Raw genomic sequence first — 57,671 nt, 5'->3', positions numbered from 1 at the left:
CCGGCGTGATGTTCCCGGTCTGCATTATTCCGGACAGTGCAGATTGTTTTTAAAGCTGATTACTTTCCAGCCACTGTGCAACCTGCTGCTGCTCATTAACACTGAGCCACATTCCCAGCTTGGTTCTGCGCCACAGCGCATCTTCCGCACTGACTACCCACTCATTTTTCACCAGATAGCGCAACTCGGCTTCATACAGATTGTGACCAAATAGCTGCCCGAGATCATTCAGTGACTGTGCGCCATCCAGAATTTTTGCCGTCTGGCTGCCGTATGTGCGGGCAAAGCGCAGCGCCAGCCCGTTTGGTAACCAGGGATAGTGCTCACTCAGTACCCGTGCATATTCATCCCGTGAATGACCATTGAGTTCACCGCCGGTCAGAACTGCCTGCTTTGTCCATGCTTTTCCGGCCTGCGGATAATACGGCGCAAGTTTGTCCAGCGCATGCTCACCCAGTTTGCGGTAGGTGGTGAGTTTCCCGCCAAACACAGACAGCAGAGGTGCCTGCCCGTTTTCGTCATGCAGATCCAGGGTGTAATCCCGGGTAATCGCCTGTGGAGAATCGGATTCATCGTCACACAGCGGGCGCACACCGGAATAGCTCCAGCGGACGTCATCACGGCTCAGGGTCTTTTTAAAGTGGTCGTTATAAACATCCAGCAAATAATTAATTTCAGTATCATCAATTTTTACATCAGCAGGATCGCCATGGTATTCCACATCGGTCGTACCGATAATCGAAAACTCATCCATCCACGGGATAACAAACACGATACGGTGATCTTCATTTTGCAGAATATATGCCTGCGGCTCGTCATGAGCGCGCGGAACAACAATATGGCTGCCTTTGATGAGACGGATGCCATAAGGTGATTTCAGATGCAGCCCGTCATCAAAGAGCGCTTTCACCCACGGACCGGCTGCATTAACTAATCCTTTTGCCTGCCAGTGCAATTTTTCACCTGTCAGTGTATTTTCAGCTTCTACCTGCCAGAGTCCGTTTTCGCGCCATGCACGGATGACTTTTGTCCGGGTGCGGACTTCACCGCCCTTGCGCACAATTTCCTGTGCATTAAGCACCACCAGGCGTGCGTCATCAACCCAGCAATCTGAGTATTCAAAGCCTTTTTTGAATTCCGGTTTCAGCGGAGATGCACTGTTGAACGTTAGTCCGCGGCTGCCGGGCAGAGTTGTGCGTTTGCCCAGATGGTCGTAAAGAAATAATCCTGCGCGGATCATCCAGGCCGGGCGCAGATGCGGCTGATGCGGCAGGCGAAAGCGCATCGGGAATGCAATGTGCGGAGCCATTTTTAACAATATTTCGCGCTCAGCCAGTGCTTCGCTTACTAAACGAAATTCATAATGTTCGAGATAGCGCAGCCCGCCGTGGATCAGTTTTGAGCTGGCGGACGAGGTGGCACAGGCCAGATCCCCGGCTTCCAGCATCAGAACAGAAAGTCCGCGCCCTGCGGCATCAGCAGCAATACCTGCTCCGTTTATTCCGCCCCCGATGACGATTAAATCTTTGGTTTCCATCCTGACTCCCTTGATGCGCGCATTCATTCTTTTATGTTCGTTATCGCTCATAATAGTTCAATGCGATCGATAATCCAACATTTTGTACATAAAAAAACGTTTCCCGTGACAAGGATAACAACTCATTATCATATCCATACTAAAAGTAATGATATTAAGTGTTTGAGCGGTAAGGGAAACGGGGGAAATAGCTGACGATGGTAATGCACCGCGCCACGGGGATTGTGGCGCGGCAGAGAAAACGGTTTAGTCGCAGATATCGAGCTGGACGTTTTGCTCATCGAGTATTTTGATAATACTGTCCGGCGGGCGTTTATCCGTAAACAGACAATCAATAAGCCCCATATTGCCGAGGTTTACCATTGCGTTGCGACCAAATTTGGAGTGATCGGTGACAAGCATGACACAGCGGGAGTTTTCGATAATTGCGCGTTTGGTGCGCACTTCGTGATAATCAAACTCCAGCAGCGAGCCGTCAGTATCGATGCCGCTTATCCCGAGTATTCCGAAATCCAGGCGGAACTGAGAGATAAAATCGAGTGTGGCTTCGCCGACAATACCGCCGTCCCGTGAACGTACTTCGCCGCCGGCAAGGATCAGCCGGAAATCCTCTTTTGCCATCAGCAGTGTGGCGACATTCAGGTTATTGGTGACGATACGCAGGTTTTTATGGTTCAGTAATTCGTGAGCTACGGCTTCCGGAGTGGTGCCGATATCAATAAACAGTGTTGCACCGTCAGGGATCTGCGAGGCGACACGGCGGGCAATGCGGCGTTTTTCATCTGACCACATGCTTTTGCGCTCATGATACGCGGCATTGACTGAACTGGATGGCTGAGCGGCACCACCGTGGTGGCGGTGAATTTTATTCAGCTCTGCCAATTCATTGAGATCACGCCGGATAGTTTGCGGGCTGACATTAAAGAACTCTACCAGCTCTTCTGTGCTGACATAGCCCTGTTTATTGACTAATTCGACGATAGCATCATGGCGCTGTGTTTGTTTCACAAAATCCCCCGGTCAGGTCAATATCGCCGCACAGGTGCGGCGCGAATGGAGCAGCAGATCATTATTACATTATTATTCAGGCCGCCGGACGGCGGTTATCCCACACGGCCATAACCAGACCAATAGCCAGCCCGGCGGCGTGTGCCATATTGGCAATCGGCATTGTACCAAATAAATCAAAATAACCGATAACCAACCATAATACGGAGAAAGCCATCATAGCGCCGGGTAGGTAAATACCTGCGGACGGGTTGCGCATGCCTGTGTACCAGACATAGGCTATCAGCGCAAAAACTACGCCGGACAGCCCGCCGAATGAGGAGCCGCTGAACAGAGATTGCGCCCAACAGCTGAATAGTGCGGAAACAATTGTGATAACAAACAGCCGCCCGCTGCCCATCTGTTTTTCCACCTGACCCGCAAGATACCACCACAAGGCAAGGTTCATTAAAATATGTGTCAGGGAAAAATGCAGAAATACCGGGCTTACCCAACGCCAGAGTTCACCCTGCTGACCGGCATCCGGCCATGCCAGATAATCCATTACCGCGTCAGTACCACTTATCTGCATCCACAGATAAACAAGGGCACACAGCACGGTAATCGTGATAGTCAGCGGACCTGCGGGGGTTATCAGGTTTTTGGCGGAGTAAGACGGGGGATAGCGAAACGGGGAATCTGTTTCGCCGGACGCCCAACTGGCAGCGAGATAGCGTTTGTTCATCGGGTCACGCATGAAACTCTCTAATTCCGTCTGTGTTTCGGTCAGTTTGCTTTCGTCGTCCAGCCATAATTCGACACCACTCCCTTCACGGGTTGCACGCATGACGAGCTGAATATCACGGGATGCCATGTAATCAATAAATGACTGAGCTATCCGCGGGTTGGCAATGGTGATCAAATAAACCATATAACTGTCCGTTTAACTGTTCGTTTTTACGCGAAAGACCTGACTGTGTCCGGGTAGAGACGCGACCAGCTTTCAAAGCCGCCGTTGATGCTGTACACCGTTTCATAGCCGACATTAAGCAGATACTGAGCTGCACCCTGACTGCTGTGTCCATGGTAACACATCACCAGAATCGGCTGCTCAAAATCTGTCTGATCCATAAAGGTATTTACGGAGTCATTTGTCAGGTGAAAGGCACCGTCAGCGTGTCCGGCACGAAAGCTTTGCGGATCACGGATATCGACTAACATAATATGCTGCTGCCACAGCCCGTAGGCGGCATCAGGGGAAATTAACCGGATTTGTTCCATAATTATTTTTCGTATGCAGGTGAATATCAGTGGTGACAGAGCACCACCGGAATATTGCCCGGAAACAGACCGGGCAGGCTTTATACCCTTATTCATTCAAACCGCAGGTTCGTTGGCCACGCTCAGCCCACCGGGTCACATACTGATGTATGCTTCCCGCCGATCGGAGCTTGCCGCCTGCCTGCATCCTGAATGACGTCGGGTATATAACAGACCACGCGATAATGGCCGCTGAATACTCGTCATACTTCAGGATGTCTGGTCGTTAACTACGCTCAGCCGGCCGGCCGGGTCACATACTAATGTATGCTCCCCGGCAATCGGAGCTTGTCGCCTACAGGCATCCCGAATTATTTAGAGTATAAATACTGTAAATTTGATTGATCAGTAATAAGAATGTTCGCCGGGCTGATGTTCAGTCAGGTCTTTAACGCCTTTCAGCTCATCGGGGAACATATTTAATAACTCTTTTTCGATCCCTTCTTTCAGGGTTACATCGACCATTGAGCAGCCGTTACATCCGCCGCCGAACTGGAGGATAGCAAACCCGTCATCAGTGATTTCCATCAGGGAAACACGACCGCCGTGACCTGCCAGCTGCGGATTAATCTGAGATTGCAGGACATACTCGACGCGTTCGATCAGCGGAGCATCATCATCCACTTTGCGCATTTTTGCATTCGGCGCTTTCAGGGTGAGCTGAGAGCCAAGCTGGTCAGTGATGAAGTCAATAACGGCTTCTTCAAGGTACGGGGCGCTCAGTTCATCGACATAGGCGGTCAGTTGCTCAAACGGCAGCGCGGTATCCGTAGCTTCAACGGCATCCGGCGGACAATAAGAGACACCACATTCTGCATTTGGTGTACCGGGATTAATAACAAAAACACGGATTTGTGTACCGGGTTCCTGGTTGGCAAGCAGTTTGGAAAAATGTGCCTGCGCAGTGTCAGTAATAGTAATCATAACATTGCCCGAAAATAGTTGACTGTTCTGGTAGGTTATAATACGCCCATTCATGTGTTCACTACAAGGTGCGACAGAGACACCAGACCTGGACTGTCGCAGCACCCGCACGAATGAGCAATTCAGACAGCGCTGTCATGGTCGCTCCCGTGGTGATGACATCATCTGTTACAGCGATATGCAGCCCGCGTATTTCACGGGTTAAGGCAAATGCCGATTTCAGATTTGTCAGGCGATGAGCACGGGACAGCGTCCGCTGGCTCAGTGTAGCACGAGTCCGGATAACGCCGGAACTGTCATAAGGGCGGCGCAGCCATTTTGCCAGCGGACGGGTGATAAGGTCGCTCTGATTGAAGCCGCGCAGCCACTGTTTGTGCCGGTGCAGCGGAGAACTGAGCAGTAAATCCGGCTTCAGGTAATCTCCGTCACGGTAGCCCTGTAAAAACCGGCACAGCAGCAGACGAGCGAGCGCGCGGGCGACAAAAGGCTGTTTGCCGTATTTGAGCCGGTGAACCAGTGTGGTCAGCGGCGGCTGATACCCGGTCACCGCCAGCAGGCGCTGCCAGGGTGGCGGTGAATGCAGACAGCGTCCACACTCCGGCTCCGGTGTTATCAGCTGGCGTCCGCAGCGCAGACAGACGCGCGGTATCACCGGCAGCGCCCGTTCACAGAATCCGCAGATCCCGTGTGCGGCGATAGCAAGAGGCTGTTTGCATAGCAGGCAGTAATTCTCAATAATAACCATCCGTTTTCCCTCCGGATAAATAAGGACACAATAGCGATGGCGACTCTTTTTTGGCAGCAAAGCGGGCAGGGCAAACGCAATCTTGTGCTGCTGCACGGCTGGGGACTGAACGGCGAAGTATGGAACAGCATTGAAACGCGGCTCGCGCCGCATTTTTGTCTTCATAAGGTTGATTTGCCGGGCTACGGGCGCAGTCAGGAATTTGGTGAGATGTCATTGAGTGAGATGGCGGATGTTGTGCATGCACAGATGCCGGAGAATTCTGTGCTGGCAGGCTGGTCGCTGGGCGGACTGGTGGCAACACAGATTGCACTGACACACCCGCAGGCGGTGAGTCATCTGGTTACTATCTGTTCCTCACCTTGTTTCGCCGCACAGGAAGCAGAAGGCTGGCCCGGCATCAAACCCACGGTTTTAAGCGGGTTTCAGCATCAGCTCGCGACCGATTTTCAGCGCACAGTTGAGCGCTTTCTTGCGTTACAAACTCTGGGAACCGCCAGTGCCCGCCAGGATGCGCGGATGCTGAAATCCGTGGTACTGACACAGCCATTGCCGGATGTGGCGATACTGAATGCCGGTCTGGAGATTCTGCGGACCGCCGATCAGCGGGAGCAGCTTGCATCACTGACAATGCCGTTTCTGCGTATCTACGGGTATCTGGACGGATTGGTGCCGCGGAAAGTGGCACAACTGCTGGATGAACAACTGCCGTTATCGCCATCGGAAGTTATGCGTAACAGCGGGCATGCACCGTTTATTTCTCATCCGGATGAATTTTGTGATGTGTTGCTGGGGTTTACAGAAAAAAAAGCATAAAAAAAACACCGCCGGAAGGCGGTATTTTCAGATGAATGATTACTGTACTCAGGAATGAATCTGATACACCCGGGTATCGCAGCCCTGACTTTCAGGGCACTGCTTACAACTGCTGCTCAGGCAGTCACTGACATTCACGGCTTCAATTTTTCCCATTGCCGTCAGCTTTTCCATGATGGCTTTCACCAGGGCTTCCGGTGCATTCAGCTGGTGGCTGAGAAGCCGGGCGTCAGCCCGGCCATTGAGGGCGATAGCATCACGCACGGCGATCAGACTTATCATTTTCGCACTCTCTCAGTTAGTGACATTCACCACCGGAGCAGCCGCCACACTGGCCGTGCATGTTCCGGCGAAAGTTCAGATTCACGCGGCTGCGTGTCCGGCGCAGTACAGCAAACAGTATCAGGTTAAATATCAGCACAATACCGATAATCAGGGCGCTGCTGCCCGGATGTGCGCTGAAGGTTGCAGCCTGGTAGAACAGGGCGGCGAGAGAATAGGCCACATTCAGTCCCCACAGGATGGAGAAGGTCATCCAGCCGCGGCTGGTTTCGCGGGCAATCGCACCCATAACAGAGACACAAGGCACATACAGCAGAACAAAAATCAGATAGCTGTAAGCTGAGACACCGGAGCCGAATTTTGCTGCCATGGTTCCCATGGTGCCGCCATCCATTTCGCCGTCACCTTTACTGGCTTCAATCGGGTTGGATAATGCCGCTAACGTGAAGGTTTCTTTCAGGGAATCCACTGTCTCACCAACCGCATCACCCAGTTCACCCCACAGATCAAACTCATCGGCATTAAACGGCTCATTGGTGATGCTTTCAGCGGTATACAGTGTGTTCAGTGTCCCGACAACCACTTCTTTTGCCATCGCACCGGTGATAAGTCCGACAGTCGCCTGCCAGTTATCTTCATGGACACCGATAGGACTGAGCAGAGGAGTCAGCACTTTACTGACAGATGCCAGCGCGGAGTCATTGATACTGTCCGCCGGTTTACCGGAGAAACTGAAGCTGTTGAGTGCACCGATAAACATACTGGCGATAATAATCACTTTACCCGCGCGCACGACAAAGCCTTTCAGGCGCTGCCAGGTTTGCATAAACAGAGTTCTCATGTGCGGCACATGGTAGACCGGCAGCTCCATCACAAACGGAGACGCTTCCCCGCGCATGATCGTATGCTTGAGTAACAGCCCGGTAAGAATAGCAACCACAATTCCGAGGATATACAGAGAGAATACAATGCTTGCGCCGTTTTTGCCGAAGAAGGCAGCGGCAAAGACAGCAAAGATAGCCAGCCGCGCCCCGCAGGACATAAATGGTGCCATCAGAACCGTGATCAGGCGTTCACGCGGTGCATCCAGGGTTCTTGCACCCATAATGGACGGCACGTTACAGCCGAACCCGACAATCAGCGGCACAAAGGATTTGCCCGGTAAGCCGAGCGCCTGCATCAGTCTGTCCATCACAAAGGCCGCACGGGCCATATAGCCGGAGTCTTCCAGGAAGGAGAGGAACAGATACATCATCCCGATTTGCGGCACGAGTGGCAGAACCGTATTGATACCGCCGCCGACACCCTGGGCGAGGAAAATGGTCAGCCAGTCAGGGAAGCCGAGGGTGATGCCCAGCCATTGTGTTCCGTGGATAAATATCGCTTCGGAGCCGCCCTCAAACAGCGGCTGCAATGCCCCGCCGATATTGATGGCGAGTACAAACATCAGGTACATCACAAACAGGAAAACGGGCACACCCAGCCAGCGGTTGAGGACAATTTTATCCATCGAGGCGGTGAGTTGGTTTGGTTCAGAATTCGAGTTATCAATTGCCTGCCCGCAAATACCGGCAATGGTCTGATAACGGGCATCGGCGATCACCAGCTCAGGCTCTTCCTGTTGCTGTGCCTGCATGGCATCACGGACAGACTGAACATGCTCCGGGGTAAAACCGGCGCGTGCCTGGCTGTAGATATCCCCTTCGAGGCTCTGCAATGCGAGCCAGCGGCGCTGGGTTGCACTGAAATCATGGGTGGAGATAGATTCTGCCAGCGCTTTGACACTGTCCAGCAGTGCCGCCGGATAACTGACCAGCGCCACATGCGGCTTCATATTGTGTTTATCGATAGCGGCTTTCAGCTCGCTGATGCCGGTAGCACGGGTGGATATCAGCGGAATAACCGGGCAGCCGAGGCGCTCAGACAATGTATCGATATCAATTTTAATATTCGATTTTTCAGCAATATCCAGCATATTGAGCGCGACGATGCACGGCACGCCCAGCTCTAATAACTGAAGTGTAAGGTAAAGATTGCGCTCAAGATTTGAGGCATCGACGACATTAACCAGCATGTCTGCCTCACCACTGAGGATAAAGTGACAGGCAATCTGTTCATCCAGAGAGGTCTGTTCAGAAATAGTGGTCAGCGAGTAAGTTCCGGGTAAATCCACCAGCTCAATTTTATGTTCCGGTGTGGTGAAGTAACCAATTTTCCGTTCTACCGTCACGCCGGCCCAGTTGCCGACGCGCTGCTTTGAACCGGTCAGCTGATTAAACAGCGTGGTCTTCCCTGAATTGGGATTACCGATAAGTCCCAGGGTGAGTGCTTTCATAGTGTCGTATGCCAATCAATAAAAAACAGACCCTCCGGGGGCGGAGGGAAAAGACTGCGTCAGTGATAATGGTGGGGCGGATTATGCCGGTACATTATCAAGTGTGAGCAGCGCCAGATCTTTTTTCCTGAGCATCAGGTTGACGTGCCGGGTTTCGATTTGGATCGGATCACCCAGCGGAGCGCTGCGTATCACCCGGAAAACAGAACCGGGCAGCATGCCCAGTGACAATAATTTTTGACGGTAGGCCGGGCTGATTTGGTTGGAAAAGCCCAGGATTTTATAACTGTGTTGTGGCAAAAGTGTCATAAGGGCTCCCGTTAACCATACAAACTGAAATGATATTGAGAATAATTATCGCATGAACTATGAATCAGGAAAATATCCCTTACAAATTTAATTGATACTGCAAATGCGAATCATAACCAACAATATTTTGTCTATTTAGCCCGAAAAGTGACCAGTAAAGTTTGATGTACGTCAAAATTTTCAGCGTATGAAGGAATTGAGAGCAGATATTTTACGTATGGATTTACGTTAGTAACATTTTTTACGTCTGGTTAACGCAATTCATGACTAAAGCGGCACCGGCACGGGCAGCCTGAGCTGCCGCGTGCGGTTATTGCGGGTAATTACTTACGTTTGCCAAATGCAGCAGAGAGGGCATCGCCCATCATACTGTTACCGCCAGGTGTATCATTGCGGGCAGGACGGGACGTATTGCGTTTTTCATTACGCTTTTCTGTCTGCGGTTTATCACTTGCCGCACCCCTGCGGGTCATGGTTTCCGGCTCTTCATCCATGCGCATGGTCAGGGCAATGCGTTTGCGGGCGATATCCACATCCAGCACTTTAACACTGACGATATCCCCGGCTTTCACCACGGTATGCGGATCTTCCACAAAGCGGTTTGACAGTGACGAGATATGAACCAGACCATCCTGGTGTACGCCGATATCCACAAATGCTCCGAAATTAGTCACGTTGGTGACAGCACCTTCCAGAATCATACCCGGTGTCAGGTCATTCATGGTTTCAATGCCGTCGGCAAACGTCGCTGTTTTAAATTCAGGGCGCGGGTCGTGCCCGGGTTTTTGCAGCTCTTTCAGGATATCAGTGACAGTCGGCACACCAAACTGTTCTGTAACAAACTGTTGTGGCTTCAGGTCGCGCAGTGCATCATTGTTGCTCATCAGGTAACTGAGTGTTTTTTCTGTGGCAAGCAGGATTTTTTCCACCACCGGGTACGCTTCCGGGTGAACCGTGGAGGCATCCAGTGCATTTTTCCCGCCGACAATGCGCAGGAACCCGGCACATTGTTCAAAGGCTTTCGGTCCGAGACGCGCGACTTTCAGCAACTGTTTGCGATCAGCAAAGCGGCCGTTTTCATCGCGCCAGTCCACAATGTTCTGTGCTATTACTTTGCTCAGCCCGGCAACGCGGGTCAGCAGCGGAACAGAGGCGGTATTGAGATCCACACCCACGGCGTTTACGCAGTCTTCCACCACGGCATCGAGTTTGCGGGCAAGCTGCGTCTGACTGACATCATGCTGATACTGACCAACCCCGATAGATTTCGGGTCGATTTTCACCAGTTCTGCCAGCGGGTCCTGTAACCGGCGGGCGATAGAGACAGCGCCGCGCAGGGTGACATCCAGGCCGGGAAATTCCAGTGCCGCCAGCTCTGATGCGGAATACACAGAGGCACCGGCTTCGCTGACAATCACTTTTTGCCCTTTTACGCCCGGGAACTGCGTCTGCACATCAGCAAAGAAACGTTCTGTTTCACGGGACGCGGTTCCGTTACCGATTGCCACCAGCTCCACATTATATTTTATGCAAAGTGCCGCTGTTGCAGCAGCGGCTTTGGCAGCCTGACCGGTATGCGGATAAATAGTATCGGTTGCCAGCAATTTTCCTGTGGCATCCACCACCGCGACTTTGACGCCGGTACGCAGACCCGGGTCCAGCCCCATGGTGGCACGCATTCCGGCAGGGGCCGCCATCAGCAGGTCACTGAGATTCCGGGCGAACACATTGATGGCTTCATCTTCTGATTTCTCGCGCAGCGCAGACATCAGCTCCGTTTCCAGATGCAGCAGCACCTTCACACGCCATGTCCAGCTCACGACCGCTTTGCGCCAGCCGTCAGCCGGGGCACTGTTAAAGCGGATACCCAGGTGATCGCGGATAAGCTCTTCGCAGTAGCTCTCTTTCGGTGGCTCTTCACTTTGCGGGTCAGCATTCAGGGCAAGTTGTAAAATGCTCTCGTTGCGCCCACGGAACATCGCGAGTGCGCGGTGAGACGGAACTTTGGCAATAGCTTCGTGATGATCAAAATAGTCGCTGAATTTTGCGCCTTCTGCTTCTTTACCGCTGATAACCTTTGATACCAGATGCGCATTGCGCCACAGATAATCGCGGACTTTACTCAGCAGACCTGCGTCTTCGGCAAAACGTTCCATCAGAATATAACGGGCGCCATCCAGCGCGGCTTTGGTATCTGCCACGCCTTTTTCGCTGTCAGTAAAAGTAGCGGCAAGCGTTTCCGGGTCTTGTGACGGGTTCTGCCACAGGCTGTCTGCCAGTGGTTCCAGCCCGGCCTCAATGGCAATTTGCCCGCGCGTGCGGCGCTTGGGCTTATAGGGCAGATAGAGGTCTTCCAGTTCCGTTTTACTGAGTGTGCCGTTGATAGCACCTGCCAGTTCCGGTGTCAGTTTGTCCTGATCTTCAATTGATTTGAGGATAGTCTGACGGCGATCATTGAGCTCGCGCAGATAACTGAGGCGGGTTTCCAACTGGCGTAATTGCGTATCATCCAGACCACCGGTAACTTCTTTCCGGTAACGGGAAATAAAGGGAACCGTGTTCCCCTCATCCAGCAAGGTAATAGCGGCAGTGACTTGTTTTGTCTGCGCATTCAGCTCACCGGCAATAATCTGACTCAGAGTGTCATTCATCATGATATTCTTTCTGCCTGCGATAAAGTGGCTTAAATAAAGTGACTTAAAAAAGTCCGGGAAACAGTTATACGTGCTCAGAAAGGGAATTACCAGCCGCATAAAGGTAATATAAATGGATTACCTGTCATACTTCAGGGTGCCCGGATTTCCTTGTCGCCTGCATGCATCCCGAATTATTTAGAGTAATATGTGTGTCTGTTATCTTTCGTTAAAAGTATTTCGTATTACAATTATTTAAATAATTTACTATTTGTTTAGGTAATATATGGCAAAAAGTAACCTCATTACCCGTATGGGATGGGATACACTGGATAAAGAGCTTAAATATCTCTGGAAAACGGAGCGTCCGCAGGTCACTCAGGCTGTATCAGAAGCGGCTGCACAAGGGGATCGCTCTGAAAATGCCGAGTATATATACGGAAAAAAGCGTCTGCGTGAAATAGACGGGCGGATCCGTTTTCTTGCAAAACGTCTGGATAGTTTAAAGATAGTTGATCCTGATCCCCGCCAGGAAGGAAAGGTATTCTTCGGGGCGTGGGTCACGCTTGAAAATGATGATGAAGAAATTAAGACTTTTCGCATCGTAGGACCTGATGAGTTTTCACCGGCAAAGAAATGGATTTCTGTGGACTCCCCTGTGGCCCGGGCATTAATCGGCAAGCAGACGGATGATGAAATAACAGTAATAACACCTGACGGCGAAGTAAATTACGTCGTTTTATCTATTCGGTATCAGCCCGTCACTGAATAAACGAAATAACCTGAGTATTTGTATGCAAAAACGAATCTGGAGAGTCAAACATGCAAGAAAGTTATAAGATCCTTGTCGTTGATGATGACATGCGCCTGCGTGCTCTGCTTGAGCGTTATCTGAGTGAGCAGGGCTTCCAGGTACGTACTGCGGCTAACGCGGAACAGATGGATCGCCTGCTGACGCGTGAATCTATTCATCTTATTGTCCTTGATCTGATGTTACCGGGTGAAGATGGTTTATCCATTTGCCGCCGTCTGAGAAGTCAGAATAATCCGATCCCGATCATCATGGTGACGGCGAAAGGGGAAGAAGTTGACCGTATCGTCGGTCTGGAAATCGGTGCGGATGATTACATTCCCAAGCCGTTTAACCCGCGTGAATTGTTAGCCCGTATCCGTGCGGTGCTGCGTCGTCAGGCAAATGAACTGCCGGGTGCACCGTCACAGGATGACGCGGTTATTCAGTTTGGTAAGTTTAAACTGAACCTCGGTACGCGTGAAATGTTCCACGATGACGAGAATATGCCTCTGACCAGCGGGGAATTTGCGGTTCTGAAAGTGCTGGTTTCACATCCGCGCGAGCCACTGTCCCGTGACAAACTGATGAGTCTGGCGCGTGGTCGTGAGTATAGTGCGATGGAGCGTTCAATCGATGTGCAGATTTCCCGTCTGCGCCGCATGATTGAAGAAGATCCGACTCATCCGCGTTATATCCAGACGGTGTGGGGTTTGGGTTACGTCTTTGTGCCGGACGGCAATAAGTCATGAAGCGGCTCCGGTTCTCCCCCAGGAGCACCTTTTCGCGCTCATTGTTTTTAGTCATTTTTCTGTTGTTTGCGACATTGACAACAAGTTATCTGGCGGTTGTGAACTTCATTGTTATGCCGAGCCTGCAACAGTTTAACCGGGTTCTGGCGTATGAAGTCCGCACATTGATGAGCGAAAAAATGGTGCTGAAGGACGGAACCGTTGTCCGTGTTTCCCCGGCATTGCGTAAGAAAATTTATGAAGAGTTGGGGATCACCTTTTTTACTGAAAAAGAAGCCGATGATGCCGGGTTGCGCTGGGCGCGTCATTTTGAGTCGCTCAGCGGGCAGATGAGCCATTATCTGGAAGGGTATGCGGATGTCAGGCTGGAAATTAACCGGGATTACCCGGTTCTGTGGCTGAATTCGTATATTTCACCGGATGTGTGGGTGCGGGTTCCGCTGACTGAAATTGGTCAGGATCAGTTCTCGCCGGTTTTTCGTTATATTTTTGCTTTTCTGCTGTTTGTGTTCGCCGGCGTCTGGGTATTTATCCGTTATCAGAACCGCCCGCTGACGGAGCTGGAATCTGCCGCCCGGCAAATGGGTACCGGCGGACCACAGACGACGGTACGCGAAGCAGGTGCTGCAGAAGTGCGCTCAGTGATCCGCTCGTTTAATCAGATGTCGCGGGACATTAAAATGCTGGATCAGGATCGCACGGTTCTGATGGCCGGTGTGAGTCATGATTTGCGTACTCCGCTGACACGTATCCGTCTGGCAACAGAAATGATGGGTCCGGCAGATGAGTATCTGGCGGAGTCCATTAATCATGACATTGAAGAGTGTGATGCTATCATCGAACAGTTTATGGCCTATCTGCGGACCGGTCAGGAAATGGAGATGGCACAGCTTGAGCTGACCGGTATTCTCAATGAAGTGATCGGCGCGCAAAGCAGTGCTGAGTATGAAATTCACAATGATGTCACGCAAAAGCCGGTGTATGTCACCGGAAATGCAATCGCAGTCAAGCGTGCTCTGGGCAATATGCTGGTGAATGCCTCGCGCTATGGTAACGGGTGGATCAGGGTTACCAGCGGCAAAGATGAACATTTCGCCTGGTTCCAGGTGGAAGATGACGGCAGTGGCATTGATGAAGCGGATATTCCGAATTTGTTCCAGCCGTTTGTTCAGGGTGAAAAAGCGCGCAGTAACAAAGGAACTGGTCTGGGGCTGGCAATCTTACGGCGTATTGTGGATGCTCATGACGGTAAAATTGAGGTCGGGCGAAGTCAGCGTGGCGGATTCCGTATCCGGGTTCTGCTGGCGCTGCCGGATGACAGAGACGACTGAGATAACTGAGAAATATGACAATGGAATGTCATTTTCATTTTACTGTCACACATGCCTGTAATAACCCGGGTTTACGGTTTTTTTTGCATTTTAATTGTTGTATATCAATTTGTTATTTATCTTTTCGGTAATGCCCGCCCGAGCGTTGATATCCTGTTTTGTGCGCCCGCGCGCCGGTGATGTCATAAAACTGTCACACAACCTACATATTATTGTCACCAGTTTGACCTATTTTCCCTCATGTTCCGACGTTAATCAGACACAACATTTATGTCATTATCTAAAATCCCGTCAGGAGGGATCATGAAACCGATGCGTACCGCAGTAGCCACTGTTATGGCAGCGACACTTTCTCTCTCTGCATTTTCTGCATTTGCCGCGACCAGTCTTACCGGGGCAGGCGCAACATTCCCGGCGCCTGTATATGCGCAGTGGGCTGATACTTATCAGAAAGAAACAGGCAATAAGGTTAACTATCAGGGAATTGGTTCATCTGGTGGTGTGAAACAGATTGTGGCAAATACTGTTGATTTCGGGGCGTCAGATGCGCCGTTATCCGAAGATAAACTCGCCGCAGATAATTTATTCCAGTTCCCGACCGTTATTGGCGGTGTGGTGCTGGCCGTCAACCTGCCGGGACTGAAGTCCGGTGAGCTGGTGTTAGACGGAAAAACCCTTGGTGATATCTACCTGGGTAATATTAAAAAATGGAATGACCCGGCAATCACCAAACTGAATCCGAACGTTAAACTGCCGGATCAGGATATTGCTGTTGTCCGCCGTGCGGATGGCTCCGGTACGTCTTTTGTCTTCACCAGTTATCTCGCGAAAGTCAGCCCTGACTGGAAAGAAAAAGTCGGTGCAGGCTCCACAGTAAACTGGCCGGTTGGTCTGGGTGGTAAAGGTAACGACGGTATCGCCGCCTTTGTTCAGCGTCTGCCGGGCTCAATCGGGTATGTGGAATACGCATACGCGAAACAAAATAAACTGGCTTACACCAAACTGATTTCTGCAGACGGCGAAGCGGTTTCCCCGAGCGGCGAAAGCTTCAGTAATGCAGCGCGTAAAGCTGAGTGGTCGAAGAGCTTCGCTCAGGATCTGACTAATCAGTCGGGTGCGAATGCATGGCCGATTTCATCCACCACGTTCATCCTGGTACACACCAGCCAGAAAGATGCAGACAAAGGTCAGGAAATCCTGAAATTCTTTGACTGGGCTTATAAGAACGGCGGCGCACAGGCAGAGAAACTCGATTATGCAGTTCTGCCGCAGGAAGTGATTGAACAAGTCCGTGCAGCATGGAAAACCAGCGTTAAAGACAGCAGCGGTAAACCACTGTATTAATACAGTGGATAACGGAAATACAGCAATTCATCAGTAATTGATCCCCCGGTTGCGGGGGATCAATGTAAAAACGGAAGCGACTATGGCCGAACTTAAAACGGCAATGAAACCACCCGGAAAGCGCGGCGACCAAATCTTCAGTGCCCTGGTAAAACTGGCGGCGCTGATTACGCTATTGCTGCTGGGCGGAATTATCATTTCACTGATCATTGCATCATGGCCCAGTATTGAGAAATTCGGTCTGGGATTTTTATGGAACAAAGAGTGGAACCCGCCGGCGGAAGAGTACGGGGCGCTGGTACCGATTTACGGCACCATTGTCACCTCAGTGATTGCGCTGCTGATTGCGGTCCCCGTGAGTTTCGGGATAGCGCTGTTCCTGACTGAACTTGCGCCGAAATGGCTGCGTCGCCCGCTGGGTATCGCGATTGAACTGTTGGCAGCTATTCCTAGTATTGTTTACGGCATGTGGGGGTTGTTTGTCTTTGCTCCGCTGTTTGCCACCTATTTCCAGCAGCCGGTCGGCGATGTGATGTCGAGCATCCCGATTGTCGGCGAGCTGTTTTCCGGTCCTGCGTTTGGTATCGGTATTCTTGCGGCGGGTGTTATTCTCGCGATTATGATCATCCCGTATATCGCGTCAGTCATGCGTGATGTGTTCGAACAGACGCCGGTGATGATGAAAGAATCCGCATACGGCATCGGCTGTACGACGTGGGAAGTTATCCGGCGCATTGTTCTGCCCTATACCCGCAATGGTGTGATTGGCGGTGTGATGCTGGGTCTGGGACGCGCGTTGGGTGAAACCATGGCGGTCACCTTTATTATCGGTAATACCTACCAGCTGGACAGTGTTTCGCTTTATATGCCGGGCAACAGTATTACCTCGGCGCTGGCAAATGAATTTGCCGAAGCGGAATCCGGGCTGCATACGGCGGCACTGATGGAGCTGGGGCTGATCCTGTTTGTCATCACCTTTATCGTCCTCGCTATCTCCAAATTTATGGTGATGCGGCTGAATAAGAACGAGGGGCGCTAGAATGGCTGAGATGGATATTCAACAACCAAAAGTAGACCTGAAAGCGCGGGAAAAACGCCAGCACTGGCGGCGTCAGAAGAACCGGGTTGCCTTGTTCCTGTCTGTATCCACCATGGCGTTCGGGCTGTTCTGGTTAATCTGGATCCTGTTCTCTACAGTGACAAAAGGCATGGACGGTATGTCTCTTGCGCTGTTCACTGAAATGACACCGCCGCCGAATACAGAAGGTGGTGGTCTGGCAAATGCCATTGTCGGGAGCGGATTACTTATCCTGTGGGCGACCGTGATTGGTACGCCGCTGGGTATTCTGGCGGGGATTTATCTGGCGGAATATGGCCGCCGTTCCTGGCTGGCGGAAACCACCCGGTTTATTAACGATATTCTATTATCTGCGCCATCCATTGTGGTCGGACTCTTTGTTTACACCATTGTGGTGATGCAGATGCAGCACTTCTCCGGCTGGGCGGGTGTTATCGCGTTGGCACTGTTGCAAATCCCGATTGTTATCCGGACCACAGAAAATATGCTGCGCCTTGTACCGGACAGCCTGCGTGAAGCCGCGTATGCCCTGGGTACACCAAAATGGAAAATGATTTCGGCAATCACCCTGAAAGCCTCTGTCTCCGGGATTATCACCGGGGTGCTGCTGGCGATTGCCCGTATTGCCGGTGAAACCGCACCGTTGCTCTTTACCTCCCTCTCCAACCAGTTCTGGAGTACGGATCTGATGCAGCCGATTGCCAATCTGCCGGTAACCATCTTTAAATTTGCCATGAGCCCGTTTGCCGAGTGGCAGAGCCTCGCATGGGCGGGTGTTCTGCTGATAACCTTGTGTGTACTGTTAATTAATATCGTGGCGCGTGTGCTGTTTGCTAAGAAAGCGCACTGATTGAATGATTACGGAATAATGAGAGAGAGTCATGAGTAAAATTCAAGACGTAACCGAAAGCAAAATCCGGGTCCGCGATCTGAACTTCTATTACGGTCAGTTCCACGCGCTGAAAAATATCTCGCTGGATATTGAAAAGAATAAAGTCACGGCCTTTATCGGGCCGTCGGGTTGCGGAAAATCGACCTTACTGCGTACCTTTAATAAAATGTATGCGCTGTATAATGAGCAGCGTGCAGAAGGCGAAATTCTGCTTGATGGCACCAATATCCTGACAGATAAGCAAGATATCGCATTATTACGCGCCAAAGTCGGGATGGTATTCCAGAAACCGACGCCGTTCCCGATGTCGATTTATGACAATATCGCGTTTGGTGTCCGTCTGTTTGAAAAACTGCCGCGTGCCGAAATGGATGAGCGCGTGCAGTGGGCGCTGACCAAAGCGGCGCTGTGGAATGAAACCAAAGACAAACTGCATCAGAGCGGCTACAGTTTATCCGGCGGTCAGCAGCAGCGTTTATGTATTGCGCGCGGTATTGCAATCCGTCCGGAAGTGCTGTTACTGGATGAGCCGTGCTCTGCGCTCGACCCTATTTCCACCGGGCGCATCGAAGAGCTTATCAGCGAACTGAAGTCTGATTATACCGTGGTTATCGTGACCCATAACATGCAGCAGGCGGCGCGTTGCTCTGACCATACTGCATTTATGTATCTGGGTGAACTGATTGAATTCAGTGATACCGATACACTGTTTACCACACCGGGCAAGAAACAAACTGAAGATTACATCACCGGTCGTTATGGCTGATGCGGAGACAATCATGGAAAATCTGAATCATAATAAACATATTTCCGGGCAGTTTAATGCCGAATTAGAACATATCCGCACTGAAATGATGACCATGGGCGGGCTGGTGGAAGAGCAGCTCAGTAAAGCAATTACGGCGATGCACCATCAGGACGAAGATCTGGCGCGGGAAGTGATCGCCGGTGATAAACAGGTCAATATGATGGAAGTTGCCATCGATGAAGCCTGTGTCCGTATCATTGCCAAGCGCCAGCCGACCGCCAGTGATCTGCGCCTGATTATGGCCATTTCCAAAACGATTGCCGAGCTGGAGCGTATTGGTGATGTCGGTGATAAAATCGCCAAAACCGCACTGGAAAAATTTTCACAGCAGCATCAGCCGTTGCTGGTCAGCCTGGAATCACTCGGACGCCATGCCATTCAGATGCTGCATGATGTGCTTGATGCGTTTGCCCGTATGGATATCCAGGAAGCTATCCGTATCTACCGGGAAGACGAAAAAGTTGACCAGGAGTACGAAGGCATTGTCCGCCAGCTTATGACATACATGATGGAAGATCCGCGCACTATCCCGAGTGTGCTGACCGCACTGTTCTGTGCGCGTTCTATCGAGCGTATCGGCGACCGTTGTCAGAATATCTGCGAATTTATCTTCTATTATGTGAAGGGACAGGATTTCCGTCACGTCAAAGGGGATGATGTGGAGCGCATTTTGCTGGGCGAGCATGTGATTGAAGTCGCTGCGAACAGTAATAACGGCGAAAAAGGGAATGACCCGGCATAATGAAGTGACCCCCGATAGTCGGACTACCAATTACCGGGGGCTTTTTTAGTTCAGTTTTTTCTCTGTCCGGACACTGCGCCCTTCATCATTAATACTGACCAATGTGACGGACTCTCCCGCAGATAATACCCCTGTGTATGCCGCCCGGCTTTCTGAGTAAGGGGCGAGCATCACGGTGCTGATATGTGACGGCGTATCGCTGTCACCGGAAACGAGCGCGGATAATGTGAAATAGTAAGGCGCCGGGTTTTTCAGAATCAGAGTCTCTCCTGACAGAGAAACGGAAATCTGCTCAGGGACGGCATCCGGCGACAGCGGCAGAGTATCCGGCCGGTAAAACAGCTTTATCCGTGTCCGCAGGGCAAATTGCAGCATATTGCCGGTGACGGCAGTTTTTGCCGGAATATCCACCACATTGAGATAAAAAACAGATTCCCGGTCGCGGGGCAGGCTGTTCTCCAGAATACGGATTTTCAACTGCTGGCCACCGCTCCCGGCGATACGCGTCACCGGTGGTACTACCATAAACGGCGCTCCGGTGGTTTCCGGCGAAGAATTGATATCCCCTTCATCCACCCAGCTCTGCACCAGTGACGGCATTTCTCCGCTATTGGTCAGTTGGATTTCTGTGCTGTCCTGATTTCCCGGAAAAATAACTCTGGTGGTATTGATAATGACACCGGCATATCCCGCCTGAATGTACAGGAGCAGGATGATCAGAATACCTGTTCGCATATTGTTCTCCTGCTGTTTATTAGTTGTAGGAGAAAACCAGTGTCGCGGAGCTGCTTATCTTCCCCTGTGTTACCGCACCCGGATTGTAAGGATAGTAATAAGTGCCGAGATCGACAGAGAAAGCCGGTGAGACCGCACCTCCTTTGGCAGCACTGAAAATAGGGGTGGCGCTGCCCTGGGTATTGGCACTGTCAGAAAACAGTACCGGGCTGCCGGGGTTACTGGCTTTTACCACCCGGAAGCCGACACCGCCTGCTCCGCCGGAAACGGTATTGGTCAGCACGGTTTTATCTGATGGCTGTAAATTGGATGAGGACAGAAAAACGTCAATCTTCCGTGATGTGGTATTGCCTGAGAGAAGGCTGTCACAGGTAAAATTCAGCCGGAACGGGGTATATCCTGCCTTATCTGTGGTTTTAACGGCATTAATACTCATTAGCGGCAGATTCACCGTCAGCCCGGCATTAGTAAAGGTGCAGGTGGTGATCGGTGGATTGTAAGTAATCTGTACCGGTTGCAAAAACATGTCATTCGCATCGACCGGCCACTGCAGTGTCAGTAAAAATGTCAGAATTTTATTGAGAAGCGCAGCCAGCCAGCCCACAAGTCCCAGCGTGGTCGCATCGGAGGCAAAAATAACCGGCGTAATAGTAATCGTACTACCCGGGGTTTTAGTGTAGTTTCCTGTTGGTGTATCCGTCAGATCAAAACGCAGTGTAAAACCGGTATTGAGTTCAGTCCCGTTGTGGGCACCAACCGCCAGGTTAGTGACGTTATTTTTTGCCAGCGCGGTCAGGGTGATATTAACGAGCTGCGTACCGTTATTAAATCCGATTGTTGCTGTCCGGCCATTAAATGGTGAGTTGATCCCAATTGTATTCGGAAACAGCGGCAATGCTGTTGTGCAGGTAAAAGGGCCACTGAAATTGGTCTGAGATACTTTTAATACTGTGGTTGTGGCACCTATCAGATCAGCAGAAAGATCCAGCACCACGACCGTAGCGGTCTGGGGGGATGTTGCTGAGCAGGCGGCATAAGCCGCCCGGCTGCTTATCACTATCAGGAATAAAAGCAATACAGTGGCAGATGTTTTCATCATTGTTTCCTTTTACCGGCAGATATTGTGGTTTTTATCCGGCGTGACCACAGGATTGCGGATAACGCACTGCTGTTTTCCGTCCGCCGTCAGTTTTATGACCAGTGATGACGGCAACTGCCCGCTTTTCAGATAGAGCAGCCCCGATTGCCCGACATACCCCAGTGGCTGATGCTGTTCATCCGTCACCTCTGTGCCGAACGGCAGTGTGCCGCCGTTTTCCCGTGAAGCCCGCAGAATAAAGGTCTGACGGGAGTCGGTTTCCATGCGGATATAACTGACCGCACCTTTATACGGGCTGACCTGGCCGATATTGCCGGTCACTTCGGCACCGGAACTTTTTTCTGTGTCTGACAGAGTGTAAGAGTTGGCTCGGTAAGGAACGGATTGTGTCATCAGCACAACACCATCACTGTTTGTCAGGGATGCTTTATCAGAATTCACCATTCGGTTATCGGCCTGCGGAGCATCAATAATGGTATAGGTATTGCCTGTGTCGCCGGACATGGCGATATGGCCCGGGATCGCAACGATGGTCCCTTTTGCTCCTACACCTGCCTGACGGTAATCATTGCCTTCACTGAGTGAGCCGGACAGTGTGCTGTACGGATTACGGTAACTGAGGTTCGCACCCACCAGATTACTGCCGCCATTTTGGTTTGAGCCGGTCAGCGTGTAGTTGACCAGGTCATCTTTACCGGCGGTTCCGCTCAGGTTGACGGTAGTTTGCTGATAACGGGAATCCGTGGCGTAAATACCGCTGCTGAGTGATGCATTTTTACCGAAAACAGAAATCGGTACGCTTACATTCAGGTAAAACCTGGTTTCATTTTTATCATCAAAATTGCGGGTCCGTGATGCAGACACGGTATAGCTGATATCGTTATAATTGTTTGAATATCCGAGCTGATATTCCCGGTTATTACCACCGGAATTCCAGTAATCCCGGTGTGTGCCGGAGATATAAACCACGCCCCGGCTTTCCCCCAGATACTGATTTAAATTCACAGTTAAGGTATTTTTAGCCCGCGCGCCGCGCATGGCATCCATAGTCATCAGATCCGGTATCTGACCCGGTGTGTTATCCGGGGTATTTTCCTGTGCATTGCGGTAAGCATCCCAGGCCCGGTAGTTATCCTGCTGATAGATAGCATCCGTGAAACTGTAAAAATCCCCGGTGGAGTAGCGGTATGTCGCGAGCGTCAGGTTTGTGGATGTGGTGCTGACAAACTTACTGTATGCGACACGATAGCTCTGGCCGTTTTTCCGGCCGGTTTTAAAATCTGCATCCGCCTGAGTCACATCCACGGAAAGTGCTCCGAACGACAGGTTCCAGGCACTACCCGCCAGCACGGAACGGTAATCTTTTCCGGCAATTGCGCCGGTGTACAGCGTCACGGTATTATTCAGCCCGTAACGGAATTCCCCCTGAATAAACTCAGGCCGGTAATGGGTATTCTCCGGGCGGGCCTGACCGGCGGTCAGACTGTAACTATAAATCCCTTCTTTCAGCATATCGGGCACGGCAGAAAACGGTACGGTAAATGATTCCTTCCGGCCGTCGGCTTCCTGAATAATGACAGAAAAATCGCCGCTGCCACCTGTCGGTTGAATATCGCGGAACATAAACTCACCCGGCGGCACATTTTCCTGAAAAATAAGGTTACCGTTCTGGTAAATACTGACCAGGGCGTTGGTCTGGGCAACACCGCGGATGATTGGTGCAAACCCCTGACCGGACGGCGGCAGCATATTCATATCAGTTGCCAGTGATGCCCCCCTGAATTTAAAGCTGCCGAATAAGGAAGGCGGAGTATAAAAATCCCCCAGCGTCAGCGCAGATGAAATACGGCTAATCGGACGATAAAGATAACGGCTGTTATTTTTCCAGCCTTTGCTTCCGCCGGAATAAGAAGAGTAAACCGACTCATCACGAAATTGCCAGACACTGAGATTCAGCCCGGTATATACGGTGGCAAAAAAGCTGTCATTATTCTGTTTATTATTCTTTTTTTGTTTGTAGTTATAGTAATTAACGTTATAGCCGAGAATCAATGCAGGCTGTCCATGATCCCATAATTCAGGATCGATATAACCGGCATCGGCTGTCTTTACCCCGATTTGTGGTACAGCCAGATCCAGCCGCAATGTACTTTTATTCAGGTGGTAAGTGAGTCCGGAAGTCAGATTATTTGCCGGAACCGGTTGTTTCTCTGCAGATAATTTTTTTGCATTATCAGAAAGATTCAGCCCGAGCTTATTGATATCTTCGGGCTGAAAACTCAGGAAATTATTATGTTCTCCCACCTGAACGGTAAACTGGCCTTTCCAGGTGTTATTCACATAAACATCCATCAGTTGTTCGCCGGACGGCAGTGTATTTTCCTGATATAAACGTGAAATATCTCCTTTAGCGGATTCACCGGCCAGCAGAGATGTATCGAATTCTTCCGTAAAGCCTTCGCCGGGATAGCTCCATAATCCGGTAATAATAAGAATCGGCAGGCAATGTTGTATTTTCACGTTATTATCGTCCGTCAGAATGTAATATTCTTCGACTTATACACCCCGTAATCATCCACATAGGTTACTGAGGCATTACGGGTCGGAAGTTTATTTTTCAGGGACAACTGTTTTTCAGAAAAGGGTGGGATCATTTCTGAAGCAGCCAGCCATGTACGACTGCTGTCATTGGCATTTACCGCTGCAATCGTAAAGTGGTACGGAGAATTATTAGTAACTGAAAGATAGTCACCATTAAGCCGCCACTGAATATTATCAATGACCGTTTCGGGATCTACAGTCAGCCCGGAAGGGCGATAAAACAGCTTTATCCGCGACCGGACGGCTACTTGTAACACACTTTTTCCTTTGGCATTGGCGGGTGTGGCCGGAATGTCCAGGACACTGAGATAAAACAAACTCTCCCTGTCATCCGGTAACTTTTCATTATTTTTCTTTATTTTAAGTTGCTGTCCCTGCATACCGTCTATTTTGACAATCGGCGGGTAAACATAAAGCGGGGAATTACTGTTTTCAGGTGTTGCATTAATATCACCGTCATCAGTCCAGCTCTGGGCTAATGATGAGGACTGGCTGTTATTATTTAGCTGAACAGTAATGCTGTCATTTTTTTCATGATAAATAAGTCGTGTGCCATTAATAACAATGTTGGCGGAAGTATTACCGGATATAATAAACATTATCAGAAAAAAGAATCGGTGTTTCATTATGTTCACCTGTAAATAGTCAGGCTTTTTGACAAGCCTGACTGTCAGACAATGGTTATAAATAAGAGACTGTATAAATAACGTTGGAATGTACAGGCCCGACTTTTGCAGGAGACGTATTAGTTTTGTAGTAACTGGCGATTAATGTTACCTGATCCGATGCAGGTGCGGTTTTATCGCCTTTAATACCGGTGTCATAAGCGGCATTAAGTGAGAGTGCAACAGCTGGTGCTGATGTTGACGATAAACTGAACCCGACATTCTTCGCAACAGACGGGTCCCCTTCATTAACGGTATCGTTAATCAGGTAGTTTCCGGTTGACGATATACTGTTAGGAGAAGCGAAGTGTATTTTCAGATTACTGCCGGCCGGTACTGATGCCGGGGCACAATCAGAGAATGTCATGGTAAATGATTTTTGGTTTTTGGTAATGACAGTATTTGCTGTCACCCCTGCATCCGTTACGGTAATCGGCTCGAGTAATACGGCGAAGTCGGCACTGTTTCCTCCGTTAATAGTACAGGTAGTATCACTGATAGCACCTGTGATGTTAATAATACCGCCCGCAGCTGTTATTGCAGAAGCTGAGCCTGAAAAAAAAGCAGCAGAAACTAATGCCATAATAAACGTTTTTTTTAACATGGTTAACTCCGGTAAAAATTAAATACCAGACTGACAAAAATAAAATACTATTTTTGCGGGTTTTTATTTAAAGAAACCAAATCAGATTGGTCTCTTTAAATTTAGAATGATTAAGTATGTTTACCAGTGCATTGTCTTTAATTTTACAGATGTGTGACATTCATCAAGAATTATAAATTTTTATTTTTATAATTTGTATTTTTTATAATGTTTATGTCCATTTTTTATTGGTGTTGGTAAAGTAAATATGAAAATAATGATGTGTGGTTGTTTATTAATGGGTTGCGGAAAGATAATTTCTTCTTGATATTAATTTTAATTAACTGGAATGTCCGGCATTAAGGTTTTATTATCATAAATATAAAATGTTACTCATGAAAAAATAACACGTGATTTTATTTTTATAAGTAATTATAAGCAATGTAATTACTTTTTTTAATAAAAATTGGTGAATTAAAAATAATAGCTTGTTATTGCAACAGTGTGCCCTGTCCTTACGTTCACCTTAGAACAATCAGTTATAGAATTATGCCTTCTTAGTATTTCAGGAACTAAGCGGGAGTTGATAGCGTGAGAGTGTGATTTACACAAATTGACGTTATCTCAGACTGATTCAGGGGTGTGTATGAAACCGACCTATTTTGTTCCGGCACTGCTCGCCGGTTTAGCATTAGTAAGTGGTGCCGCGCAGGCTGACAAGCTTGATGATATTCAGAAAGCCGGTGTTATCCGCATTTCGGTTTTTGACAGCAACCCGCCATTCGGATTTATTGATCCGCAAACTAAAAAACTTGCTGGCTATGATGTGGATATCGCACAGGCCGTAGCCGATGATTTAGGTGTGAAACTCGAGCTTCGTCCGACTAACCCGGCAAACCGCATTCCTTTGCTGGTATCCGGTAAAGTGGATTTAATCGGCGCTAACTTCACTATCACTGATGAGCGCGCCAAACAGGTGGATTTCTCCATTCCTGATTTTCAGACCGGACAAAAATTTATTGCCCGCAAAGGTGTGCTGAAAACGCCTGATGATGTAGCAAAACTGCGCATCGGCGCGGATAAAGGCACAGTTCAGGAAGTGACTCTGCGTGAGAAATTCCCGGGTACAAAGGTCATCTCTTATGATGATACGCCACTGGCATTCGCAGCACTGCGTAATGGTAACGTAGATGCTATCACACAGGATGATGCCAAACTGGTCGGGTTGCTGGGCAACCTGCCGGAAGCGGTTAAAGCAGAGTTTGAACTCTCTCCGTTCAGTCTGACCCGTGAATACCAGGCGCTGGCAGCACCAAAAGGGGAAACCCGGTTAGTGGAAGCCGTGAACAAAACACTGACGAAACTGGAAAGTGACGGTAAATCTCAGCAGATTTATAACCAGTGGTTTGGTCCCGGCACCAAAGCAGAACAGTCTCGCGGCGATTTTAAATTCGGTCCGCTGGAAAACCAGGCAAAATAAGAGTGTAGTTGCATGTGATGAAGCCCCGCTCCGGTGGGGCTTCAGGCGTTTTTTGTAACCTGCACCACAGTATGATGATGGGGATATCGGATGTTTGAGCAATTTATAAGTACGCACTTACTTGCTCCGGAATACCTGGGCTGGCTTGGGCAAGGGTTTGTGATCACACTCTTTATCTCATTCTGGACGATTCTGGCGACCACATTGCTGGGCTTTTTACTGGTGGCGGGGCGGGACAGTCAGATGTTTCTGATCCGTTGGTTAGTCAGTGCTTACACCAGTGTGTTCCGTAATACGCCACTGTTGGTTCAGCTCTTTTTCTGGTATTTCGCCTCCGGCGAAATTTTACCGCAGGTGCTGAAAATCTGGCTGAATACCCCTCATGAAATTGAATTTTCCGGATTGACGCTGGCGTGGCCATCCTTTGAATTTATCGCCGGCTGGTTCGGGCTGACTCTCTATTCCGCTCCGTTTATTGCGGAAGAACTGCGGGCGGGGATCGCGGGCACCGGGCGGCAGCAGAAATCTGCCGCACTCGCGCTGGGGCTTACGCCGTGGCAGTCGATGCGTTATGTGATATTGCCGCAGGCGGTTAAAATTGCCATGCCGCCACTTCTGGGGCAATACATGAATGTGGTGAAAAATTCCTCATTGACGATGGCGATTGGTGTGGCAGAGCTGTCATATGCATCGCGTCAGGTGGAAAGCCAGACCTTACAAACCTTTGAAGCCTTCGGGGTGGCAACCGTGCTGTATATCTTCACTATTGCACTGATGGAAGCGTTCGGGCAGTGGCGGACACAACGGGCAATCGCTCAGGAGCATTAAGATGGACTTCACGGTTATTCAGGAAAATTGGGAATATCTGCTGTTCGGCACATTTCCTGATGGTCCGTTAGAGGGCGCTGCACTGACATTGGTGATCAGCTTGATCGCGGGAGCCATTTCGGTGGTATTCGGGATCATTGGCGGTGTGATGCTGGCTATGCTGCGGGGCTGGTGGGTAAACCTGTTTGCGGCATTTCTCGGATTTTTCCGCGCGATCCCCGTCATTATGCTGATTTTTTGGGTCTATTTCCTGCTGCCGATAGCCTTTGGTGTGGATGTGCCGGAAATTACCACGGTTGTGTGCGCGCTGGCGATGATCACCTCGGCGTATATTGCGCACGGCGTCAAAGCCGGCATTCTGGCTATCGGCAGAGGACAGTGGCAGGCAGGCATGTCGCTTGGTCTGGGGCGCTGGGCGGTATTGTGGCATATCGTTCTGCCACAGGCGCTGCGGATGATGATCCCATCCTTTATTAATCAGTGGATTGCGCTGATTAAAGATACCTCGCTGGCGTATATTGTCGGTGTGGGGGAACTCTCTTTCCTCGCGACACAGGTTAATAACCGCAGCATGGTCTATCCGTTGGAGATTTTCCTGTTTGTGGCATTTATCTATTTTGTGATGTGCTTTGGTCTGGAGTTAAGCGCCAATGCGCTGATGCGGCGCTGGTCATTACAGCGGCAGCCACAGCAGTCCTGGTTTTCGCGCCTGACAGGGTATCGCAGGTTGAAAACGGCGGTTTTGCCGGAGAAACAATCTCACTCCGTTACCTGTTTACCTTAAATTTGATCGGTGACAATCCCGGTACGGATAAATGCCGGGATTTTCTTCCGGTGTAACGCAAACGTTTTCTTTTTTAAAACGATGCGGTAGGATAAGCCGAAAAAAATAAATTTCCGGGACTCCTTACTCATGACTACTCCGACCTCCGGCACTGATCCTCATCAGAGCCTGCTCCAGCGCGTGTTTAAATTACAGGAACACGGCACAACTGTCCGCACTGAAATCATTGCAGGGCTGACCACATTCCTCACCATGGTGTATATCATCTTCGTTAACCCGCAAATTCTCTCTTTTGCCGGGATGGATATCAAAGCCGTATTTGTCACCACCTGCCTGATTGCGGCTATCGGCAGTATCGGTATGGGATTATTTGCTAATCTGCCGGTTGCTGTCGCACCTGCGATGGGGCTGAATGCCTTTTTCGCCTTTGTGGTGGTCGGCGCGATGCACTATTCATGGGAAGTGGCGATGGGTGCCATTTTCTGGGGCGCGGTCGGGTTATTTATCCTGACGTTACTGCGCATCCGTTACTGGCTGATTGCCCATATTCCGCTGAGTCTGCGCGTGGGGATCACCAGTGGTATCGGACTGTTTATTGCCATGATGGGGCTGAAAAATGCCGGTATTATTGTGGCAAATCCGGACACACTGGTCGCCGTCGGTAATTTCACCTCGCACAGTGTTCTGCTGGGGTCGCTGGGCTTCTTTATTATCGCCATTCTGGCGGCACGTAATATTCATGCCGCAGTATTAGTGTCGATTGTGGTGACAACCGTTGCCGGGCTTCTCCTCGGTGATGTCACGTACCAGGGTGTGTTTGATATGCCGCCGAGCATGATGACGGTTGTCGGGCACGTTGATATTATGGGTGCGCTGGATTTATCCCTCGCCGGTATTATTTTCTCCTTCATGCTGGTAAACCTGTTTGACTCCTCCGGTACACTGATTGGTGTGACAGACAAAGCCGGGCTGTCTGATGAAACAGGGCGCTTCCCGAATATGAAAAAAGCGCTCTATGTTGACAGTATCAGCTCTGTGGCAGGCTCCGCGATGGGAACATCATCCGTCACTGCATTTATCGAAAGTACCTCCGGGGTTTCTGTCGGCGGGCGCACCGGGCTTACTGCTATTGTGGTTGGTCTGCTGTTCCTCGCGGCTATCTTTATTTCACCATTGGCGGCAATGGTGCCGGGTTATGCAACTGCCGGGGCGCTTATTTATGTCGGTGTATTAATGACATCGAGTCTTGTGCGCGTGAACTGGAACGACCTGACAGAATCTGTGCCTGCATTTGTGACCGCCGTGATGATGCCGTTCAGTTTTTCTATCACAGAAGGGATTGCATTGGGCTTTATCGCCTACTGCGCGATGAAACTGGGCTCCGGGCGCTGGCGTGAACTGAACCTGTGCGTGATTATTGTTTCGCTGATGTTTATTCTGAAGATGGTGTTTGTTGACGCTGCCTGATACCGGCGACAATGTGACTTAAATACAGCGATATAAAAAAGCCGCGTGAGTTTATTCTCACGCGGCTTTTGTTTTCTTTGACGGTCTGTTTATTGTTCCGGCGGAACAATCGCGAGGCAGACTACCCGCTCTTTTGCGCCCGCCTGTGGCTGATAAATAACCTGTCTGCGCTGCGTGATAATCAGATCAGGCCAGTCTTCCAGTGCATTGATAAAGGATTCATCCGCACAGGTATGACCGACTTTCCCGACCAGCAATGCGCCGTCGCGGCGGATATCATCACGGGTAACATGCAGGTTATAGATGTTGGTGGCGCGGTAAATATGACCGTGTTCGTTGATCCACGGCTGGATAGTTTCCGGCTGATGTTTACCGTAAAAGGTTACCCATTCATGCAGGTATTCACCACCTGTGTATTTCAGCGGATGACCCGTTTCTTTCTCCCACCAGCTTTCGGCTTCGGTAGTGAAGGTTTTTAGTCCGATGTTTTTTTGCCCCGCGCCTTTGATATCAAAGCTCATTATCGTTGCATATCCCGCCAGAATCACAGAGGCGAATACCATCAGGGCATTCATGATATTTTTCAGCGGACGGGTTGGTGCAGTGGTCACTGAGCAGATCAGTGCCGGGATACTCAGCAGCACAAAGGGCTGTAACCACTCCGTGATCCGCCCGCCTTTATGAAAGGTGAACCAGATCCAGATAAAGATCAGAGGTACCAGAATAATGATATTGATCAGACGCACAGCCTGATTTTTTGACCATCCGAAACCACCACCTTTGAGTTTGATAATTCCGGCAATAATAATCAGTGGGTAAAATACCATCACCAGCGACCCGGTTGTTTTCAGGGTAAAGCCGGTTTCTATCTGTGAATCAACCCATTTAAAGGCTGCAAAATCATTATCCATCAGCCACATAACGTTCGGGATAACCAGCGCAAACCAGAGTGCAATAGCGGCATAAAACCAGGGGGAACGGTAGCTTTCACGGACTTTCGGTACAAACAGGGAGAACAGAAACACGATACCGACCAGTGCCAGTGTGGAGTATTTTCCCATGGTTGCCAGCCCGGAACACAGGGCAAACCCTATCCACCATACCGGGTTATCATAAACAGCGCGGACAAAAAAGAAGAGCACCCACGGCCAGAATGTCACCAGGATATAGTTGTCGTTATATGGGATCACATCAAAATTAACTATCCCCGACAGATTTAGTGACAGCAGTGCCAGCCATGCATAATCAAGACGCTGCGTGATACGGTACGTCAGATGCCAGACACCTGCCATCCCGGCACCGATCCCCGTAAAATGAATAAAATACCAGTAAAAATCAGCAGGGATCTGATTCGGAAAGGCAATCACCGGATACATCAGCATACCGACCAGCCACGGATTTTTCGGTGATCCCCATTCACCGTTTTTTCCCCAGTTGAGCGCCTCGACGGCATCATAAGGGACGGTCGGATCTAAATACCAACTGACCATAATCCAGAGTGCGGTATAACTCACTATCCAAAACCACAGGGGGCGGCGCGACGTTTGTTGTGAAAAATGCATAATTCTATACTCTGAATAATTCGGGATGCATGTAGGCGACAAGCGAAGATGGACGGGGAGCATAGGTAACTATGTGACCCGGCGAACTGAGCGTAGTTAACACCCAGACATCTTGAAGTATGACGCGTATATATCTTGTTTAAAATAAGGGTGGTGACCCATCACACCGTTTCCGGCGAAATGATGGATCGTTTTGACGAAAATCAGGGTAAACTAGTCGTCAGCGAATCATTGTCATGGCTACAGATAGAAATGCGCCATGAATATATACCCTTATTCATTCAAACTGCAGGTTCGTTGGCCGCACTCAGCCAGCCGGGTCACATACTTATGTATGCTCCCCGCCTGTCTTCCCTTGCCGCCTGCCTCATCTTGAATGACGTTGGGTATCGTATAGTTTTGTACTGTTCATTCATTTTATGAATGCTAACACATATTAATTTGTTATTTTTTAAGCGAGTAAGGTATATGGCCGCTATTCAGAAAAAACCAGCCCGGTCACGGACAACGAAAAAAAGCCGTGAAGAGCTCAACACGGAAGGCCGTGAACGTAAGCAGCAGAAAAAGCATCGCGGCAATCCATCCGGTGCCCGCCAGCAGGATAATGCCCGCAAAGGTGGTCGTGGTACGGATAATGCCGTAGCTGATCCGCGTATCGGCAGTAAAAAACCGGTTCCGCTTATCGTGGAAGCTAAAACTTCTGTCAAAACTGCTGTGAAAAAACCGGCTGAACCGGCAAAAATCAAATTATCGCCTCAGGATGAGCTGACAAAACTCGAGAACGACGAGCGCCTCGACGCGTTACTGTTACGTCTTGAGCAGGACGAAACCCTGAACGCAGATGAAAACGCCTATGTGGATACCATGCTGGAACGCATTGATACCCTGATGGCAGAGCTCGGTATTTCTCTTGATGAAGATGATGACGAAGAGAAAACCGATGATATCATGCAGCTCCTGAAAGGACGCTGATCCGTTATTGCGATTATTAGCATCGCGTAACGAATGCAATACAGTATTATTTTATAACCGGAACGGCAGACCTCTTTGCTGTTCCGGTTTTCATTTAAGCCTACGCGGGACCGGCATTGTTTGCCTTAATAGCGGATTAAGAGCCTCCGGAAGGGCGGTTATTTGCAACATAGCCCATGTTTTTATGTGATGTGAATAGCAGATGTACCCTTATTCATTCAAACTGCAGGTTCGTTGGCTGCCCTCAGCCAGCCGGGTCACATACTGATGTATGGCTCCCCGTCTATCTTCCCTGGCCGCCTGCCTGCATCTTGAATGACGTTGGGTATATATGACTGAAAATAATAAATAATTTAGGTTAACAACATAGCATCATACTGATAATGCCTTTTCCGGAGGAATGAATGAGTGATTCTGAAAGTAAACCAGGAGGGCACAGCCGTTTTATCCGCTATCTGGGCTGGATTGCCACGTTTACTGCATTCTGCATGTATGTCTCTTATATTCCTCAGATTATCGATAACCTTGACGGGCACAAAACCTTGCCGTTGCAGCCTCTGGCCGCCGCATTTAACTGTACCTTATGGGTTATCTACGGCATAAAAGTGAAAGATCTGCCGGTGGCGATTGCTAATGCACCCGGTGTACTTTTTGGTTTGGTGGCAGCACTCACCGCGCTGTAGCCGCACTGTGTCTGCACTATAATGGTGCAACGAAGATCGGACGGTCTGCTGTGCTGCCATATGAATCAGAAGGTAGATCCGATAAACTGTGTGATTAGGTGAGTCCGTCACAGAGCGGAAAACACATTGATGTGATTTTTTAAGGCGAAGCAAAGGGGAGAGCATGTCCGACGCGATCATCTGGGATCTGCCATTGATCCAGAAATATAACTATTCCGGCCCGCGATACACCTCGTATCCCACTGCGCTGGAGTTTAACCAGCAATACAGTGACGGTGATTTTCTCGCCTCGGCAAACCGCTACCCGCAGCGCCCGCTGTCGTTATATGTGCATATTCCGTTCTGCCATAAACTCTGTTATTTCTGCGGCTGTAATAAATTAGTCACCCGGCAGAAACATAAAGCGGATGAATACCTGACAATACTGGAAAAAGAGATAGCGGCCCGCGCAGCACTGTTTGCCGGGCGTGACGTGCATCAGATGCACTGGGGCGGCGGTACGCCAACCTATCTTGATAAGGCACAGATAAGCCGTCTGACCGGTATGCTGCGCCGGTATTTTCATTTTACGGATAATGCCGAACTCTCAATTGAAATTGATCCGCGCGAAATTGAACTGGATGTTATCGACCATCTGCGGGCAGAAGGTTTTAATCGTCTGAGCATGGGCGTGCAGGATTTTAATAAAGAGGTTCAGCGCCTGGTCAATCGCGAGCAGGACGAAGCCACTATTTTTGCCCTGGTAGCGCGCGCCCGCGCGACCGGGTTTGACTCCGTCAGTATTGACCTGATTTATGGTTTACCTAAACAGACCCCGGAAAGTTTTGCATTCACGCTGAAACGGGTGGCAGAGCTTTCCCCGGATCGCCTGAGTGTCTTTAACTATGCACACCTGCCGAATCTGTTTGCTGCCCAGCGGAAAATTAAAGATGAAGATTTACCGTCTGCGGAGCAGAAACTGATTATTCTGCAACAGACCATTGAAAGCCTGACCGGCAGCGGTTATCAGTTTATCGGAATGGATCATTTTGCCAAACCGGAAGATGAGCTGGCGATTGCGCAGAATAAAGGGATTTTGCACCGCAACTTCCAGGGCTATACCACGCATGAAGAGTGTGATTTGCTCGGCTTTGGCGTGTCGGCAATCAGTATGCTGGGTGACCATTACGCGCAAAACCAGAAAGACCTGAAAACGTATTATGCACAGGTGGAAGAGGGCGGAAACGCGCTGTGGCGCGGTTTAGTGCTGACAGACGAAGATTGCCTGCGCCGTGATGTGATCAAGGCGCTGATTTGTAATTTCCGCCTGGACTATTCAGAGATTGAATCTCTGTATAATCTCGATTTTAAAGCCCATTTCGCCGAGGATTTACAATTATTACAGCCGATGGTGAATGACGGAATGGTGGAAATCAGGGATAACGCCCTGGTGGTCACACCGCGCGGGCGTTTGCTTATCCGCAATATCTGTATGTGTTTTGATACTTATCTGCGTAATCAGATGCGCCAGCGTCAGTTTTCCCGCGTTATCTGAGACGCGTCCGGGGTTGATGTGATGTCATCAATCCCGGCCTCTTTCAGTTTTCTTGTCAGTGTGTTTCTTCCCCAGCCCAGTAACCGGGCTGCGTCCTGCTTATGACCACTGCTGTGATTCAGTGCACATTGCAGTAGTGTGCGTTCAAACAGCGGTAGTGCTTCTGTCAGCAGATCTGTTTTCCCGGCGCGTAACTGCGCATCCGCCCACAGTGCCAGTTGCTTATCCCATGACTGTGTTTGTGTGGAATTTATGGTGTCATAATGAATCGCGCCATTATTTATCTGACTGGTACCGGACATGGCGGTCAGTTCAGCGGGCAAGTCCTGCGGCAACACTTCCTGAGTGGCGGACATCACTGTCAGCCAGCGGCACACATTTTCCAACTGACGGACATTTCCGGACCAGGGCAGATGCATCAACAGGTTTTCGGTATCCGGATGCAGTGTTTTTGCCTCTGTTCCCAACTCTTTTGCTGTTTTTTGCAGAAAATGACGGGTAAGGCGCGGAATATCACCGGCGCGTTCCCGAAGTGGTGGCAACTGTACACGGATGACATTCAGGCGGTGAAACAGATCTTCGCGGAATTTTCTGCCTGTTACCAGGCGTTCCAGATCCTGATGCGTGGCGGCAATAATACGGACATCCACCCGTACCGGCGCATAACCGCCGACACGGTAAAACTGACCTTCCGCCAGCACCCGCAACAGCCGGGTCTGAATATCCAGCGGCATATCACCAATCTCATCGAGAAACAGTGAACCGCCGTCAGCCTGCTCAAAACGTCCCTGACGAACCTGGTTTGCCCCTGTAAATGCGCCTTTTTCGTGTCCGAACAGTTCGGATTCGATTAAGTCTTTCGGGATAGCGGCCATATTCAGTGCAATAAACGGCGCACCTGCCCGCGGGCTGTGGCGGTGCAGCGCATGAGCAACCAGCTCTTTTCCGGTTCCTGACTCACCGTTGATAAGTACACTGATTGAGGAACGGGACAGCCTGCCGATAACCCGGTAAACCTCCTGCATCGCCGGGGATTCGCCGATAATATCAGATACCGGGTCTGCCGGTTCTTCGCGGCGGGATGGCTGATGTTGCTCGCGGTGATGCTCCAGCGCACGGGCAACCAGCGCAACGGCATCATCGATATCAAACGGCTTGGGCAGATAATCAAATGCTCCCCGCTGGTAAGCATTGACGGCAGCATCCAAATCAGAATGGGCGGTCATAATAATCACCGGTAACAACGGGTTATGTTGTTTAATCGCAGAGAGAAGAGAAAAACCGTCCATACCCGGCATCCGGATATCAGAGATAAGTACATCCGGCGACGCGTTCTCCAGTGCGGTAAGCGCGCTTTCACCGCTGTCAAAACAAACACATGCATAGCCCGCACTGCTTAGCGCGCGCTCGAGTACCCAGCGGATCGCACTGTCATCATCGACGACCCAAATTTTTCCCGGTTGCATGTGAATCTCCCCTTAAATACGGTTACTGACGGATTGGCAAATAAAGTGAAAATAAGGTGTGACCCGGCCAACTGGTGAATTCTATCTTGCCGTGGTGTTGATCGGTCAGATTCCGGGCAATGGATAACCCCAGACCGGAACCGCCTTCACGCCCGCTGACCATCGGGTAAAACAGGGTATCTCTGATGTGTGCCGGAATGCCCGGTCCGTTGTCTTCAATATCAATGCGTGCCGCCAGCCGGTAGCGTTCACCGTGCAGCATCACCTGAAATGCAGTACGGGTACGCAATGTGATGGTTCCGCCCGGTGTTTTCAGGGCTTCCAGTGCATTGCGCATGATATTGAGCACAACCTGCTCTATCTGGTCGGGATAATGTGATAACTCCGGTAAACTGGGGTCATAATCCTTAATCAGCGTGATGTTTTCCGGTTTTTCCAGATTGATCAGCTGAAATACCCGTTCTGCCACATGGTGAATACTTTGCAGACTTTTTTGTCCCGGATGCTGTGGTCCCAGCAGGCGATCAACCAGTGCCCGCAGGCGGTCTGCCTGCTCGATAATTACTTGTGTATATTCCTGTAGCGCCGGGTCCGGCAGTGCGCGGGACAGAAGCTGTGCCGCTCCGCGCAGTCCACCGAGCGGATTTTTAATTTCATGTGCCAGCCCGCGAACCAGGTCTCTTGCTGCTGTCTGCTGCGCCTGTTGCAATTGTTCCTGACTGATACGGCGGTGGCTGTCGAGCGGCGTAAGCTCCAGCAGAATAAAATCACCGGAAACCGGCTGGGCGCTCAGAGAAAGGGCGTGCATCTGGTTATTGACCACCAGGGTGACATCGTTATCGGTAAAACTGAGTCCTTCCGCCAGTGTCGCCTGCAATGTGGCGCTGTCGAGCGAAAGATAACTGAATAAGATGGGGAGTGGGGTGCCGGAGAGCTTGCGGGTGCTCTGGGCAAACAGCTGCATTGCGGCCTGGTTGGCATAGCGGATGATTAAATCCGTATCCAGTAACAGTACACAATTGATCAGTGAGTTAAGAAGTTGTTCTGCCTGCGGTTTACTATCCCTGTCCATTGTAACTACCCCCGGCTGCACCAATTCGGTGCATTGTAGCGTATTTACTCCGTAAGAGAAAAGGACCCGCCCAACGGCGGGTCAAGTGCTTCACGGCAACAAAATAAACCGGAGCGTGTCAGTCTGTGTGCCTCAACGGGAGGCACAGACAGGATCACACGCTGTAATACATATCAAATTCAACCGGATGCGGGGTCATGTTCAGGCGCTGAACATCGGCACGCAGCAGGTCGATATAGGTGTGGATTGCATCTTCAGTAAATACACCGCCACGGGTTAAAAATTCGTGATCAGCGGCCAGGGCATCAAGTGCATCACCCAGAGAAGGGGCAACTGTCGGAATTTCTTTCGCTTCTTCCGGTGGCAGGTCATACAGATTTTTATCCATCGCATCGCCCGGATGGATTTTATTGATGATCCCGTCCAGACCCGCCATCAGCTGTGCAGCAAAGGCCAGATACGGGTTTGCGGCAGGATCAGGGAAGCGGACTTCAATACGGCGCGCTTTTGCGCTTGGTACAATCGGAATACGGATAGACGCTGAGCGGTTACGGGCAGAATATGCCAGCATGACCGGGGCTTCATAGCCCGGAACCAGACGCTTGTACGAGTTGGTTGTCGGGTTGGTAAAGGCATTCAGCGCACGGGCGTGTTTAATGATACCGCCGATGTAATACAGCGCCATTTCTGACAGACCGGCATATTTGTCACCGGAGAACAGGTTGACGCCATCTTTAGCCAGAGACATGTGACAGTGCATACCGGAGCCGTTATCACCGACCAGAGGTTTTGGCATAAAAGTAGCGGTTTTGCCGTAGCGGTGAGCCACGTTCTGGACGACATACTTGTACATCTGCGTTTCGTCAGCTTTCAGCGTCATGGTATTGAAACGGGTCGCAATTTCATTCTGACCGGCAGTACCGACTTCATGATGATGCGCTTCTACAACCAGACCCATTTCTTCCATAACCAGGCACATTTCAGAACGCAGATCCTGGGAAGAATCAACCGGCGGCAGCGGGAAATAACCGCCTTTCACACGCGGACGATGGCCTTTATTGCCTTCTGCATATTCGGTGCCGGTGTTCCAGGCAGCTTCAATATCATTAATATGGTAGTAAGCACCGGAAATATCTGCGCCGAAACGGATGTCATCGAACAGGAAAAACTCCGGTTCCGGTCCGAACAGGACGGTATCGGCAATTCCGCTGGTACGCAGATAATCTTCGGCACGTTTTGAAATAGAGCGTGGGTCGCGATCATAACCCTGCATAGTATTCGGCTCTAACACATCGCAGCGCAGAACCAGTGTCGGTACTTCAAAGAACGGGTCGATCAGGGCAGATTCCGCAATTGGCATCAGCACCATGTCAGATTCATTAATGCCTTTCCAGCCAGCCATAGAGGAACCATCGAACATTTTTCCGTCTTCGAAGAAATCTTCATTTACCTGATGGTAAGGAATGCTCATATGCTGTTCCTTGCCTTTGGTATCGGTAAAACGTAAGTCCACGAATTTAACGCCGTGCTCTTCCATCATGGTCAGTACATGTTCAACGGACATAGTCAATTCTCCTGGTTTGGGATGACCCGGCAATCTTCTGGTGGTCACCCGGGGGGACGCTGATTGCGGTTCTCAAATTACCTGATAAACATAAAGCGAAAAACGTGCCAACTTTTTTGTAACGCCGTAAAGCGCCTTACACCAGTATGTTACTCACATAAGGATAGCGGAAACAGACCGAATTGCACTGCTTTGGTGCAATCGGAGTGATCGTTATCCTGGCTGGTCCGCATCATAATGGTGCAAATAAGCAGAATAGCTAATGTGAAAGTAACATTTTTCTGATATGACACGCTTTTATGCTGATCCCGGTCAGATTCCTGACTGACTGTCACAAAAAAAGTATCTCTTTTTTCCTGAATAGGTTTATGATAAGTGCCTCTGAATTCGTCGCAGAGCGTGGTATGCGCAGCTTATTTGTAAAAAATGGCAGGATGAATTTTATCTTTTTGTTTTATAAAGATTTATTTTTTAAGTGAGATCTATCACACTTCTTTCACTTGCCTGAGATAACGTGTAAAATACCATCAATCATCTACTCCATAGATGGGCGTTGCTGAAAAGAATGCTATCTGTGACGTAATTCCCATCCATTAACGAAAACGGTACAAGTCTTTGTCTATCGAGAAATTAAGAAATATTGCCATCATCGCTCACGTTGACCATGGCAAAACCACGCTGGTCGATAAATTATTACAGCAGTCCGGTACTTTTGACGATCGTGCAAAACCGGAAGAGCGCGTAATGGACTCCGGCGATCTGGAAAGAGAGCGCGGCATTACTATTTTGGCAAAAAATACCGCGATTACGTGGGAAGACTATCACATCAACATCGTTGACACCCCGGGACACGCCGATTTTGGTGGTGAAGTAGAACGTGTTATGTCCATGGTTGACAGCGTACTGTTGCTGGTTGATGCAATCGATGGTCCGATGCCGCAGACCCGCTTTGTAACGCAGAAAGCGTTTGCAAACGGCCTGAGCCCTATCGTTGTTATTAACAAAATTGACCGTCCGGGCGCACGTCCTGACTGGGTTATCGACCAGGTCTTTGATCTGTTTGTTAACCTTGGTGCTACTGACGAGCAGCTCGACTTCCCGATCATCTACGCATCTGCGCTGATGGGTATCGCGGGAGAAGATTACAATGAAATGGCGGAAGACATGACTCCGCTGTACAAAGCCATTGTTAAATACGTTGAACCACCAAAAGTGGATCTCGACGGTCCGTTCCAGATGCAAATCTCCCAGCTTGATTACAACAACTACCTGGGTGTAATCGGGATTGGTCGTATCAAACGCGGTAGAGTGAAGCCTAACCAGCAAATCACAGTGATTGATTCAGAAGGCAAAACCCGTAACGGTAAAGTCGGTAAAGTTCTGAGCCACCTGGGTCTGGAGCGTATTGAATCAGCTGAGGCAGAAGCGGGTGATATCATCGCGCTGACCGGTCTGGGCGAACTGGGTATCTCTGATACCATCTGTGAAACAAGCTGTGTTGAAGCATTAACACCACTGGCTGTTGATGAACCGACCGTAAGCATGTATTTCTGCGTTAACACCTCACCATTCTGCGGTAAAGAAGGTAAGTTTGTAACGTCCCGCCAGATCTTAGACCGTCTGAAGAAAGAGCTGGTTCACAACGTGGCACTGCGTGTCGAAGAGACTGAAGACCCGGATGCATTCCGTGTATCAGGCCGTGGTGAGCTGCACTTATCTGTTCTGATTGAAAACATGCGCCGTGAAGGTTTTGAGCTGGCGGTATCCCGTCCGCGCGTTATCTTCCGTGATATCGATGGCCGTAAACAAGAGCCGTTCGAGCAGGTTACTCTGGATATCGAAGAACAGCATCAGGGCGATGTCATGCGTGCACTCGGTGAGCGTAAAGGCGAACTAAGCAACATGATGCCGGATGGTAAAGGCCGCGTACGTTTAGATTACAGTATTCCGAGCCGTGGTCTGATTGGCTTCCGTACTGAATTTATGACAATGACATCCGGTACAGGTTTACTGTACGCAACATTCAGTCACTACGGTGATGTGAAGCAGGGTGAAATTGGTCGTCGTCAGAATGGCGTAATGATCTCTAACGGTCAGGGTAAAGCAGTTGCATACGCACTGTACAGCCTCCAGGATCGCGGTAAATTATTTATCGGTCACGGTACTGAAGTATATGAAGGTCAGCTCATCGGTATTCACTCACGTTCTAACGACCTGACCGTGAACTGCTTAACCGGTAAAAAACTGACTAACATGCGTGCTTCCGGTACAGATGAAGCAACAACACTGTCACCATTCCTTGAAAAAACGCTGGAACAGGCGTTAGAGTTCATTGATGATGACGAATTAGTGGAAGTAACACCGAAGTCTATCCGTCTTCGTAAGCGTTACCTGACTGAAAACGACCGCAAGCGCGCACACCGCAGTAAAGATTAATCGTCGTTTTTATTCAATGCCACTCAGGGCGCCTTTCGGGCGCCCTGAGCTTTTTCAGGACTATCCCGCCAAAAATTTTGCACATAAATGCATTTCCTGCCGCCGCCTTTCTTGCTATGTTTCATTTTTTTGCCCTGATCACAATACTGTCACAGACCGGTAACGGGTCAGAAATGTGGGCGGAGATCGCAGACATTGATCTTTTTTCTGTCTGAATGTCATTTTCACTCTGTTCAGCGGGCAGATCTGCGGGTAGAGTAAAAATAATTCATCAACCCGGAGGATGGTATGCTGTATATCTTTGATATGGGCAATGTCATTATTGATATTGATTTCCAACGTGTTTTATCAGTCTGGAGTAATTTAAGCGGTAAGCCGTTATCTGAACTGAATAGTAATTTTATTTCTGGTGAGACATTTAAGCAGCATGAACGCGGCAGAATTTCGGATGTTGAATTTGCCGAAGCAATTAATGATGAACTGGGCATGTCGCTGAGTTTTGATGAATTTGCCGAAGGCTGGCAGGCTATTTTTATGTCTGTCCGTCCTGATGTTATTGATATCATGAATAAGTTACGTGAGCAGGGACACCGTGTGGTTGTGCTCTCTAATACCAACCGGCTGCATCAGGATTACTGGCCGCAGCACTATCCGGAAATAGCCGCGTCCGCGGATTTCCTTTATTTATCGCAGGATTTAGGGTTACGCAAACCTGATCCGGATATTTATCAGTATGTTCTCGAAAGCGAAGAATTTGAGGCTCAGGATGCGGTTTTCTTTGATGACATCCGTGAAAACGTGGATGCCGCGGTTGAACTGGGCATCAAAGGTGTGTACGTGAATGACCGCGACGCCGTGAGCCGGTATTTTGCAGATCATGATTTCTCTGTTGAAGTATCTGAATAATAAAATAGTCATTATTTTTGAACGGACGGGACATGATTGCATTAATACAGCGTGTAACCCGCGCAGATGTCCGCATAGCCGGTGACATCGCCGGTGAAATAGGACCGGGGCTGTTAGTCCTGCTGGGTGTGGAGCGGGATGATGATGAGCAGAAAGCGAAGCGCTTGTGTGACAAAGTGACCGGATACCGGATTTTCAGCGATGCTGACGGGAAAATGAATCTGAATGTGGCGCAGGCGGGTGGTCAGCTGTTGGTGGTTTCGCAGTTTACACTGGCGGCAGATACACAAAAGGGCATGCGACCGGGGTTTTCAGGCGGCGCTGAGCCGGAAAAAGCGAATGTTTTATATGAGTACTTTGTGGCGCAATGCCGCGCGACAGGTATGGTGACAGAAACCGGACAGTTTGCGGCGGACATGCAGGTCAGCCTGACGAACGATGGCCCGGTCACTTTCTGGCTTCAGGTATGATACAACAGTCTCAGACCGGCCGCCGGTCACCACTGACAGGAGAAAGTGTGATGTATCATTTACGTGTACCAAAAACCGATCAGGAGCTGGAGAGCTATTTTTCTTTCCGCTGGGAGATGCTGCGTAAACCGCTGAACCAGCCGCAGGGATCGGAGAAAGACGGGTATGATACACTCGCACACCATCAGATGGTGGTTGATGAAACAGGGCAACCTGTTGCTGCCGGACGTTTGTATATAAATGCAGAAAATGAAGGTGCGATCCGCTTTCTGGCTGTCGATCCGCATTTACAGGGACGTGGGCTGGGTACACTGATTGCGCGTGCGCTGGAATCGGTGGCTCGTCAGGAAGGACTCAAACGGATTGTATGCAGTGCGCGTGAGGAAGCGGTCGCATTTTTTGAAAAATTAGGCTTTGAAAACCGGGGAACGATTACAGGCCCGCAAACGACGCCTGTTCGACATTTTTTTATGATTAAATCCGTTGAAACCCTTGATACAATTTTGCATCGCCCTGACTGGTGCGCTGAATTACAAAAAGCATGGTATGAAACTATTCCGCTGAGCGAAAAAATGGGGATCCGTATCGCGCAGTATACCGGGCAGGAATTTATGACAACCATGCCTGAGGGACCGAACCAAAACCTGCATCAGACTATTTTTGCCGGCAGCCAGTTTTCGATGGCGACACTTACCGGCTGGGGGCTCATCTGGCTGCTGCTTCAGGAAAACGAACTGAACGGGGACATCGTGCTAGTTGATGCCAATATCCGCTACCGTAAGGCTGTGACAGGCCGCCCGCAAGCCATTGCATCCCGTGATAAGCTCAGCGGCGATCTTGACCGCCTGGCACGCGGAAGCAAGGCACGGATCAAACTGGACGTGACTGTCGGTCAGGGAAATGAGGTCGGTGCTGTCTTTACCGGTACTTATATGGTGTTACCCGGACAGAAACATAGCGCGGAATAGCTGCGTAAACAGTATCTTACGATGCTGTAGCTTTATTTGTAAGCTCAAGAACAGCGCCATAAGGCGCTGTTCTTATATAACTAATCAGTATTACAGAATATCACTGTTCTCAGGTGCATCCGGGATAACCCTCTGAACCGGCGGTGCTGACGGGGTATTTTCTGCCGGTGCAGGTGAGTTACTTATTTGTCCCTGCGTAATTGCCCGGTTTATCTGATTTCCCTGCTTGTCTTGCCCGGAAAGCGAGCCGCTCAGTGTATTGCGGACATCATCAGTGCGAAGCTGTCCGCTCAGACGCAGTGTGTAATTTGCATTGCCGTTCAGTGGTGCGGATGCCCATCCCCATTGTGACAGGATCTGACTGTCGGCACTGGTTGCCTGCAAGTTGAATATGAACGGTGCAGTACCTGATGGGGTTATCTGAAACTGCATTTTCAGCAGACCGTCACCGGCAGACGCGGAAAATTGTGTGGTTTCAGCGCCGGTTTCGCCTGCCGTGAGTGTCAGGTACGGACGGTGTAATTCTACGCGGGCAAAAGTAGCACTGCCCGCGCTGGCAGAAAGCTCACCATTCCATAATCCCCACTGTCCTGATTTCAGGATCTGCATGGTTTTAATATAACTGTTGACGTTGGTCATCTGGAACGGAAACGCCGGGTGGGTATCAATCAGTAACGCATTGGAGACTTTCAGATCCTGCACGCGGATAGTGTCTATCCCCTGTGGGGCGCTTTCCTGTAACAGCGTAAACCATTGTTCAGGTAAACTGAAAAGCAGGTTATCCACAACGCCGCTGCTGATATCCAGTGTCCGTGATGTTCGGTTCCAGTCACCGGTGAAGCGCAGAATACTTTTATCGTAGCGCCCGCTCAGCCGTTTTACCGCAATGTGGTCACCGGTAAATTCCAGTGTTCCCAGAATATCGGAAAAGTGCTGTCCGCCAAACGTCAGGTCGGCTATCCCAAAGTCTGCTAATCCGTTATCGGTCTGCCAGGCGCCTTGCCCGTAAGCCAGATTTTTCAGTGTGCCTTCCAGATAATTGACAGCCCACTGATCCCCTTCGAGTTTAATATTTGTCGCGGTAATATTTTTTATCTGAATATCCGGCAGATGCCCGCTGTTTTCTGTCAGCTGCGCCAGGGATAACGGCGTCTGCCAGCGGATATCATTCAGCAGCAGGTTATCAAGCAGCCAGCGGCCTTCGGCGGTGCGTTGTCCCGTTGCGGTGATCAGCCCGTTTTCCAGCGTGGCGGTAAGATTATCGAAGGTGAACTGTGCGCCGCTGATATTTCCCTGTGCCAGTATATTTTTCAGCGGCAGACCGTAATAATCCAGACCTTTGGCAGAAAACTGATATTTACCGTCGCCGGTAATGGCGCTGTCTTGTGGCTGCCACGGCGTGATCCCGCCGGTGACACCTTCGGCGGTAATATTCTGATTACCATCAGTGCGGCGCACATTTACCTGATTAAGCTGTAACAGCCCGGCGCTGACCGGCAATGTCCGGCTGTCAGCGGCAGTGGAGATCTCAATCTCCCCTTTTTGAATAATGATCCGGGAAAACCAGCCCGGCTCGGTGAAACTGCGCCAATCCAGTGTCAGCTCAATATTCGCAGCGTCCAGTGCCATGTCACCGGAAACGGTATTGATACTGATATCGCGCAGTGACAGGAGTGAAGGAGAAGACAGGGAGTGGTCGATCGCAGACAGCGACACCTTATAGCGGGTATTGTCACTGATCAGCGCGGCAAGCTGGCGCGTGCCCCAGGATGTCTGTATCAGGATACCTGCGGCAATAATGAGTACAATTGCCAGTATTATCAGACGGAAAACAGTTCGTCCCAACCATTTCATATTTGCTCTCTCCGTAGTGCAGCTCGTTGGGCATACTAGCGTGAGGCTCTTTGCGGTGACAAGGATTATTGCTGTTTTTCTGTGTGATGTGGCGTGCGTGACCGTTCCCGGTCACGCAGTCAAACGAGTGATTATTTTTCCGGCGGAAAAACCAGGTTCAGTACGATTGCGGTCAGACCGCCGGCGGCGATACCGGAAGAGAGTAGTGTCTTCAGCCAGTCCGGCGCAAATTGCAGTATCAGTGGCTGCTGGGAAACGCCCATTCCTACCGCCAATGAGAGTGCGATAATCATAATCGCGCGGCGGTTAAGTGTCTCTCGGGAGACAATACGCACGCCGGAAGCGGCAATGGTTCCGAACATAACAATGGTCGCACCGCCGAGCACCGGCTCCGGGATGTGCTGAACAAATCCCGCGACTGCCGGGAATAACCCCAGCACAATCAGCATCAGCGCAATCACATAGCCGACATAGCGGCTGGCAACCCCGGTCAGTTGGATAACACCGTTATTCTGTCCGAAACAGGAGTTCGGAAAGGTATTGAATACCGCAGAAAGAGCAGAGTTCAGACCATTTGCCAGTACGCCGCCTTTCAGGCGCTTCATATAAAGCGGACCGGAAACCGGCTGTTCAGAGACATCTGAAGTCGCAGTGATATCGCCGATAGTTTCCAGTGACGTCACCATAAAAATCAGGATCAGCGGCACCAGCAGATTCCAGTCTATTGATAAACCATAATAAAGTGGTGCCGGGATAACCAGCAGCTCTTCCGGAAGTTGGGTATGATTATCCGGCAGCATGCCCATCCACCAGGCGGCAAGATATCCGGCCGCCATGGCGATCACCAGCGAGGCAACCCGTAAATACTGATTTTTCTGGCGGTTCAGCAGCACAATAACCGCAAGGACAATCCCCGCGAGGATCAGGTTATCGGCAGAGCCAAAGGTATTGTCAGACATAGCGGCATAGCCGCCGCCGATAGATGTAAGGCCCACCTGAATCAGTGACAGTCCGATAATCATCACGACCACACCGGAAACCAGCGGCGTGATAATCCGGCGGGCAAGGTGCAGAAAGCGGGAGAGAATAACCTCCGTCATTGCCGCCAGCATCAGTGTGCCGAACAGCGCCGCCATCATTCCTTCGGTATCCACACCATTATTTTTCAGTGCCATCCCCCCCATAATCAGCGGGGCGACAAAATTGAAGCTGGTTCCCTGTATAGACAGTAATCCTGAGCCGACCGGTCCCCAGGTCCGGATTTGCAGTAATGACGCCAGTCCGGAGGCAAACAGTGACATACTGATAATGCGCTGGGTATCATGTGCTGAAAGACCGAGCGCCTGTGCGATAAGCAGTCCCGGTGTTATCACGGCAACGAACATTGCCAGTAAGTGCTGGCTGGCAGCAAACAGCGTCTGTGGCAGCGGCGGGCGATCTTCCAGGTGATAGATTAGCTCACTATTGGTATTTACCGGGGGAATTATGGTGTTTTTATCGGGTGCAGTGCTGTTCATATTTTGGTATCCGGGATAAGCAATGAGCGTATTTTAATGATCTGCGCCACAAAAGCAATCGATTGCGTGCCGGTAATGTTATTTTTTATAGTGGAATATAATCACACTTTTATTTATTTTAACTTGTCTTTATCACCTTTTTTCCCTCTAATCCGGGTACCTGCTTTTTTCTTGCGTAATAAGGATGTTTTTAGCGCGACTATTGATGTAATAAATACCTACAATAAAAGGGGTACGTGAATGTATCAACTCGACGTTTACGGCACGCTTGTAGCGGCCACACTCGTCCTCTTATTAGGACGTAAACTCGTAAAATCAGTACCATTCCTCGAAAAATATACTATTCCTGAACCTGTGGCCGGTGGTCTTCTGGTCGCAATTGTATTACTTGGGTTCAAATCGGGGATGGATCTGGAAGTTAAATTTGATGACTCGCTGAAAGACCCGCTGATGCTGGCATTTTTCGCCACTATCGGGTTAAACGCAAATCTTGCCAGCCTGCGGGCAGGCGGTAAAACGTTATTTATCTTCGTATTAGCTGTTGTGGGTCTGCTTCTTGTGCAGAACACGGTCGGTATTTCGCTGGCAAAAATGATGGGTCTTGATCCGCTGATTGGTTTACTGGCAGGATCGATTACATTATCCGGCGGACACGGTACGGGTGCTGCGTGGGGTAAAATCTTCACAGACAGCTACGGTTTCAGTTCGGCGACAGAAGTAGCTATTGCCTGTGCAACATTCGGTCTGGTACTCGGTGGTCTGATTGGTGGTCCGGTTGCCCGTTTTCTTATCAAGAAAACAGCAATGAATGATGTAAATCAGCAGGATGATGAAGCACCGAGCGCGTTTGAAAAACCGCAGGCCGGGCGCATGATCACCTCGATGGTATTGCTGGAAACCATTGCACTGATCGCGATTTGTCTGCTGGCGGGTTCGTATCTGTTTGGCGTGTTATCTGATTTCTTCTTCAGCAGAGGATGGAAAGTTCAGATCCCGACATTCGTGTGTGTGTTATTTATCGGCGTTATATTGAGTAACAGCCTGTCATTAATGGGTTTTTACCGCGTATTCGAGCGGGCAGTATCCGTTCTCGGTAACGTCAGTTTGTCACTCTTCCTGGCAATGGCACTGATGAGCCTGAAGCTCTGGGAAGTTGCTTCGCTGGCCATACCGATGCTGGTTATTCTGGCGGTACAGACTGTTGTGATGGCGATGTATGCCATTTTCGTTACTTACCGCGTGATGGGTAAAAACTATGATGCCGCGGTATTAGCAGCGGGTCACTGTGGTTTTGGTATGGGGGCAACACCAACAGCGATTGCTAATATGCAGGCGGTAACCGATCGTTTCGGACCTTCTCATGTCGCTTTCCTGGTGGTGCCGATGGTGGGGGCGTTCTTCCTTGATTTGATCAACGCACTTGTTATTCCGTTCTTCCTGGCATTACCTATCTTCCCGACTGTGGGCGGATAACAGAACGTCATTATTAAAGCAGGTAAGCCATCCGTTCGGGTGGCTTTTTTCATTATACTCTTATTCATTCAAACTGCAGGTTCGTTGGCTGCCGCCTGCCTGCATCCTGAATGACGTTGGGTATATTATACGTTTGTATACTGACTGCGTTCCGGCAACCAGCGTTCGGTCAGGGCTTTTGCCTGCTCCGGGTAATTCTGGTGCAGATGACGGGCGATACGCTGCACTTCCGGTAACATGGCCTGATCACGCAGTAAGTCTGCGACTTTAAACTCTGCATTCCCTGTCTGGCGTGTACCGAGTAATTCCCCCGGTCCGCGGATTTCGAGGTCTTTCTGTGCGATAACAAACCCGTCATTACTGTCCCGTAATACCTGAAGACGCAGTTTTGCTGTTTGTGTCAGCGGTGTTTTATACAGCAGTACACAGTGGGATGCTGTTGCTCCCCGTCCGACGCGTCCGCGTAACTGATGAAGCTGTGCCAGCCCCAGCCGTTCCGGGTTTTCGATAATCATCAGACTGGCATTCGGAACATCAACCCCCACTTCAATAACCGTGGTTGCGATCAGCAAATCTAATTCACCGGCTTTGAATTGCGCCATTACTGCCTGTTTTTCCGCTGATTTAAGACGTCCGTGAACCAGACCAATCCGCAGACCGGGCAGTGCGGCGGATAAATCATCAAAGGTAACCTGTGCGGCCTGAGCTTCCAGCATTTCTGATTCATCAATAAGTGTGCAGACCCAGTATGCCTGGCGGTGTTCATCCATGCAGGCACCGCGAACCCGCTCAATGATATCGCCCCGGCGACTGTCCGGGATAGCGACAGTGGTAACCGGTGTTCTGCCGGGCGGCAATTCATCGATAACAGACGTATCGAGATCCGCATACGCGGTCATCGCCAGAGTGCGGGGGATAGGCGTGGCAGTCATAATCAGCTGATGAGGGTGGAAGCCCTGCTGTTCACCTTTTTCCCGCAGTGCCAGACGCTGATGCACCCCGAAGCGGTGCTGCTCATCAATAATGACCAGTGCCAGTGAATGAAAGCGGATATGTTCCTGAAAAATAGCATGTGTTCCGATAACCATCGCGACGTCGCCGGAGGCAATCGCTTCTTCCTGTGTCTGGCGGGCTTTACCTTTTTGTTTACCGGCAACCCAGCCTACATTGATCCCCAGCGGCTCCAGCCACTGGCGGAAAGTATTGGCATGTTGTTCGGCTAGCAGCTCAGTCGGTGCCATCAGTGCCGCCTGATTGCCATGAGCAATTGCACGGATGGCAGCCAGTGCGGCGACAACTGTTTTCCCGGAGCCGACATCGCCCTGGATCAGACGCATCATCGGTACGTTTTTTTCCAGATCCAGCTCAATTTCTGCTACTACGCGCTGTTGGGCACGGGTCGGGGTAAAGGGGAGTTGTGCCAGAAACTGATTTTTCAGCTTTTCCTGTGGTGCCAGTGGCTCGGCATGACAGCGTTGTGCTCCTGCGCGTATTGCCAGCATACTTAGGTGATGCGCCAGCAGTTCTTCCAGCACAATACGTTTCAGTGCCGGGTGCTGACCACTTTCCAGCTCTGCAAGTTGTGTATCGGCTGGTGGGCGGTGCAGTGTTTTCAGCGCTTCCGGCAGGCTCATCAGCGGGCGTACCAGTTCCGGGGGTAATAATTCGCGGATAGCGCAGGTATCGAGTAATTCCAGCGCCTGATCAAGCAGCTTGCGCAGTGTGGTCTGGCGGACACCTTCTGTTGTCGGATAAATCGGGGTAAGGGTTTCCTGCAACGCAACGTCGTGATCGTCCCGGCGGATTTTATATTCGGGATGAAAAATTTCCGGTCCGTTTTTTCCGCGCTTTACCTCACCGTAAGCCGTTATCTGAACGCCTGCAGACAGCGTATTTTTCATTGCGGCTGAAAAATTGAAAAAACGCAGTGTTAATACCCCGGTGCCGTCACTTATCTGGCAGGTCATCATCCGCTTGCGTCCGAAAACAACATCGGTGCGCAGCACTTCGCCGCAGACAGTAGCGTAAAGTCCGGGCAGAAGGTCGGTTATTGAATAGAGACGGGTTTGATCTTCGTAACGCAGCGGGAGATGGAACAGCAGATCCTGAAGAGTATGCAGACCGATACCGGCAAGTTTACCCGCCTGGCTCGCCCCGACGCCATGTAACGTCGTGAGCGGGATAGTATCAAGCAGTTGCCCTTTCATTTTCTGCTCCGTTTATTGTGATGAGGCGGATATTTTTTTCTGTTGCATCAAAGCCCACCAACTGTCCGGTGCAATAATATGGCCGTGATCGTCAATCTGCGGGCGGGGAAGTTTCTTCTCAAGCGCAACCTGAGCCAGAACCGGATAACCGCGCTCAAAGAGCAGGCGCTGTTGTTCATTCTGCGGTAATGCACAGCGGGGATGGGTATATAAACCCGCGGCTTCACGCTGACGCTGGGCTTCATACAGGATCACGGCGGCCGCAACAGACACATTCAGAGACTGCACCATACCGGACATCGGGATCATAATATGCTTATCGGCAATATTAATGGCATCAGGTGAAATACCGTACTTTTCTGATCCCATGATAATGCAGGTTGGCCGGGTAAAATCGACGTTACGAAAATCCACCGCGCTGTCAGACAGATGGGTTGCCAGTATTTGCATCCCCTGTGATTTCAGCATACAGACAGCATCATTGAGTGTGGCGTGGTTATGGACATTGACCCAGCTGTTACTGCCTGCGGCTGAAGAGATCCGGGTTCTGATTTTTTCCGGCCAGATGGCATGTAAATCATGAATACCGACCGCATCAGCACTGCGGATAACCGCAGAGACGTTGTGGGGTTTATGAACTTCTTCAAGGCACAGTGTGAGGTCTGGCTGGCGCATCGCCATCATCCGGCAGATGCGCTCATAACGTTGGGGATTCATGCTTAATTCCGGTTGCGGCTGACGCGCAGGACATCCGGCATAATCCGGATCTTACGCATAATATTCGCAAGCTGGATACGGTCTTTTGCTGTCAGCCGGATAAAGGCGCAGTATACGCGACCATCTTTCTCTTCCGTATTCATGCTCTGAATACTTGAGTTTGCATCATTAATCGCTGCTGTCAGATTCGCCAGTGCGCCCTGGTGGTTAAACATATCCACTTTAATTTCAGCAATAAAATCAGTGTCAATATCACTGTCCCACTCAACAGCCATGAATTTTTCCGGCTCTTTTTCATATCCGCGGATATTGCGACAGGATTCATGGTGAATAACCAGCCCTTTTCCGGGACTGATATGGGCAATGATCGGGTCACCCGGTACAGGACGGCAGCATTTTGCAAAGGTGATGAGAACACCATCCGCGCCTTTGATCGGCAGTTTACGGGACGAGTTCTCATCCGTATTGACGTATGGTTCATTCAGCAGGTTACGGGCGACAACCACACTCATGGTGTTGCCCAGCCCGACTTCGGCGAGCAGGTCATCCACTGTCGCAAGTTTCATACGCACCAGTTCGCGGGTGATATTTTCCTGAGGCACATCAGTAATTTTTCGTCCGTTACCAAGAGCATGATTCAGCAGGCGGCGACCCAGGTTAACGGAATCATCCCGCTTGAGATTTTTCAGCAACTGGCGGATTTTCGCACGGGCTTTGGAACTGACGACAAAGTTCAGCCACGCCGCATTCGGACGCGCACCGGGTGCGGTAATAATCTCAACAGTTTGTCCGCTGGTTAATTGCTGAGACAGCGGATATGGCTGGCGGTCAACACGCGCCCCGACACAGGAGTGCCCTATATCGGTATGTACGGCATAGGCGAAATCGACAGGCGTGGAGCCGGTCGGCAGTTCGACAATACGCCCTTCCGGAGTGAAGACGTAAATCTCATCCGGGAAGAGATCCGATTTAACACTTTCAATAAATTCAAAGGTGTTACCGGTACTCTGCTGTAATTCGATCAGGCTTTGCATCCAGCGGTGCGCGCGTACCTGTGCGGTAGTCCCGGCTTCACCCTGTGCTTTATATGCCCAGTGGGCAGCGACCCCCATTTCCGCCATCTGATCCATATCTTCTGTCCGGATCTGAACTTCCACGGGTACGCCGTGAGGACCTATCAGAGAAGTATGTAAGGATTGATAGCCGTTGGCTTTGGGGATAGCGATATAATCTTTGACCCGTCCCGGGCGGGGTTTATACAGGCTGTGAGCCTGACCCAGCACGCGGTAGCAGGTATCCACACTGTTCACGATAACGCGGAAGGCGTAAATATCCATGATGGAGTGAAAGCGCTGCTCTTTCAGGTGCATTTTACGGTAAATAGAGTAGAGATGTTTCTCCCGTCCGCTGACACGGCATGAAATACCGGCTTCTGTCAGACGTCCTTCTATTTCAGATAAAATCTTCTGGATCATCTCCTTGCGGTTGCCGCGGGCGGCTTTTACCACTTCTTTGATGACACGGTAGCGGTTTGGATAAAGTGCTTCAAATCCCAGCTCCTCAAGCTCCGTCTTGATATGGTGAATACCGAGACGGTGAGCCAGAGGACTGTAGATTTCAAGGGTTTCGCTTGCAATACGGCGGCGCTTATCGGGACGCAGGGAACCGAGCGTGCGCATATTGTGCGTGCGGTCTGCCAGCTTGATGAGGATGACGCGGATGTCTTTTACCATCGCCATTACCATCTTGCGGAAGTTTTCAGCCTGAGCTTCTTTTTTATCGCGGAAGTTCAGTTTATCTAACTTTGAGACTCCCTCCACCAGCCCGGCAACCGTTGTGCCGAACAGTTGTTCGATATCCTGAAATGTTGCAGGCGTATCTTCGATAACGTCGTGCAGCAGTGCTGCCATCAGTGTTTCGAGGTCGAGACGCATCTCGGCCAGGATACAGGCGACAGCAACCGGGTGAGTAATATACGGCTCACCACTGGAGCGGGTCTGCCCTTCGTGAGCATCCCGTGCAACGACAAAGGCTTGTTTTAACAGCGCAATCTGCTCAGAAGGCAGGTAGTCCGTTACAATATGGTTCAGGCTTTCAAACAGGTACAAGGCAGACCTACCTTAACTTAACGACGTCCTTCAGCGATAGCAGAGACTGCCTGCATTTCAGCAGCATCCTGCTCCTGTTGTTCCTGGCGCTCACGAGCATCAAGGATCTGGGCGGTAATCAGACTTTCTTCGATTTCGCGCAGGGCGATAACGGTGACTTTATCATTTTCTTCCGGAACCAGAGGCTCTTTTCCGCCAGTCTGTAACTGACGCGCACGGCGTGCAGCCACTAATACGAGGTCAAAACGGTTACCAATTTTTTCTACTGCGTCCTGGACTGTTACGCGTGCCATAAGTGTACTACTCCACAGATAAATAAATGACTCGGCATGATACTGAAAGTTGTATCACTGTGCCAATAATTTGGCGATTAAAGCATCATGTCGCTGAACCTGACGACCTGAACGCAGACGTTCAGCGCGGATGATCGTTTGCAGATCAGTCAGTGCGACATTGAAATCATCGTTCACAATCAGATAATCGTACTCGCCATAGTGCTGCATCTCATTCACAGCCTGCGCCATGCGTCCGGCAATGATTTCATCACTATCCTGACCACGGCCGCGCAGACGGCGCAGCAACTCATCACGGGACGGCGGCAGAATAAAAATACTGCGTGCTGCCGGCATTTGCTCCCGGATCTGGCGGGCTCCCTGCCAGTCAATATCAAGAAAAACATCAACACCGGAGTTTAGTATATCTTCAACTGTTTTACGGGCCGTACCGTAATAATTACCGAATACACAGGCATGTTCGAGAAACTCACCGTTACCGATCATGCTTTTGAATTCGTCTTCGGTTGTGAAGAAATAATGCTCACCGTGCGTTTCACCCGGACGGATACCACGGGTTGTATGCGAAACAGAAACCTGGGTGTCATACAAAGGCTGTGTTTTCAGTAACGCCTGAATAAGACTTGATTTTCCCGCACCACTCGGCGCAGAGACAATATATAACGTACCTTGGGTCATGTTGATGTCTTGTCTGATTGGAGGTTGAAAAAGCCATGAGGAAATAAATCCCCACATATAGTATACACGCACCCGAAGCGACATGCAGCGTTCCGGTGATTATCCGCTGAAAATTTCTTATTTTTGCGTTCAGATGAACCTGTGTTTACGCTTTTTCCGTCCGGATCGAAAAAAATGTAGGTATTGCTCCTTTATTTACATGACTGTGCGGCACAACAGGAAAAACGGTTCAGTGGCTCTGGGCTGATAGTCTGCGGCTGTGTAATGTCCTGAATTCAGGCGGACAGGGAGTAATATAATGTTCAGGATGAAATTATTATTTATAAAACGCGTTTTTATTACCGGTATCTTATCCGGTGGATTATTCTGTGCGGTAACGGCGTTTGCCGGGATGAAAGCACCATCCGGATGCCCGCCACACACGGTGGAGCCGGCGGAAGCGGCACTGGCAGAATTACGTAACCAACTGACTCACTGGGATAAACGTTATCATACGGAAGGGATCAGTGAGGTCAGTGATGAAACGTATGATCAGATGCGGGCGCGACTGGTCAGGCTTGAGCAGTGTTACGGGCCGCAGACCCCGGTTATCCTGCCGTCTTCAGTACGCTATAAAGTGAAACATCCGGTGGTACACAGTAGTGTGCGTAAAACCGCATCAGATAACGGGGTTGAACAATGGCTGCGCCACCGGAAAAATGTCCTGATTCAGCCTAAAGTAGATGGTGTGGCGGTATCTCTGGTGTACAGCAAGGGAAAACTGACTCACATGATCAGCCGCGGAGACGGGCGTCACGGCCTTGACTGGACAGAGAAAGCCCGGCATATCCCCGCAATCCCGCAGGAAATTACAACGGAACTTGCGGATGTTGTTTTGCAGGGTGAAATTTTTCTGCGCCGGGAAGGTCATGTGCAGTCCCGTGACGGCGGGAAAAATCTCCGTTCAGTCACCGCCGGTCTGCTTATGAGGCAGGCAAATGACAAACAACTGCGGGAGCTGGATATTTTTATCTGGGCATGGCCGGGGGGCACAACAGAGATGCAGCACTATCTGAATACCCTGACGGAATGGGGATTTCTGCTGACTGCGCAATATACAAAGCCGGTCAGTGGCCCGGAGAGCGCCGCAGAGCAGCGGGAAGCCTGGTATCGCCAGCCGATGCCGTTTGCCGGTGACGGTGTTGTCCTCAAGCAAATGCCGCCGGAGGATACTTCCCGCTGGCAGTCGGGTTATAACCACTGGTCACTGGCATGGAAATACCCGGTACAAACGGCAGTGACCGACGTTCGCCATGTACAGTTTCCGGTCGGGCGGACAGGGCGGATCACGGTATTACTTTCTGTTGAGCCAGTTATTATTGACGGGAAAACGATTAAACGGGTAGCCATGGGGTCGCTTGCGGTCTGGATGAAACAACGTATTTACCCGGGCGATTTGATTGTGGTGGGATTGCACGGACACGGGATCCCGAAAGTGCGGGAGGTTATCCGGAAAACAGAAACACCGCCGGAATTAAATGTACCCGGTAAAGCTGATTTTCACCGTACCAGCTGTCTGACATATACTCCTGTATGTCGTCAGCAGTACCTGGCCCGTCTGGTCTGGCTGGGAAAGCAGCTCGGAATGACCGGAACCGGTGTACGCAGCTGGGGCAAGCTGGTGGATCACTATACATTTTCCGGTTTGCTGGATTGGATGTTACTGGATGAAGAACAGCTTAAAGCCGCATTAGGTAAAGTGAGAGGCGTGAATTTTTACCGGCAGGGTAATGCGGCACGGCAGAAGCCGTTTTCTGTCTGGATAAACGCGCTGGGTGTGCCGGGAAAGAGCCCGTTACCGGCTGACTGGTCACTGTTCAGACAGGAAAGCCGGTTAAAGACCAAACGCAACCACTATGCACAGGCGCTGGAAGCGGAAGGTGTGGTTGCGTCATTACAGTTACAGGGTGTGAACGGATTTACCGGCACTAATCCTGATTCTCATAATTAAAGACCGGCAGCCCCAGTCGGTAGCGGATGGCAATTAAGCGGGAACTGAGCCCGGCTACCAGGGTGATAATAATGACCGCATCACGGGGCAGCGGTGTATAAAACAGCAATCCCATATAGAGCCATGCTGCACCAAATGAAATACCGGCATATAACTCTTTCTGGAAAACCAGGGGGATCGTATTACAGAGCATATCGCGCAGTACACCGCCGAATACCCCGGTGATAACCGCAGCAATAGCGGCAATAACGGGGCCGTAGTTCATGTCGAGTGCTATCTGTGCGCCGATAATAGAGAATACCATCAGACCGATGGCATCAAGTATCAGGAAAAGACGACGCAGATGTTTCATCATCGGTGCGACCCAGATAGTAATGACGGCAGCACAGGCAACCGTAATAATGTATTCGGGATGTTTAACCCAGCCCAGCGGGTAGTGACCCAGTAGCATATCGCGTACAGAGCCGCCGCCGATGGCGGTTGCGGAGGCGATAATAATAACACCGAAAACATCCATTTTACGGCGGCCTGCGGCGAGTGCGCCGGTCATTGCTTCAGCGGTAATACCAATAATGTACAGGATACTGAGTAACATAATTTTATCATTGCCGGGTTATCGGAAGGTTAGCATAGTCAGTGTAGCCGGAAGTCTCGACTGAGTTTTTTTAGTCTGACACATTCGGATTACCTTTAGTTATCCGAACTGATGGTATAAAAAGAGAGTATCACCCTAATGAATGAATATCAGATAACAACAACACCCCGTAATCATCAGCTTACTAATAGTAATGTATGGACGCCGGATAGCCAATGGCTGGTTTATGATGTCCGCCCGGAAGGGGCTTCTTTTACCGGTGAAACGATAGAAAAAATTCATGTAAAAACAAAAAGAATCACTGAAATTTACCGGGGAACGGCGGGTGCTCATGTGGGTGTTGTGACTGTCAGTCCGCAATTACCGGTACGTTACGCGTTTATTCGCGGACCGCAGCATCCGGATACGCAGTGGCACTATGATTTTCATCACCGGCAGGGCGTTATTGTTAATGATGATGCACCCGGTACCGCACATAACATTGATGCTCTCTGTATTACCTCGCCATATCAGCCGGGGGCGCTGCGGGGTGGAACGCATGTTCATATGTTCAGTCCGGATGGAGAATGGCTCAGTTTTACGTATAACGACCATGTTTTGCATGAACTGGACCCGGCGCTGGATTTACGCAATGTGGCAGCCGCCGTTCCGCTGCATCCGGTGACGGTAGGCGGGCATCATCCGCGTGAATATAACGGTGAATTTTTCTGCTGTGTGGTATCAAAGACCACACCGGCTC

At 50.2% G+C, this 57,671-nt stretch carries 50 protein-coding genes (1 of these 50 running past the window's edge); 23 read left to right on the top strand and 27 right to left on the bottom strand.

Translation table 11 applies throughout. The features are described 5' to 3' along the window. Positions 1-49 precede the first annotated feature (49 nt). The 6 genes from glpD to ACMHKJ_RS15735 all read right to left on the bottom strand — a co-directional run bounded on the left by glpD (position 50) and on the right by ACMHKJ_RS15735 (position 5,513). Positions 50-1,537, bottom strand: a complete 1,488-nt coding sequence (gene glpD / locus ACMHKJ_RS15760; protein WP_413495350.1) for a glycerol-3-phosphate dehydrogenase — start codon at positions 1,535-1,537, stop codon at positions 50-52. A gap of 246 nt (positions 1,538-1,783) precedes the next feature. Then, positions 1,784-2,545, bottom strand: coding sequence for a DeoR/GlpR family transcriptional regulator (locus ACMHKJ_RS15755; protein WP_413495348.1), 762 nt, complete (start codon positions 2,543-2,545; stop codon positions 1,784-1,786). A 76-nt stretch (positions 2,546-2,621) separates the two neighbouring features. Continuing rightward, positions 2,622-3,455, bottom strand: coding sequence for a rhomboid family intramembrane serine protease GlpG (gene glpG / locus ACMHKJ_RS15750; RefSeq protein ID WP_413495346.1), 834 nt, complete (start codon positions 3,453-3,455; stop codon positions 2,622-2,624). Between the two features lie 26 nt (positions 3,456-3,481). Beyond that, the gene (glpE, locus tag ACMHKJ_RS15745; RefSeq protein WP_413495374.1) at positions 3,482-3,805 is read right to left on the bottom strand and encodes a thiosulfate sulfurtransferase GlpE; all 324 of its coding nucleotides are present in this window, start codon (positions 3,803-3,805) and stop codon (positions 3,482-3,484) included. A 384-nt stretch (positions 3,806-4,189) separates the two neighbouring features. After that, a complete protein-coding gene (gene nfuA / locus ACMHKJ_RS15740) occupies positions 4,190-4,768 on the bottom strand; it encodes a Fe-S biogenesis protein NfuA (protein ID WP_067368925.1) in 579 nt (192 codons plus the stop codon). 61 nt (positions 4,769-4,829) lie between these two features. Further along, complete coding sequence (locus tag ACMHKJ_RS15735; RefSeq protein ID WP_413495344.1) at positions 4,830-5,513, bottom strand: DNA utilization protein GntX; 684 nt, start codon at positions 5,511-5,513, stop codon at positions 4,830-4,832. Positions 5,514-5,549: 36 nt separating this feature from the next. On the opposite strand from ACMHKJ_RS15735, the gene bioH reads away from it, so the two are divergent. Next, on the top strand, positions 5,550-6,329 hold the full coding sequence (gene bioH, locus ACMHKJ_RS15730) for a pimeloyl-ACP methyl ester esterase BioH (protein WP_413495342.1): 780 nt from the start codon (positions 5,550-5,552) through the stop codon (positions 6,327-6,329). Positions 6,330-6,377: 48 nt separating this feature from the next. On the opposite strand, the gene ACMHKJ_RS15725 is transcribed toward bioH, so the two are convergent. From ACMHKJ_RS15725 to ACMHKJ_RS15710, 4 genes are all read right to left on the bottom strand, one after another. Continuing rightward, positions 6,378-6,611: a FeoC-like transcriptional regulator gene (locus tag ACMHKJ_RS15725; protein WP_413495341.1), complete on the bottom strand. Its 234-nt coding sequence runs from the start codon at positions 6,609-6,611 to the stop codon at positions 6,378-6,380. Between the two features lie 16 nt (positions 6,612-6,627). Then, the gene (gene feoB / locus ACMHKJ_RS15720; RefSeq protein WP_413495339.1) at positions 6,628-8,946 is read right to left on the bottom strand and encodes a Fe(2+) transporter permease subunit FeoB; all 2,319 of its coding nucleotides are present in this window, start codon (positions 8,944-8,946) and stop codon (positions 6,628-6,630) included. An 81-nt stretch (positions 8,947-9,027) separates the two neighbouring features. Continuing rightward, positions 9,028-9,255, bottom strand: a complete 228-nt coding sequence (gene feoA, locus ACMHKJ_RS15715; protein WP_067368668.1) for a ferrous iron transporter A — start codon at positions 9,253-9,255, stop codon at positions 9,028-9,030. Positions 9,256-9,578: 323 nt separating this feature from the next. Continuing rightward, the gene (locus ACMHKJ_RS15710; RefSeq protein ID WP_413495337.1) at positions 9,579-11,909 is read right to left on the bottom strand and encodes a Tex family protein; all 2,331 of its coding nucleotides are present in this window, start codon (positions 11,907-11,909) and stop codon (positions 9,579-9,581) included. Positions 11,910-12,174: 265 nt separating this feature from the next. Between ACMHKJ_RS15710 and greB the strand changes: the two genes are divergently transcribed. The 8 genes from greB (at position 12,175) to phoU (ending at position 19,625) form a co-directional block, all read left to right on the top strand. After that, positions 12,175-12,660: a transcription elongation factor GreB gene (greB, locus tag ACMHKJ_RS15705; protein ID WP_413495335.1), complete on the top strand. Its 486-nt coding sequence runs from the start codon at positions 12,175-12,177 to the stop codon at positions 12,658-12,660. A 50-nt stretch (positions 12,661-12,710) separates the two neighbouring features. Further along, the gene (ompR, locus tag ACMHKJ_RS15700; protein ID WP_413495333.1) at positions 12,711-13,430 is read left to right on the top strand and encodes an osmolarity response regulator transcription factor OmpR; all 720 of its coding nucleotides are present in this window, start codon (positions 12,711-12,713) and stop codon (positions 13,428-13,430) included. Continuing rightward, positions 13,427-14,761: a two-component system sensor histidine kinase EnvZ gene (envZ, locus tag ACMHKJ_RS15695; protein WP_413495331.1), complete on the top strand. Its 1,335-nt coding sequence runs from the start codon at positions 13,427-13,429 to the stop codon at positions 14,759-14,761. The genes ompR and envZ overlap by 4 nt, the downstream gene beginning before the upstream one ends. Before the next feature lie 303 nt (positions 14,762-15,064). Continuing rightward, entirely contained in the window at positions 15,065-16,105 is a 1,041-nt protein-coding gene (gene pstS / locus ACMHKJ_RS15690) for a phosphate ABC transporter substrate-binding protein PstS (RefSeq protein ID WP_413495329.1), read from the top strand. Positions 16,106-16,187: 82 nt separating this feature from the next. Next, entirely contained in the window at positions 16,188-17,144 is a 957-nt protein-coding gene (gene pstC, locus ACMHKJ_RS15685; RefSeq protein ID WP_067368683.1) for a phosphate ABC transporter permease PstC, read from the top strand. Position 17,145: 1 nt separating this feature from the next. Next, positions 17,146-18,033, top strand: a complete 888-nt coding sequence (gene pstA / locus ACMHKJ_RS15680) for a phosphate ABC transporter permease PstA (protein ID WP_067368686.1) — start codon at positions 17,146-17,148, stop codon at positions 18,031-18,033. Between the two features lie 31 nt (positions 18,034-18,064). Next, positions 18,065-18,841, top strand: coding sequence for a phosphate ABC transporter ATP-binding protein PstB (gene pstB / locus ACMHKJ_RS15675; RefSeq protein WP_413495327.1), 777 nt, complete (start codon positions 18,065-18,067; stop codon positions 18,839-18,841). A gap of 13 nt (positions 18,842-18,854) precedes the next feature. Continuing rightward, on the top strand, positions 18,855-19,625 hold the full coding sequence (gene phoU, locus ACMHKJ_RS15670) for a phosphate signaling complex protein PhoU (RefSeq protein WP_413495325.1): 771 nt from the start codon (positions 18,855-18,857) through the stop codon (positions 19,623-19,625). A 45-nt stretch (positions 19,626-19,670) separates the two neighbouring features. On the opposite strand, the gene ACMHKJ_RS15665 is transcribed toward phoU, so the two are convergent. The 5 genes from ACMHKJ_RS15665 to ACMHKJ_RS15645 are packed head-to-tail and all read right to left on the bottom strand — an operon-like array spanning position 19,671 to position 25,329. Beyond that, positions 19,671-20,360: a fimbrial biogenesis chaperone gene (locus ACMHKJ_RS15665; RefSeq protein WP_413495323.1), complete on the bottom strand. Its 690-nt coding sequence runs from the start codon at positions 20,358-20,360 to the stop codon at positions 19,671-19,673. A 19-nt stretch (positions 20,361-20,379) separates the two neighbouring features. Continuing rightward, positions 20,380-21,459 (bottom strand): fimbrial protein, encoded by a 1,080-nt coding sequence (locus ACMHKJ_RS15660; protein WP_413495321.1) that lies wholly within the window; start codon positions 21,457-21,459, stop codon positions 20,380-20,382. A gap of 9 nt (positions 21,460-21,468) precedes the next feature. Beyond that, positions 21,469-23,979, bottom strand: coding sequence for a fimbria/pilus outer membrane usher protein (locus tag ACMHKJ_RS15655; protein WP_413495320.1), 2,511 nt, complete (start codon positions 23,977-23,979; stop codon positions 21,469-21,471). 14 nt (positions 23,980-23,993) lie between these two features. Beyond that, on the bottom strand, positions 23,994-24,686 hold the full coding sequence (locus ACMHKJ_RS15650) for a fimbrial biogenesis chaperone (protein WP_413495318.1): 693 nt from the start codon (positions 24,684-24,686) through the stop codon (positions 23,994-23,996). Between the two features lie 55 nt (positions 24,687-24,741). Then, positions 24,742-25,329 carry a fimbrial protein gene (locus ACMHKJ_RS15645; RefSeq protein WP_413495316.1) on the bottom strand — a complete coding sequence of 196 codons (588 nt, stop codon included), beginning with the start codon at positions 25,327-25,329 and terminating at the stop codon, positions 24,742-24,744. Between the two features lie 625 nt (positions 25,330-25,954). Between ACMHKJ_RS15645 and ACMHKJ_RS15640 the strand changes: the two genes are divergently transcribed. From ACMHKJ_RS15640 to ACMHKJ_RS15625, 4 genes are all read left to right on the top strand, one after another. Next, positions 25,955-26,788, top strand: a complete 834-nt coding sequence (locus ACMHKJ_RS15640; protein ID WP_413495314.1) for an ABC transporter substrate-binding protein — start codon at positions 25,955-25,957, stop codon at positions 26,786-26,788. A gap of 90 nt (positions 26,789-26,878) precedes the next feature. Beyond that, positions 26,879-27,616 (top strand): amino acid ABC transporter permease, encoded by a 738-nt coding sequence (locus ACMHKJ_RS15635; protein WP_413495312.1) that lies wholly within the window; start codon positions 26,879-26,881, stop codon positions 27,614-27,616. Position 27,617: 1 nt separating this feature from the next. Continuing rightward, positions 27,618-28,400 (top strand): amino acid ABC transporter permease, encoded by a 783-nt coding sequence (locus ACMHKJ_RS15630; RefSeq protein WP_413495310.1) that lies wholly within the window; start codon positions 27,618-27,620, stop codon positions 28,398-28,400. A 129-nt stretch (positions 28,401-28,529) separates the two neighbouring features. Then, complete coding sequence (locus ACMHKJ_RS15625) at positions 28,530-29,867, top strand: NCS2 family permease (RefSeq protein ID WP_413495308.1); 1,338 nt, start codon at positions 28,530-28,532, stop codon at positions 29,865-29,867. 89 nt (positions 29,868-29,956) lie between these two features. Here the strand turns inward: ACMHKJ_RS15625 and ACMHKJ_RS15620 are convergent, their stop codons facing one another. Further along, on the bottom strand, positions 29,957-31,429 hold the full coding sequence (locus ACMHKJ_RS15620) for a glycosyltransferase family 39 protein (protein WP_413495306.1): 1,473 nt from the start codon (positions 31,427-31,429) through the stop codon (positions 29,957-29,959). A gap of 468 nt (positions 31,430-31,897) precedes the next feature. Between ACMHKJ_RS15620 and yihI the strand changes: the two genes are divergently transcribed. The 3 genes from yihI to hemN all read left to right on the top strand — a co-directional run bounded on the left by yihI (position 31,898) and on the right by hemN (position 34,618). Then, a complete protein-coding gene (gene yihI, locus ACMHKJ_RS15615; RefSeq protein WP_413495304.1) occupies positions 31,898-32,401 on the top strand; it encodes a Der GTPase-activating protein YihI in 504 nt (167 codons plus the stop codon). A gap of 404 nt (positions 32,402-32,805) precedes the next feature. Next, positions 32,806-33,084: a SemiSWEET family transporter gene (locus tag ACMHKJ_RS15610; RefSeq protein WP_413495302.1), complete on the top strand. Its 279-nt coding sequence runs from the start codon at positions 32,806-32,808 to the stop codon at positions 33,082-33,084. Between the two features lie 163 nt (positions 33,085-33,247). Then, positions 33,248-34,618 carry an oxygen-independent coproporphyrinogen III oxidase gene (gene hemN / locus ACMHKJ_RS15605; RefSeq protein WP_413495301.1) on the top strand — a complete coding sequence of 457 codons (1,371 nt, stop codon included), beginning with the start codon at positions 33,248-33,250 and terminating at the stop codon, positions 34,616-34,618. Here hemN and glnG read toward each other — a convergent pair. The 3 genes from glnG to glnA all read right to left on the bottom strand — a co-directional run bounded on the left by glnG (position 34,597) and on the right by glnA (position 38,720). Further along, positions 34,597-36,084, bottom strand: a complete 1,488-nt coding sequence (gene glnG, locus ACMHKJ_RS15600; RefSeq protein ID WP_413495299.1) for a nitrogen regulation protein NR(I) — start codon at positions 36,082-36,084, stop codon at positions 34,597-34,599. The genes hemN and glnG overlap by 22 nt on opposite strands. A 22-nt stretch (positions 36,085-36,106) precedes the next feature. After that, positions 36,107-37,156: a nitrogen regulation protein NR(II) gene (gene glnL, locus ACMHKJ_RS15595; RefSeq protein ID WP_413495297.1), complete on the bottom strand. Its 1,050-nt coding sequence runs from the start codon at positions 37,154-37,156 to the stop codon at positions 36,107-36,109. A gap of 154 nt (positions 37,157-37,310) precedes the next feature. Continuing rightward, positions 37,311-38,720: a glutamate--ammonia ligase gene (gene glnA, locus ACMHKJ_RS15590; protein WP_413495295.1), complete on the bottom strand. Its 1,410-nt coding sequence runs from the start codon at positions 38,718-38,720 to the stop codon at positions 37,311-37,313. Positions 38,721-39,335: 615 nt separating this feature from the next. Between glnA and typA the strand changes: the two genes are divergently transcribed. From typA to fabY, 4 genes are all read left to right on the top strand, one after another. Beyond that, on the top strand, positions 39,336-41,156 hold the full coding sequence (gene typA, locus ACMHKJ_RS15585; RefSeq protein WP_413495293.1) for a translational GTPase TypA: 1,821 nt from the start codon (positions 39,336-39,338) through the stop codon (positions 41,154-41,156). A gap of 288 nt (positions 41,157-41,444) precedes the next feature. Continuing rightward, a complete protein-coding gene (gene yihX, locus ACMHKJ_RS15580; protein WP_413495291.1) occupies positions 41,445-42,062 on the top strand; it encodes a glucose-1-phosphatase in 618 nt (205 codons plus the stop codon). 32 nt (positions 42,063-42,094) lie between these two features. After that, positions 42,095-42,532 carry a D-aminoacyl-tRNA deacylase gene (gene dtd / locus ACMHKJ_RS15575; RefSeq protein ID WP_413495289.1) on the top strand — a complete coding sequence of 146 codons (438 nt, stop codon included), beginning with the start codon at positions 42,095-42,097 and terminating at the stop codon, positions 42,530-42,532. 50 nt (positions 42,533-42,582) lie between these two features. Then, the gene (gene fabY, locus ACMHKJ_RS15570) at positions 42,583-43,500 is read left to right on the top strand and encodes a fatty acid biosynthesis protein FabY (protein WP_413495372.1); all 918 of its coding nucleotides are present in this window, start codon (positions 42,583-42,585) and stop codon (positions 43,498-43,500) included. 90 nt (positions 43,501-43,590) lie between these two features. Here the strand turns inward: fabY and ACMHKJ_RS15565 are convergent, their stop codons facing one another. After that, entirely contained in the window at positions 43,591-45,354 is a 1,764-nt protein-coding gene (locus ACMHKJ_RS15565; RefSeq protein WP_413495287.1) for an AsmA family protein, read from the bottom strand. Positions 45,355-45,485: 131 nt separating this feature from the next. Next, positions 45,486-46,871: a uracil-xanthine permease family protein gene (locus ACMHKJ_RS15560; RefSeq protein WP_413495285.1), complete on the bottom strand. Its 1,386-nt coding sequence runs from the start codon at positions 46,869-46,871 to the stop codon at positions 45,486-45,488. A gap of 240 nt (positions 46,872-47,111) precedes the next feature. Between ACMHKJ_RS15560 and gltS the strand changes: the two genes are divergently transcribed. Continuing rightward, positions 47,112-48,344, top strand: a complete 1,233-nt coding sequence (gltS, locus tag ACMHKJ_RS15555) for a sodium/glutamate symporter (RefSeq protein ID WP_413495283.1) — start codon at positions 47,112-47,114, stop codon at positions 48,342-48,344. A gap of 125 nt (positions 48,345-48,469) precedes the next feature. On the opposite strand, the gene recG is transcribed toward gltS, so the two are convergent. The 5 genes from recG to gmk are packed head-to-tail and all read right to left on the bottom strand — an operon-like array spanning position 48,470 to position 54,347. Next, on the bottom strand, positions 48,470-50,551 hold the full coding sequence (gene recG / locus ACMHKJ_RS15550; RefSeq protein ID WP_413495281.1) for an ATP-dependent DNA helicase RecG: 2,082 nt from the start codon (positions 50,549-50,551) through the stop codon (positions 48,470-48,472). Positions 50,552-50,563: 12 nt separating this feature from the next. Further along, positions 50,564-51,268: a tRNA (guanosine(18)-2'-O)-methyltransferase TrmH gene (trmH, locus tag ACMHKJ_RS15545; RefSeq protein WP_413495279.1), complete on the bottom strand. Its 705-nt coding sequence runs from the start codon at positions 51,266-51,268 to the stop codon at positions 50,564-50,566. Positions 51,269-51,270: 2 nt separating this feature from the next. After that, complete coding sequence (spoT, locus tag ACMHKJ_RS15540) at positions 51,271-53,376, bottom strand: bifunctional GTP diphosphokinase/guanosine-3',5'-bis pyrophosphate 3'-pyrophosphohydrolase (protein ID WP_413495277.1); 2,106 nt, start codon at positions 53,374-53,376, stop codon at positions 51,271-51,273. A gap of 17 nt (positions 53,377-53,393) precedes the next feature. Then, complete coding sequence (rpoZ, locus tag ACMHKJ_RS15535) at positions 53,394-53,669, bottom strand: DNA-directed RNA polymerase subunit omega (RefSeq protein WP_413495275.1); 276 nt, start codon at positions 53,667-53,669, stop codon at positions 53,394-53,396. A gap of 54 nt (positions 53,670-53,723) precedes the next feature. Next, entirely contained in the window at positions 53,724-54,347 is a 624-nt protein-coding gene (gmk, locus tag ACMHKJ_RS15530) for a guanylate kinase (protein WP_413495273.1), read from the bottom strand. A gap of 298 nt (positions 54,348-54,645) precedes the next feature. On the opposite strand from gmk, the gene ligB reads away from it, so the two are divergent. Then, on the top strand, positions 54,646-56,337 hold the full coding sequence (gene ligB / locus ACMHKJ_RS15525) for an NAD-dependent DNA ligase LigB (RefSeq protein ID WP_413495271.1): 1,692 nt from the start codon (positions 54,646-54,648) through the stop codon (positions 56,335-56,337). On the opposite strand, the gene ACMHKJ_RS15520 is transcribed toward ligB, so the two are convergent. Beyond that, positions 56,315-56,932, bottom strand: a complete 618-nt coding sequence (locus ACMHKJ_RS15520; RefSeq protein WP_067368756.1) for a trimeric intracellular cation channel family protein — start codon at positions 56,930-56,932, stop codon at positions 56,315-56,317. The genes ligB and ACMHKJ_RS15520 overlap by 23 nt on opposite strands. 138 nt (positions 56,933-57,070) lie before the next feature. Here ACMHKJ_RS15520 and ACMHKJ_RS15515 point away from each other — a divergent pair, with 138 nt between their 5' ends. After that, on the top strand, positions 57,071-57,671 hold the 5' portion of the coding sequence (locus ACMHKJ_RS15515; RefSeq protein ID WP_413495269.1) for a DUF3748 domain-containing protein. The gene runs 683 nt beyond the window's last position; 601 of the gene's 1,284 nt are visible here — the first part of the coding sequence; its start codon is at positions 57,071-57,073; its stop codon lies beyond the right edge, outside the window.

Origin of the sequence: Morganella psychrotolerans (assembly GCF_965118875.1) — a bacterium.
Lineage (GTDB): Bacteria > Pseudomonadota > Gammaproteobacteria > Enterobacterales > Enterobacteriaceae > Morganella > Morganella psychrotolerans_C.
Note: the sequence above shows the minus strand (reverse complement) of the source record. Positions and strands in the feature narration are given on the sequence as shown.

What these genes read in the sequence shown, in the direction of transcription:
- glpD (WP_413495350.1), bottom strand. Translation starts at nt 1,537, where the DNA reads ATGGAAACCAAAGATTTAATCGTCATCGGGGGCGGAATAAACGGAGCA.
- glpG (WP_413495346.1), bottom strand. Translation starts at nt 3,455, where the DNA reads ATGGTTTATTTGATCACCATTGCCAACCCGCGGATAGCTCAGTCATTT.
- glpE (WP_413495374.1), bottom strand. Translation starts at nt 3,805, where the DNA reads ATGGAACAAATCCGGTTAATTTCCCCTGATGCCGCCTACGGGCTGTGG.
- nfuA (WP_067368925.1), bottom strand. Translation starts at nt 4,768, where the DNA reads ATGATTACTATTACTGACACTGCGCAGGCACATTTTTCCAAACTGCTT.
- ACMHKJ_RS15735 (WP_413495344.1), bottom strand. Translation starts at nt 5,513, where the DNA reads ATGGTTATTATTGAGAATTACTGCCTGCTATGCAAACAGCCTCTTGCT.
- bioH (WP_413495342.1), top strand. Translation starts at nt 5,550, where the DNA reads ATGGCGACTCTTTTTTGGCAGCAAAGCGGGCAGGGCAAACGCAATCTT.
- ACMHKJ_RS15725 (WP_413495341.1), bottom strand. Translation starts at nt 6,611, where the DNA reads ATGATAAGTCTGATCGCCGTGCGTGATGCTATCGCCCTCAATGGCCGG.
- feoB (WP_413495339.1), bottom strand. Translation starts at nt 8,946, where the DNA reads ATGAAAGCACTCACCCTGGGACTTATCGGTAATCCCAATTCAGGGAAG.
- feoA (WP_067368668.1), bottom strand. Translation starts at nt 9,255, where the DNA reads ATGACACTTTTGCCACAACACAGTTATAAAATCCTGGGCTTTTCCAAC.
- ACMHKJ_RS15710 (WP_413495337.1), bottom strand. Translation starts at nt 11,909, where the DNA reads ATGATGAATGACACTCTGAGTCAGATTATTGCCGGTGAGCTGAATGCG.
- greB (WP_413495335.1), top strand. Translation starts at nt 12,175, where the DNA reads ATGGCAAAAAGTAACCTCATTACCCGTATGGGATGGGATACACTGGAT.
- ompR (WP_413495333.1), top strand. Translation starts at nt 12,711, where the DNA reads ATGCAAGAAAGTTATAAGATCCTTGTCGTTGATGATGACATGCGCCTG.
- envZ (WP_413495331.1), top strand. Translation starts at nt 13,427, where the DNA reads ATGAAGCGGCTCCGGTTCTCCCCCAGGAGCACCTTTTCGCGCTCATTG.
- pstS (WP_413495329.1), top strand. Translation starts at nt 15,065, where the DNA reads ATGAAACCGATGCGTACCGCAGTAGCCACTGTTATGGCAGCGACACTT.
- pstC (WP_067368683.1), top strand. Translation starts at nt 16,188, where the DNA reads ATGGCCGAACTTAAAACGGCAATGAAACCACCCGGAAAGCGCGGCGAC.
- pstA (WP_067368686.1), top strand. Translation starts at nt 17,146, where the DNA reads ATGGCTGAGATGGATATTCAACAACCAAAAGTAGACCTGAAAGCGCGG.
- pstB (WP_413495327.1), top strand. Translation starts at nt 18,065, where the DNA reads ATGAGTAAAATTCAAGACGTAACCGAAAGCAAAATCCGGGTCCGCGAT.
- phoU (WP_413495325.1), top strand. Translation starts at nt 18,855, where the DNA reads ATGGAAAATCTGAATCATAATAAACATATTTCCGGGCAGTTTAATGCC.
- ACMHKJ_RS15665 (WP_413495323.1), bottom strand. Translation starts at nt 20,360, where the DNA reads ATGCGAACAGGTATTCTGATCATCCTGCTCCTGTACATTCAGGCGGGA.
- ACMHKJ_RS15660 (WP_413495321.1), bottom strand. Translation starts at nt 21,459, where the DNA reads ATGATGAAAACATCTGCCACTGTATTGCTTTTATTCCTGATAGTGATA.
- ACMHKJ_RS15650 (WP_413495318.1), bottom strand. Translation starts at nt 24,686, where the DNA reads ATGAAACACCGATTCTTTTTTCTGATAATGTTTATTATATCCGGTAAT.
- ACMHKJ_RS15645 (WP_413495316.1), bottom strand. Translation starts at nt 25,329, where the DNA reads ATGTTAAAAAAAACGTTTATTATGGCATTAGTTTCTGCTGCTTTTTTT.
- ACMHKJ_RS15640 (WP_413495314.1), top strand. Translation starts at nt 25,955, where the DNA reads ATGAAACCGACCTATTTTGTTCCGGCACTGCTCGCCGGTTTAGCATTA.
- ACMHKJ_RS15635 (WP_413495312.1), top strand. Translation starts at nt 26,879, where the DNA reads ATGTTTGAGCAATTTATAAGTACGCACTTACTTGCTCCGGAATACCTG.
- ACMHKJ_RS15630 (WP_413495310.1), top strand. Translation starts at nt 27,618, where the DNA reads ATGGACTTCACGGTTATTCAGGAAAATTGGGAATATCTGCTGTTCGGC.
- ACMHKJ_RS15625 (WP_413495308.1), top strand. Translation starts at nt 28,530, where the DNA reads ATGACTACTCCGACCTCCGGCACTGATCCTCATCAGAGCCTGCTCCAG.
- ACMHKJ_RS15620 (WP_413495306.1), bottom strand. Translation starts at nt 31,429, where the DNA reads ATGCATTTTTCACAACAAACGTCGCGCCGCCCCCTGTGGTTTTGGATA.
- yihI (WP_413495304.1), top strand. Translation starts at nt 31,898, where the DNA reads ATGGCCGCTATTCAGAAAAAACCAGCCCGGTCACGGACAACGAAAAAA.
- ACMHKJ_RS15610 (WP_413495302.1), top strand. Translation starts at nt 32,806, where the DNA reads ATGAGTGATTCTGAAAGTAAACCAGGAGGGCACAGCCGTTTTATCCGC.
- hemN (WP_413495301.1), top strand. Translation starts at nt 33,248, where the DNA reads ATGTCCGACGCGATCATCTGGGATCTGCCATTGATCCAGAAATATAAC.
- glnG (WP_413495299.1), bottom strand. Translation starts at nt 36,084, where the DNA reads ATGCAACCGGGAAAAATTTGGGTCGTCGATGATGACAGTGCGATCCGC.
- glnL (WP_413495297.1), bottom strand. Translation starts at nt 37,156, where the DNA reads ATGGACAGGGATAGTAAACCGCAGGCAGAACAACTTCTTAACTCACTG.
- glnA (WP_413495295.1), bottom strand. Translation starts at nt 38,720, where the DNA reads ATGTCCGTTGAACATGTACTGACCATGATGGAAGAGCACGGCGTTAAA.
- yihX (WP_413495291.1), top strand. Translation starts at nt 41,445, where the DNA reads ATGCTGTATATCTTTGATATGGGCAATGTCATTATTGATATTGATTTC.
- dtd (WP_413495289.1), top strand. Translation starts at nt 42,095, where the DNA reads ATGATTGCATTAATACAGCGTGTAACCCGCGCAGATGTCCGCATAGCC.
- fabY (WP_413495372.1), top strand. Translation starts at nt 42,583, where the DNA reads ATGTATCATTTACGTGTACCAAAAACCGATCAGGAGCTGGAGAGCTAT.
- ACMHKJ_RS15565 (WP_413495287.1), bottom strand. Translation starts at nt 45,354, where the DNA reads ATGAAATGGTTGGGACGAACTGTTTTCCGTCTGATAATACTGGCAATT.
- ACMHKJ_RS15560 (WP_413495285.1), bottom strand. Translation starts at nt 46,871, where the DNA reads ATGAACAGCACTGCACCCGATAAAAACACCATAATTCCCCCGGTAAAT.
- gltS (WP_413495283.1), top strand. Translation starts at nt 47,112, where the DNA reads ATGTATCAACTCGACGTTTACGGCACGCTTGTAGCGGCCACACTCGTC.
- recG (WP_413495281.1), bottom strand. Translation starts at nt 50,551, where the DNA reads ATGAAAGGGCAACTGCTTGATACTATCCCGCTCACGACGTTACATGGC.
- trmH (WP_413495279.1), bottom strand. Translation starts at nt 51,268, where the DNA reads ATGAATCCCCAACGTTATGAGCGCATCTGCCGGATGATGGCGATGCGC.
- rpoZ (WP_413495275.1), bottom strand. Translation starts at nt 53,669, where the DNA reads ATGGCACGCGTAACAGTCCAGGACGCAGTAGAAAAAATTGGTAACCGT.
- gmk (WP_413495273.1), bottom strand. Translation starts at nt 54,347, where the DNA reads ATGACCCAAGGTACGTTATATATTGTCTCTGCGCCGAGTGGTGCGGGA.
- ligB (WP_413495271.1), top strand. Translation starts at nt 54,646, where the DNA reads ATGTTCAGGATGAAATTATTATTTATAAAACGCGTTTTTATTACCGGT.
- ACMHKJ_RS15520 (WP_067368756.1), bottom strand. Translation starts at nt 56,932, where the DNA reads ATGTTACTCAGTATCCTGTACATTATTGGTATTACCGCTGAAGCAATG.